At 62.9% G+C, this 46058-nt stretch carries 40 protein-coding genes and 3 pseudogenes; 25 read left to right on the forward strand and 18 right to left on the reverse strand.

All coding sequences use genetic code 11. The features are described 5' to 3' along the window. Both Q0Y42_RS06835 and Q0Y42_RS06840 read right to left on the reverse strand, forming a co-directional pair. Positions 1-457: pseudogene (locus Q0Y42_RS06835) on the reverse strand (RNA degradosome polyphosphate kinase); the annotation flags it as partial. A 55-nt stretch (positions 458-512) separates the two neighbouring features. Beyond that, on the reverse strand, positions 513-1196 hold the full coding sequence (locus tag Q0Y42_RS06840; protein WP_297801631.1) for a DnaA/Hda family protein: 684 nt from the start codon (positions 1194-1196) through the stop codon (positions 513-515). Between the two features lie 330 nt (positions 1197-1526). Here Q0Y42_RS06840 and aspS point away from each other — a divergent pair, with 330 nt between their 5' ends. Beyond that, the gene (gene aspS / locus Q0Y42_RS06845; RefSeq protein ID WP_297801633.1) at positions 1527-3362 is read left to right on the forward strand and encodes an aspartate--tRNA ligase; all 1836 of its coding nucleotides are present in this window, start codon (positions 1527-1529) and stop codon (positions 3360-3362) included. Between the two features lie 85 nt (positions 3363-3447). On the opposite strand, the gene Q0Y42_RS06850 is transcribed toward aspS, so the two are convergent. The 3 genes from Q0Y42_RS06850 to Q0Y42_RS06860 all read right to left on the reverse strand — a co-directional run bounded on the left by Q0Y42_RS06850 (position 3448) and on the right by Q0Y42_RS06860 (position 7369). Next, positions 3448-4245: a pentapeptide repeat-containing protein gene (locus Q0Y42_RS06850; protein WP_297801635.1), complete on the reverse strand. Its 798-nt coding sequence runs from the start codon at positions 4243-4245 to the stop codon at positions 3448-3450. A 64-nt stretch (positions 4246-4309) separates the two neighbouring features. Continuing rightward, positions 4310-4801: a pentapeptide repeat-containing protein gene (locus tag Q0Y42_RS06855; RefSeq protein ID WP_297801637.1), complete on the reverse strand. Its 492-nt coding sequence runs from the start codon at positions 4799-4801 to the stop codon at positions 4310-4312. A gap of 57 nt (positions 4802-4858) precedes the next feature. Continuing rightward, positions 4859-7369, reverse strand: coding sequence for a TSCPD domain-containing protein (locus tag Q0Y42_RS06860; protein WP_297801639.1), 2511 nt, complete (start codon positions 7367-7369; stop codon positions 4859-4861). Positions 7370-7577: 208 nt separating this feature from the next. Between Q0Y42_RS06860 and Q0Y42_RS06865 the strand changes: the two genes are divergently transcribed. Together Q0Y42_RS06865 and Q0Y42_RS06870 are read left to right on the forward strand one after the other, a co-directional pair. Next, positions 7578-7970, forward strand: a complete 393-nt coding sequence (locus Q0Y42_RS06865) for an NADH:ubiquinone oxidoreductase subunit NDUFA12 (protein WP_297801641.1) — start codon at positions 7578-7580, stop codon at positions 7968-7970. Beyond that, positions 7967-8611 carry a DUF2155 domain-containing protein gene (locus tag Q0Y42_RS06870; protein ID WP_297801643.1) on the forward strand — a complete coding sequence of 215 codons (645 nt, stop codon included), beginning with the start codon at positions 7967-7969 and terminating at the stop codon, positions 8609-8611. The genes Q0Y42_RS06865 and Q0Y42_RS06870 overlap by 4 nt, the downstream gene beginning before the upstream one ends. Here the strand turns inward: Q0Y42_RS06870 and aat are convergent. The 5 genes from aat to Q0Y42_RS06895 all read right to left on the reverse strand — a co-directional run bounded on the left by aat (position 8608) and on the right by Q0Y42_RS06895 (position 12620). Then, complete coding sequence (gene aat, locus Q0Y42_RS06875) at positions 8608-9246, reverse strand: leucyl/phenylalanyl-tRNA--protein transferase (protein WP_297801673.1); 639 nt, start codon at positions 9244-9246, stop codon at positions 8608-8610. The two genes, Q0Y42_RS06870 and aat, sit on opposite strands and share 4 nt — an antisense overlap. 46 nt (positions 9247-9292) lie before the next feature. Further along, entirely contained in the window at positions 9293-10645 is a 1353-nt protein-coding gene (gene accC / locus Q0Y42_RS06880) for an acetyl-CoA carboxylase biotin carboxylase subunit (RefSeq protein ID WP_297801645.1), read from the reverse strand. Between the two features lie 8 nt (positions 10646-10653). Then, positions 10654-11133 carry an acetyl-CoA carboxylase biotin carboxyl carrier protein gene (gene accB, locus Q0Y42_RS06885; RefSeq protein ID WP_297801646.1) on the reverse strand — a complete coding sequence of 160 codons (480 nt, stop codon included), beginning with the start codon at positions 11131-11133 and terminating at the stop codon, positions 10654-10656. 35 nt (positions 11134-11168) lie between these two features. After that, positions 11169-11612, reverse strand: coding sequence for a type II 3-dehydroquinate dehydratase (gene aroQ, locus Q0Y42_RS06890; protein WP_297801647.1), 444 nt, complete (start codon positions 11610-11612; stop codon positions 11169-11171). A 150-nt stretch (positions 11613-11762) separates the two neighbouring features. Beyond that, positions 11763-12620, reverse strand: a complete 858-nt coding sequence (locus Q0Y42_RS06895; RefSeq protein WP_297801648.1) for a PhzF family phenazine biosynthesis protein — start codon at positions 12618-12620, stop codon at positions 11763-11765. 152 nt (positions 12621-12772) lie between these two features. Between Q0Y42_RS06895 and thiS the strand changes: the two genes are divergently transcribed. After that, on the forward strand, positions 12773-12970 hold the full coding sequence (gene thiS, locus Q0Y42_RS06900; RefSeq protein ID WP_297801675.1) for a sulfur carrier protein ThiS: 198 nt from the start codon (positions 12773-12775) through the stop codon (positions 12968-12970). A gap of 60 nt (positions 12971-13030) precedes the next feature. Further along, a complete protein-coding gene (locus tag Q0Y42_RS06905) occupies positions 13031-13819 on the forward strand; it encodes a thiazole synthase (protein WP_297801649.1) in 789 nt (262 codons plus the stop codon). A gap of 59 nt (positions 13820-13878) precedes the next feature. Here the strand turns inward: Q0Y42_RS06905 and Q0Y42_RS06910 are convergent, their stop codons facing one another. Genes Q0Y42_RS06910 through Q0Y42_RS06920 form a run of 3 tightly spaced genes read right to left on the reverse strand, consistent with a single transcriptional unit; the run spans position 13879 to position 18915 of the window. Further along, positions 13879-14676 (reverse strand): thioredoxin domain-containing protein, encoded by a 798-nt coding sequence (locus Q0Y42_RS06910; protein WP_297801650.1) that lies wholly within the window; start codon positions 14674-14676, stop codon positions 13879-13881. A gap of 33 nt (positions 14677-14709) precedes the next feature. Then, positions 14710-16125 (reverse strand): M48 family metalloprotease, encoded by a 1416-nt coding sequence (locus tag Q0Y42_RS06915; protein WP_297801651.1) that lies wholly within the window; start codon positions 16123-16125, stop codon positions 14710-14712. Between the two features lie 54 nt (positions 16126-16179). Continuing rightward, the gene (locus tag Q0Y42_RS06920; protein WP_297801652.1) at positions 16180-18915 is read right to left on the reverse strand and encodes a ribonuclease E/G; all 2736 of its coding nucleotides are present in this window, start codon (positions 18913-18915) and stop codon (positions 16180-16182) included. 505 nt (positions 18916-19420) lie between these two features. On the opposite strand from Q0Y42_RS06920, the gene Q0Y42_RS06925 reads away from it, so the two are divergent. Then, a complete protein-coding gene (locus Q0Y42_RS06925; RefSeq protein ID WP_297801677.1) occupies positions 19421-20644 on the forward strand; it encodes a class I SAM-dependent methyltransferase in 1224 nt (407 codons plus the stop codon). A gap of 102 nt (positions 20645-20746) precedes the next feature. Further along, positions 20747-21955 carry an N-acetylmuramoyl-L-alanine amidase gene (locus Q0Y42_RS06930; RefSeq protein ID WP_297801653.1) on the forward strand — a complete coding sequence of 403 codons (1209 nt, stop codon included), beginning with the start codon at positions 20747-20749 and terminating at the stop codon, positions 21953-21955. 72 nt (positions 21956-22027) lie between these two features. On the opposite strand, the gene Q0Y42_RS06935 is transcribed toward Q0Y42_RS06930, so the two are convergent. Beyond that, positions 22028-22576 carry an NYN domain-containing protein gene (locus Q0Y42_RS06935; RefSeq protein ID WP_297801654.1) on the reverse strand — a complete coding sequence of 183 codons (549 nt, stop codon included), beginning with the start codon at positions 22574-22576 and terminating at the stop codon, positions 22028-22030. A gap of 30 nt (positions 22577-22606) precedes the next feature. Between Q0Y42_RS06935 and folK the strand changes: the two genes are divergently transcribed. The 11 genes from folK to Q0Y42_RS06990 all read left to right on the forward strand — a co-directional run bounded on the left by folK (position 22607) and on the right by Q0Y42_RS06990 (position 32446). Further along, positions 22607-23149 (forward strand): 2-amino-4-hydroxy-6-hydroxymethyldihydropteridine diphosphokinase, encoded by a 543-nt coding sequence (gene folK, locus Q0Y42_RS06940; protein ID WP_297801655.1) that lies wholly within the window; start codon positions 22607-22609, stop codon positions 23147-23149. 108 nt (positions 23150-23257) lie between these two features. Beyond that, positions 23258-23617, forward strand: a complete 360-nt coding sequence (gene rpoZ / locus Q0Y42_RS06945; protein ID WP_297801656.1) for a DNA-directed RNA polymerase subunit omega — start codon at positions 23258-23260, stop codon at positions 23615-23617. A gap of 164 nt (positions 23618-23781) precedes the next feature. Further along, positions 23782-25935, forward strand: a complete 2154-nt coding sequence (locus tag Q0Y42_RS06950) for a bifunctional (p)ppGpp synthetase/guanosine-3',5'-bis(diphosphate) 3'-pyrophosphohydrolase (protein ID WP_297801679.1) — start codon at positions 23782-23784, stop codon at positions 25933-25935. Positions 25936-25978: 43 nt separating this feature from the next. Beyond that, on the forward strand, positions 25979-26743 hold the full coding sequence (locus Q0Y42_RS06955; protein WP_297801657.1) for a TIGR00730 family Rossman fold protein: 765 nt from the start codon (positions 25979-25981) through the stop codon (positions 26741-26743). Between the two features lie 49 nt (positions 26744-26792). Next, positions 26793-27377 (forward strand): orotate phosphoribosyltransferase, encoded by a 585-nt coding sequence (gene pyrE, locus Q0Y42_RS06960; RefSeq protein ID WP_297801658.1) that lies wholly within the window; start codon positions 26793-26795, stop codon positions 27375-27377. Between the two features lie 13 nt (positions 27378-27390). Then, a complete protein-coding gene (locus Q0Y42_RS06965; RefSeq protein WP_297801659.1) occupies positions 27391-28143 on the forward strand; it encodes a pyridoxine 5'-phosphate synthase in 753 nt (250 codons plus the stop codon). Then, positions 28140-28541, forward strand: coding sequence for a holo-ACP synthase (acpS, locus tag Q0Y42_RS06970; RefSeq protein ID WP_297801660.1), 402 nt, complete (start codon positions 28140-28142; stop codon positions 28539-28541). Before Q0Y42_RS06965 ends, acpS begins: the two co-directional genes overlap by 4 nt. A gap of 54 nt (positions 28542-28595) precedes the next feature. Next, complete coding sequence (gene lepB, locus Q0Y42_RS06975) at positions 28596-29522, forward strand: signal peptidase I (protein ID WP_297801661.1); 927 nt, start codon at positions 28596-28598, stop codon at positions 29520-29522. A gap of 11 nt (positions 29523-29533) precedes the next feature. Further along, on the forward strand, positions 29534-30232 hold the full coding sequence (gene rnc, locus Q0Y42_RS06980; RefSeq protein WP_297801681.1) for a ribonuclease III: 699 nt from the start codon (positions 29534-29536) through the stop codon (positions 30230-30232). After that, complete coding sequence (era, locus tag Q0Y42_RS06985; protein ID WP_297801662.1) at positions 30229-31197, forward strand: GTPase Era; 969 nt, start codon at positions 30229-30231, stop codon at positions 31195-31197. Before rnc ends, era begins: the two co-directional genes overlap by 4 nt. A gap of 7 nt (positions 31198-31204) precedes the next feature. Further along, positions 31205-32446, forward strand: coding sequence for a serine hydrolase domain-containing protein (locus Q0Y42_RS06990; protein WP_297801663.1), 1242 nt, complete (start codon positions 31205-31207; stop codon positions 32444-32446). A gap of 60 nt (positions 32447-32506) precedes the next feature. Here Q0Y42_RS06990 and Q0Y42_RS06995 read toward each other — a convergent pair. Beyond that, positions 32507-34018, reverse strand: a pseudogene (locus tag Q0Y42_RS06995) (acetyl-CoA hydrolase/transferase family protein). Between the two features lie 194 nt (positions 34019-34212). On the opposite strand from Q0Y42_RS06995, the gene Q0Y42_RS07000 reads away from it, so the two are divergent. Beyond that, positions 34213-34689 carry a nuclear transport factor 2 family protein gene (locus Q0Y42_RS07000; protein WP_297801664.1) on the forward strand — a complete coding sequence of 159 codons (477 nt, stop codon included), beginning with the start codon at positions 34213-34215 and terminating at the stop codon, positions 34687-34689. A 1-nt stretch (position 34690) separates the two neighbouring features. Continuing rightward, positions 34691-35422, forward strand: a complete 732-nt coding sequence (gene recO / locus Q0Y42_RS07005; RefSeq protein ID WP_297801665.1) for a DNA repair protein RecO — start codon at positions 34691-34693, stop codon at positions 35420-35422. A gap of 10 nt (positions 35423-35432) precedes the next feature. Here the strand turns inward: recO and recG are convergent, their stop codons facing one another. After that, positions 35433-37517 (reverse strand): ATP-dependent DNA helicase RecG, encoded by a 2085-nt coding sequence (gene recG / locus Q0Y42_RS07010; protein ID WP_297801666.1) that lies wholly within the window; start codon positions 37515-37517, stop codon positions 35433-35435. 101 nt (positions 37518-37618) lie between these two features. On the opposite strand from recG, the gene Q0Y42_RS07015 reads away from it, so the two are divergent. Both Q0Y42_RS07015 and mfd read left to right on the forward strand, forming a co-directional pair. Continuing rightward, positions 37619-37948 carry a succinate dehydrogenase assembly factor 2 gene (locus Q0Y42_RS07015; RefSeq protein ID WP_292053530.1) on the forward strand — a complete coding sequence of 110 codons (330 nt, stop codon included), beginning with the start codon at positions 37619-37621 and terminating at the stop codon, positions 37946-37948. Further along, entirely contained in the window at positions 37948-41400 is a 3453-nt protein-coding gene (gene mfd, locus Q0Y42_RS07020) for a transcription-repair coupling factor (protein WP_297801667.1), read from the forward strand. The genes Q0Y42_RS07015 and mfd overlap by 1 nt, the downstream gene beginning before the upstream one ends. A gap of 45 nt (positions 41401-41445) precedes the next feature. Here the strand turns inward: mfd and Q0Y42_RS07025 are convergent, their stop codons facing one another. After that, complete coding sequence (locus tag Q0Y42_RS07025) at positions 41446-43728, reverse strand: fused MFS/spermidine synthase (protein WP_297801668.1); 2283 nt, start codon at positions 43726-43728, stop codon at positions 41446-41448. 74 nt (positions 43729-43802) lie between these two features. Between Q0Y42_RS07025 and Q0Y42_RS07030 the strand changes: the two genes are divergently transcribed. Both Q0Y42_RS07030 and Q0Y42_RS07035 read left to right on the forward strand, forming a co-directional pair. Then, on the forward strand, positions 43803-44297 hold the full coding sequence (locus tag Q0Y42_RS07030; RefSeq protein WP_297801669.1) for a CinA family protein: 495 nt from the start codon (positions 43803-43805) through the stop codon (positions 44295-44297). Further along, entirely contained in the window at positions 44294-44536 is a 243-nt protein-coding gene (locus Q0Y42_RS07035; RefSeq protein WP_297801670.1) for a sulfurtransferase TusA family protein, read from the forward strand. Before Q0Y42_RS07030 ends, Q0Y42_RS07035 begins: the two co-directional genes overlap by 4 nt. On the opposite strand, the gene Q0Y42_RS07040 is transcribed toward Q0Y42_RS07035, so the two are convergent. Beyond that, positions 44502-45503, reverse strand: coding sequence for a YihY/virulence factor BrkB family protein (locus tag Q0Y42_RS07040; protein WP_297801671.1), 1002 nt, complete (start codon positions 45501-45503; stop codon positions 44502-44504). The two genes, Q0Y42_RS07035 and Q0Y42_RS07040, sit on opposite strands and share 35 nt — an antisense overlap. Before the next feature lie 162 nt (positions 45504-45665). Here Q0Y42_RS07040 and Q0Y42_RS07045 point away from each other — a divergent pair. Continuing rightward, positions 45666-46058, forward strand: a pseudogene (locus Q0Y42_RS07045) (hypothetical protein); the annotation flags it as partial.

The following is a 46058-nucleotide window of genomic DNA, read 5'->3' on the forward strand; positions in this document are numbered from 1 at the left end:
GGTCGCGCTCGGTCTTGGTGACCTTGGACGCATCGACGATTTCGATCCCCGCATGGGCCATGTCGCGTTTCAGCACGCGCCATTGGCGCTGCTGTTCGGCCATCAGGCTGCCAGCGGCGGCGTTGACCTTTTCCAGCTGTTCGGCAGGCGTCAGGCCGTCGGGCGACACCACACGCACATGCTCGCGGACCTGACCTTTCAGGCCCGCCACGCGCGTCATGAAGAATTCGTCGAGGTTGTTTGCCGAGATCGACAGGAAACGGACCCGCTCCAGCAGGGGGTGCGCCTCGTTGGCGGCTTCCTCCAGCACACGGCCATTGAACTCCAGCCACGACAGTTCGCGGTTGATGAAGCGTTCCGGCGATTCCAGCAGGGCCTGATCAAGCTCCAACTGGGGCGCACGCGACGAGGGGACAACGTCGCCGGCCTTGGTCGTGGTGGGGGTGAAATCGGTCATAACCGATTAGTCGCTCGCGAGTGTGACGTTCGCAAGCGCGTTTGGACTGAAAACCTTAGGAAAGTCCTGCGGTAAAATCGCCTTCGAGCACCTGACGGGCCAAAACGCGCGTCACGGGGCGGTGGTACATGTCCAGACGGTCGACGATCATCTCCGCCGACTGGGCCGAGCGGTCGATACGGCGCACCAGATATTCGATAACGCCTTCGCCAGGCACGATGTTACGCGCGGCGAACGATCGTTTCAGCATGGCGGCCAGAATGACGTCATCGGGCACTTCGACGGCAATGGTCCGCACGGCGTTCAGGCGCGACTTCAGATCGGGCAGGCGCACCATCCACGATGCAGGCGGATCGCGCGACACCATCAAAAGGGCACCGCCGCCCGATTGCGTCAGGTTGATCAGGTGGAACAGGGCCTCGTCATCGGCCCCTTCGGCCTCTTCCAGCAGGACCGGACGGCCTTCCAGTTCCAGCGGGTCGCACCATGCCGCTTCCTCGCCATGCAGGGCGATAGCGCCGACGCGCTCGACCCATGCGGCGGCCATGTGGCTCTTGCCGCTGCCGGCAGGGCCATACAGCGCCATGATGGAGCCCGGCTCGGACGGCCAGTCTTCAAGGGCCTCGGCGGCGACGGCATTGGAGGTGGAGACCTCCAGATCCGCCGCACGACGCGACGTCTCCTGTTTGAGCGGGAGGCGTAGCTGCATCTGGGCCATATGAGCGCGATCTGCGGACATGACCTTTTCATACCAAGGTGTGACCGGGCCGTAAGGGGGCACCCTCTGTTGGGACCGTGGACGGAAGGGCGGGAATTGTGGATCAAACCTTCCCCTGTGGGCGGTTCTGGCGACGCCCTGTGGGAAAAATCACCGCCCCTGTGGTCCAATGGGGAAGAACCGACGTCACGGCGTTAGTCGAGCGCAGGGCGTGGAATCGACGGCCCGATAAAAACCCGACCACAGTCTCTCTATATAAGGGCCGAAAAACTTGACATTCGGGGGCAATAATGCGCCCTACGGCCTTCAATTTTCCGCCGCGCGCGCGGCGCTTTACCTGATCGATTCACTATGCACGCCTACCGCTCCCATACCTGCGGCGCGCTCCGCGCCTCTGATGCTGGTTCTTCCGTCCGCCTGTCGGGCTGGGTTCACCGTAAGCGTGACCACGGTGGCCTGCTGTTCATCGACCTGCGCGACCACTACGGCCTGACCCAGCTGGTCCTGCACCCCGAAACCCCGGGCTTTGAAGCCGTCGAGCGCCTGCGCGCCGAAAGCGTCATCAAGATCGACGGTGAAGTCGTTCTGCGCGAGGAAGGCACCGTCAACGCCAACCTGCCGACCGGCGAGATCGAAGTCCGCGTCAAGGGCGTCGAAATCCTGTCGGAAGCTGCTGAACTGCCGCTGCCGGTCTTTGGTGAGCCGGAATATCCGGAAGAAATCCGCCTGAAGAACCGCTTCCTCGACCTGCGCCGCGAGACCCTGCACAAGAACATCGTGCTGCGCTCCAAGGTGATCCACTCGATCCGCCAGCGCATGGTCAACCAAGGCTTCCTTGAGTACCAGACCCCGATCCTGACGGCCTCGTCGCCGGAAGGTGCCCGCGACTTCCTCGTGCCGTCGCGTATGCACCCGGGCAAGTTCTACGCCCTGCCGCAGGCCCCGCAGCAGTTCAAGCAGCTGCTGATGGTGTCGGGTTTCGACCGTTACTTCCAGATCGCACCGTGCTTCCGTGATGAGGACCTGCGCGCCGACCGTTCGCTGGAATTCTACCAGCTCGACGTGGAAATGAGCTTCGTCACGCAGGACGACGTCTTCCAGGCCATCGAGCCGCTGATGCACGGCCTGTTCACCGAGTTCGGTGAAGGCAAGCCGGTGTCGCCGATCGATCAGACCCACAGCTTCACCAACGACTTCGGCCAGACCATCGATCACAAGGGCTTCGAGCGTCTGACCTACGAACAGTCGATGAAGTGGTACGGTTCGGACAAGCCGGACCTGCGTAACCCGATCAAGATGCAGGACGTCTCGGAACACTTCCGTGACGGCGGCTTCGGTCTGTTCGCCAAGATCCTCGGCGCTGACGCCAAGAATGCCGTCTGGGCCATTCCGGCCCCGACCGGTGGTTCGCGCGCCTTCTGCGACCGCATGAACTCGTGGGCACAGGGTGAAGGCCAGCCGGGCCTCGGCTACATCTTCTGGTCGGACGACCAAGGTGCATGGGGCGGCCCGATCGCCAAGAACCTTGGCCAAGAGCCGACCGAAGCCCTGATGGCCAGCTTGGGTCTGGGCAAGGGCGACGCCGCCTTCTTCACCGCCGGTGATCCGGCTGTGTTCGCCAAGTTCGCTGGCCTTGCCCGTACCCGCGTCGGTACCGAGCTGAAGCTGGTGGACGAGAACCAGTTCAAATTCTGCTGGATCGTCGACTTCCCGATGTTCGAGTGGAATGAGGACGAGAAGAAGGTCGACTTCTCGCACAACCCGTTCTCGATGCCGCAAGGTGGTCTGGAAGCTCTTGAGAACCAAGACCCGCTCACCATCCGCGCCTACCAGTACGACATCGTCTGCAACGGCTATGAGCTGTGCTCGGGCGCGATCCGTAACCACAAGGCCGAGATCATGCTCAAGGCCTTCGAGATCGCCGGCTACGACCACACTGTGGTCGAAGAGCAGTTCGGCGGCATGCTGACCGCCTTCCGTTACGGCGCACCGCCGCACGGTGGTCTGGCTCCGGGCATCGACCGTATCGTCATGCTGCTGGCTGGCGAAACCGCCATCCGCGAAGTCATCGCCTTCCCGCTGAACCAGCAGGGCCAAGACCTGCTGATGAACGCTCCGGCCGAGGTCGAAGAGCGCCAGCTGAAGGAACTGTCGATCCGTACCCAACTGCCGCTTAAGTCTGCTTAAGTGGCTGGGCCGGACGGTCGCTGACAAATGAAAAGGGGCGGTCCGGTCGGATCGCCCCTTTTTCGTGTTTAGTTTTAAGCGCGGCCTAGCAGGTGCGGACGGTCAGGCCGCGGGGCAGGGCGGTCGAGCGGTCGCCGCAGGCCTGGTTGATCTGCGATTGGGTCAGATTGCGCGCGCCCGACAGATCGGCACCGCGAATGTCGGTGTTGCGCAGCTGGGCGTTGCGGAAGTTCGCATGGGACAGCATGGCGCGGCTGAGGCGGGCACCTTGCAACTGGGCATTGGCGAAGTTCGCACCCTGCAGCTTGGCTTGCGACAGGTTGGCGCCCATCAGTTCAGCGCGCGAGAAGTTGGCATCACGCGCATCGATACGGTCCAGCGAGGCACCGAACAGGCGGCTCTGGCTGAAGTCGGCACCGACGAGGATCGAGGCGGTAAAGACCGCACCGGCCAGATCGGCACTGTCGATCTTGGTCGCGTTCAGAGAGGCGTTACGGAAACCGGCGCCCATGGCGGTCACGCCGGTCAGGCGGGCGTTCTGAAGCGAGGTGTTCTGGAAGTTCGCCGCCGACAGGTTGGCACCGCTGAGGTCCGCACGGGTGAAGTTGGAACCCGTGAAGTTCGAGCTGAGCAGACGTGCGCCGCGCAGGTTCGAGCCGATCAGCGTCGCGCTGCGGAACGAGGCCCCCGTCAGGGTCGCCCCGCTCAGGTCGCGGCCCGAAAGCTCACAGCCGGTGCAGGTGCCGCCCAGCGAGATCACGCGGGCAACCTCGCGTTCCTGATAGGTCAGGGTGATAGCGTGAGCAGGCGCAGACAGCATCGCGCCGCCGACCATCGCGGCCAGCGTTGCTCCAAAGCCAATCCGGGCGAGTTTCTTGCTCATGGTCAAGGTTCATGCACCCATACTGCCGTTATGGCTACTTAAAACGCTGTAATGTTCGGGGCAGTCAGCAGGCACGCAGGGTTAAATGGGCCGGAAGAACGGTCGATCCGTCCCCACAGGCCTGATCCAACTGGCCCTGTGTCAGGCCGCGCGCGCCGCTAAGGTCGGAACCGGACAGATTGGCGCCCTCAAGCTTTGCCCCGCGCCAGTTGGCATTCTGAAACCAGACGCCGACCAGCGAGGCATTGGTCAGGTCCGCCCCCGACAGATCGGCCCCGCCGAGCACCGCGCCATAGGCATTGATGTCGCGCAGATCGGCATTGTTCAGGCGCACACGGTTCATCACGGCGAGCGTCAGATTGGCTTGCCGTAACCGCGCGCCCGACAGGTTAAGGCCAGAGCGCTCAAGCCCCGTCAGATCGGCCTGAAACAGGTTGCAGTTCGGGCAAGATGCGCCACCGCGTACACGCGCAATCTGGTCGTGATTCTGGGCAAGGGCCGAGGTCGCGAGCGCGAGGCCGGCCAGCAGGCCGAGCGAGAGAGAACGAAGGATCATGGCACACTTTCGGGATTGATCTGGGCCTTGGCCCTCAATCCAGCAAAAGCCGTGCCGTTATCCCTGCATCATCGGCGATGCGCCGCAGCTGTCGCAGGTCCAGCCGCCACCACGGTTCTGGAGGGCGAAATCACCGCATGACGGACAGGCGACCGCATCCGGCGAAACCGCCTTGGACGTAGGCGCTGTGGCGGGCTTCTTGCCGAACGGCACCACCACCAGATTGTCGGGCGCGGTGCCACGGGCGAAGCCCTTGGAGATGAAGCGGGTGGCCGGAATCGGCTCTGGATCGGCAGCCGGAACTTCCAGCCCGTCACCCCCAGCAGGCGCGGCATTGGCCAGCTCGTCACGGCCCAGATAGGACACGCCTAACTCGCGGAAGATGTAGTCGAGGATCGACGTCGCCGAGCGGATGGAATCATTGCCCGTCACGCGGCCCGCTGGCTCGAAGCGGGTGAAGACAAAGGCATCGACAAACTCGTCCAGCGGCACGCCGTATTGCAGGCCGATGCTGATGGCGATGGCGAAATTGTTCATCAGGCTGCGGAAGGCGGCACCTTCCTTGTGCATGTCTATGAAGATCTCGCCCAGTTCGCCGTCTTCGTATTCGCCGGTGTGGATATAGACCTTGTGGCCACCGACGGCGGCTTTCTGGATATAGCCCTTGCGGCGATCGGGCAGCTTGCGGCGCGTGCGGTCGCGCTCCACCACGCGTTCGATCACGCGGGGTGCTTCGGCCTCAATGGCCTCGCGCACCGCTTCGCGAACGGGGGCTTCGGGTACGGCGTCGAAATCAAAGCCGCTATCGGCGGGGGGATTCGCGCGGCGCAGGGTCAGGGCGCGCACGCCCTCGCGGGCGGCGTGGGAAATGGCCCGCGCCCCGTCCAGCAGGGTCTCGTCCCAATCCAGATCGATCGCCAGCGGTGAGGGGGTATCGCTGGCGGCATCGATGGCGGCGACCAGTTCGTCCTCGACCTCGGCGGCGGACATGGACAGCCAGCCACTGAGAGGCTCTGGCGCGGCGTCCCAACCGGCAAGGTCGTCATGGCCCAGAACCTTGAGGGTCGTGGCCGCGATATCCTGCGAACTGAAGCCCAGTTGCGGCAACAGCGATGCGCCATCCTCTGCGTCCAAACCAAGGACGTCGTGGATGAAGCCGCTATCCAGCACGGGGGTGCGGAAGATGTCGTCGAGGCTTTCGGCGTGGCCCAGCGCGATTTCCAGCCCTTCCAGCTCCAGTTCGGTGAAGCCGAGGTCGTGCAGGCTCTCGAAACTGATCGGGGTGTCGTCGGCAAGGGTACGCGTGCCGAACAGGTGGCGTTCGGCGGATTCGATATCGCCTGCGCGGCCAATGGCGTGGGCCAGTGCCGGACGCAGCCGCCAAGCCTGCTCACCGTCATCGGTCTGATAGCTGTCGCGATGGCTGAACGGCGATTGGCCAAGCCGCAGAGCAGGCTCGGCCTCATGGACAAACAGGCGAAGGCCGCGGTGATAGGCGGCGCTGTCGTCCTCCTGGCCGAGTATGGAGCCGAGGCGGATGGAGGTGCTGTCAAAGGCAATACGGATCGCTTCGGACACATCCTTGGCCAACGGCGACGGGCCTTCATGCCCCAGTCGCAGAGCGCAGTCGGCAAGGCCGCCAAGGCCGAAGGCCATGCGCCGTTGCGGGCTGGCGACCAATGCGGCGGCGCTCGTCCAAACGCGAACCAGTTCGGACAGGGCTGCAAATGCGTTGTCGCCCGCGATCGCGAACAGGCGTTCGATATCCAGCTGGACCCGCGCTTCCTGATCGGTCTGGGCGAGCGCGACGGCTTCGGCGTGGTCGAAGGTGATCAGCACCTCGCCCTCGACCGAGGCTTCGGCCAGTTGCAGGGCCAGAGAGCCCCCCGCAGCCAGCAGGTCGCGGTTGGCATCAACCACCAGACGCGGCACCTCGGCGTGGGATGCGGCCCCCAGCGGTTCGCCGTCGATGGCGCGAAGAATGTCAGCCTGTGACGCCCCACAGCGATGGGCGTGGGCGGCAGCGCGGGCTAGCGCCGGGTTGGTGTGCAGCGAGGCGCAGGCTTCCGGCGGGCCTTCACAGCGGATCACCGCATCGCGCACAGCCAGAAGGGCATCGTCGATAACCGCAAGGGCGGTCGAGGCTAGTCTGGCCCCGCGTGCGCGTCTGCGGAAATCATCCAGCCGGACGGCGGCATCCGGCTCGTTCAGCAGCAGAATGTCATAGGTGCGCGGATCGGTGGGCAGGGAAGGGGCGGCCAGACCCAGTTTGAGACTGGCAACCACCAACTGGCCGTCTGCCTCATCCAGCAGCGAAAGCTCGCGGCCCTTGGCGATCAGCGGCTCGGCCCAATCGGCCAGCGCTTCAAGGATATTGCCGCTGGTTTCCAACCGACGCGCGGTTGCGGGCACAAGGCGCGGTTCCAGCCAGTCGAGCCATGCCTCGATACGGGCGTCGGTCCAATCCGAAGGCGCAGTGATTTTCACAACGGATGAGGCCCGCTCGATCCGGCGTGATTCCAGATTTTGCTCTGGAACGGTGTTCAAAAAATCGACTGCGCTACTCATGGATTGCCTCCACGTTGGCACCAATGTCGCAGCCTAAAGCGGTGATTTGGCCCTGCTCAATAGATATTGCGGTGGTTCGGGGATTTACCCCCAAGATATTGGACCAAAGGTTTTTGCGGGATCGCTGGACGTGGCCGCTCTAGGTTTCTATTATCCCCGCGCCCGCAGGACTCCTTCCTGACGGTACGATTGATGTGAGTTCGACAACGTGCTGAGCAAGATTTTCACCTGGTGGAACGGTGCAACCATTGGCACCCTGTTCACGATCGGCAAGCGTGGCAGCCTGATCGGCACGGATGAGTTCGGTAACCGCTACTATCAGTCGCGCGACAACGTCTCCTATGACGGCCGCAAGCGTCGCTGGGTTGTCTATAACGGCTATGCCGAAGCCACCAAGGTTCCGCCGGAATGGCAGGGCTGGCTGCGCTACACCTATGACGAAGCCCCCAGCGAAAAGCCGCTGCCGCGCAAGGCCTATGAAAAGGCCCACATTCCGAACCTGACCGGCACGCCCTATGCCCGTCGTCCGCAAGGTTCGCTGGCTGCCATTGGCCAACGTCCGGCTGCGACCGGCGACTATCAGGCCTGGACGCCGGAATGAGTTTCCGCGCGGTACTGCTGGGCGGCTTTGTAGCCGCAGGCATGGGCCTGTCGGGGGCTGGCGTAACCGCCGCCCTGATGGACGTTCCGCAAGATGCAGTACCGGTGCAAGACCCTGTGGGTGACGCCCTGCGCGCCACCCAACAGCCTGACCCTCAACCCCAGACCCTTCCGGCGGGGACGCAGACCATCACGGTTGTCGATCCTGAATCGCCCGTCCCGCAGGAAGAAGCGCCCGCTGGCGGCGAGGTGACGGAAGAGGAAGCCACCGAAGAAGAGGTGGCCGCAGAAGAAGAGGTCGTCGAAACGACGGTCCGCAGCCGCCACCGCGTGGCTGTGATCCATGCCATCGACAAGACGACGGCGGAAAGCATGCGTTTCGAGGTCGAGGTGGGCGGTCGTCCGGTTCGATTCTCCAAGAGCCTGATCTTCAAGGTTCGTGCCTGCGAGATCACCGCCAGCAACGAAATCACCGAAGATTCCATCGCCTATGTCGAAGTGGGGGTTCAGCCGCGCGCTGACCGCGCCGCGACCGAGGCTCGTCAGATCTTCAAGGGCTGGATGTTCGCATCCTCGCCCAGCCTGAACGGCATGGAACACCCCGTTTATGACGCGTGGGTGGTGGGTTGTAAGACCCGCTAGGACAGGGCCGTTTCGACGGCGTCCTTACCCGACATCGGAACAGCCAGAGCCGCTGCATCCGCCTTGTGACGCAGGGCGGGGGCGAGTTTGCGAAGGTATGCCTGTTGCGGGATTTCCTGCGCGCCGAACTGGCTCAGGTGTTCGGTGATGAACTGGGCATCCAGCAGGGTGAAGCCCGCGCGCTTCAGGCGGGCCACCAGATGCACCAAGGCCACCTTTGACGCGTCGGTGCGGCGGCTGAACATGCTCTCGCCGAAAAAGGCGCTGCCCAGCGTCACGCCGTAAAGTCCGCCGAGCAGTACCTCGTCCTGCCAGCATTCCACGCTGTGGGCATGGCCGCGCGCGTGAAGCTCGGCATAGAGGCGTCGAATGGGGGCGTTGATCCACGTATCCTCGCGGCCCTTGGCGGGCGCGGCACAGGCATCCACAACGGCAAGGAAGGCCGTGTTCACGCGGATGTCGAACGGCTCCTGACGGACCGTGCGCCTGAGGCGGGTGGGGATGTGGAAGCCATCCAGCGGAAAGATGCCGCGCTGGTCCGGCTCAACGAGAAAGACGTGGGGATCATCCCGCGCCTCGCCCATAGGAAAGACCCCGTTCGCATAGCAACGAAGGAGGGCGTCGGCGTCAAACACCTCGCGCTCCGTCGCGCTGAAAACGGGGTCGTTCTCTTCGATCAAATCAGGCTTTCGCCTTTTGGGCAGCGGCCCATTTTTCCAGCCAGTGGATGTCGTAGTCGCCCGACAGGATGTCCGGCTCCTGCAACAGCTTCTGGAACAGCGGGATGGTGGTATCCACGCCGCCGACAACCGTTTCGCCCAGAGCGCGCTTCATGCGTGCCAGAGCTTCCTCGCGGTCGCGGCCATGCACGATCAGCTTGCCGATTAGGCTGTCGTAGTAAGGCGGGATCGAATAGCCCGAGAAGATCGCGCTATCCAGACGCACACCCAGACCGCCCGGCGCGTGGAAATCGGTCACGGTGCCCGGCGACGGGGTAAAGGTCTCGGCGTTCTCGGCGTTGATACGCACTTCGATCGCGTGGCCCTTGAACTGTACGTCTTCCTGCGTGAACGACAGCGGCAGACCGGCGGCGATGCGGATTTGCTCGCGCACCAGATCGACGCCCGTGATCATTTCGGTGACCGGGTGTTCGACCTGCAGACGGGTGTTCATCTCGATGAAGAAGAACTCGCCATCTTCCCACAGGAACTCGATGGTGCCGACGCCGAGGTAGCCGATGGCGGCAATGGCCTTGTTGACCACTTCACCGATCTTGGCACGGCCTTCCGGCGACAGGGCAGGCGACGGAGCTTCTTCCAGCACCTTCTGGTGGCGACGTTGCAGCGAGCAGTCGCGTTCGCCGAGGTGGACCACGTTACCGTGGCTGTCGGCGATGACCTGGATCTCGATGTGGCGCGGCTTCTGGAGGTAGCGTTCCATATAGACGGCACCGTTGCCGAAGGCGGCCAGCGCCTCGGACTGTGCGGTCTGGACAGCTTCGACCAGATCGTCGGCGGTCATGGCGACCTTCATGCCGCGACCGCCGCCGCCAGCGGCAGCCTTGACGATCAGCGGGAAGCCGATGGTCTTGGACGCTTCGATGGCCTGTTCGACGGTCTCGACCTCGCCATCCGAACCCGGAACGACGGGGATGCCGGCGTCCTTGACGGTCTGTTTGGCGGTGATCTTGTCACCCATGACACGGATGTGTTCCGGCTTCGGACCGATGAAGGTCATGCCGTGGGCTTCGATGATCTCGGCGAAGCGGGCGTTTTCCGACAGGAAGCCGTAACCCGGGTGGATCGCCTGCGCGCCGGTGATTTCACAGGCGGCGATGATCTGCGGGATGTTCAGATACGACTTGGCAGCCGGAGCCGGACCGATGCAGACGCTCTCGTCGGCCAGACGCACCCACATGGCACCGCGGTCGGCTTCCGAGTGGATGGCCACCGTCGAGATGCCCATTTCCTTACAGGCGCGATGCACCCGAAGGGCGATTTCGCCGCGGTTGGCGATGAGGACCTTGGTGAACATGGTCAGGCTCAGGCTTCCAGAACGACCAGAGCTTCACCGAACTCGACCGGCTGTGCGTCGCCGACGAGGATTTCAGCCACCACGCCGTCGCGCGGTGCAACGATCGGGTTCATGGTCTTCATGGCCTCGATGATCAGCAGGGTCTGGCCCTTCTTGACCTTGGCACCAGCCGAAACGAACGGCGCAGCACCCGGAGCCGGTTGCAGATAGGCGGTGCCGACCATCGGCGACTTCACTTCCTCACCCGAACGGGTAGCCGGAGCGGCGGCAGCGGCCGGAGCAGCAGCGGCAGGGGCGGCAGCCGGAGCGGCGACCGGAGCCGGAGCGGCGGCGTATTGGACCGGAGCGGCGGCGACGGTGACTTCGCGCTTCACCTTGATCTTCAGATCGTCCTTTTCGACTTCGATCTCGGTCAGCTCGGTCTCGTTCAGGATGTTGGCGAGGGCGCGGACCAGTTCGGCGTCGATAGCGGTGTGTTTGTCGGACATCTTTGTCTCTTCTCGTGTACTTACGCCGTTAGCCCTTAGGCGCGACGGATCATGTTCAGGGCCGCTTTCACGGCCAGTTCGTATCCCTGTACGCCCAGACCGGCGATCACGCCGGTGGCTGCCAGTGACACATAGGAGTGGTGCCTGAAGGCCTCGCGCGCGGCGGGGTTCGACAGGTGGCACTCGATGACGGGAATGCTCAGGGTTTTCAGCGCGTCGTACAGGGCCACAGAGGTGTGGGTGTAGGCGGCTGGATTGATGATGAGGGCAGATGCCTTGGTGCGGGCTTCCTGAATCCAGTCGACCAGTTGGCCTTCATGGTTGGATTGCAGGAACACCACCGACGCGCCGTCGGCCGCCGCTTCGCAGCGCTTGCGGACATCGTCGAGGGTGTCATGGCCATAGATGTCCGGCTCACGCTCTCCGAGGAGATTGAGGTTCGGGCCGTTCAGGACATAGAGGACAGGCGCTTCGGGCATTCGCTCGTATTGTTGAACGCGCGGGATGCGCGCGGAGTCGTGGACTTTCTAGCCTGACTTGGCATCGGACGCCAAGCATTCGCGCAATTTCTTGACGCTACGTCAGGTCGGGGCGTGTTAAATCAAGTGGATGCAAGTCGCAATGCGGCGTTACAGCGCCAACTCGCCGCGGGCGGTGACCACACATTGGCCGCCGACATACAGCTGACCGTTCGAGTCGGCGGACAGGCGGATGTGACCGTCGCGCCCCACGCAGCGGCCCTGACGCGAGGCATAGGTCCAGTCGCGCTCCGGCACCTGTCCGTAATGGCGGCGATAGGCAGCCACCGCACCATTGCCGCTGCCGCAGACCGGATCTTCCGGCACGCCGTCGCAAAAGGCGAAGGACCGCACCTCGATAGAGCCGTCCGGATAGCGGGCAAACAGGGACACGCCGGTCAGGTTGTTGTCGGTTTCGATGCGGGCGCAGGCAACAGGATCGGGGCGCGAGGCCATCAGGGCCTCAACGCTTTCGACCTCTACCACGCCCCATGCGATCCCGACATCGACCGAGGTGAAGGGCAGGTCGGCCAGCGGCGCGGCATAGGCGGCGCTCAGCCCCTGCTTCGCGGCGTCGGGCAATTGGATGAAACGCGCGTCCGGCAGTGCCAGCACGAAGGTGGACGTCGCCTGATCGACGGTGATGCCGACAAGGCCCGCCTTGCACTGCTGGACCAGCTTGCCGTCACGCGGGCTGTGCAAGCCGCTTTCGACGATAGCCTTGGCGCTGCCCAATGTCGGATGTCCGGCAAAGGCCAGTTCCGAGGCGGGGGTGAAGATACGCAGTTGATAGTCCGCTCCATCGACCGTGGCGGGCAGGACGAAGGTGGTCTCCGACAGATTGGTCCAGCGGGCGATGGCCTGCATCCGCTCGGTCGTCAGTCCTTCGGCATCCAGAATGACCGCGACCGGATTGCCCATCAGTGGCTGATCCGAAAAGGCATCCACGACCCAGTATCGACGCGTCATCTTACTTCCCCATGATAAGCTTACATCCGACCCATGATCGGGGCTGTTGGCGACAATAGGGCTGTGGTCCCTGATTGAGTTAGCCGCCGCATCACCCCATATTCCAGCGCATGCCCGATGCGGAAGGCGCGGGGCGTGTCTGGAGCGAAGAATTGCGTATCGAAGTGAACGGGCAGGGGCGTGAAACCGCCGCCACCACGGTTCTGGGCCTGATCGAAGAGCTGTCGCTGGACCCGCGCAAGGTCGCGGTCGAGCGCAATCTGGAGATTGTGCCGCGTTCGCTGCACGGCTCCACCGAACTGGCCGAAGGCGACAAGATCGAGCTGGTCCAGTTCGTCGGCGGCGGCTGAGCCAGATCAAATCCCGTATCGCGGCTTTAATGCGGGGCGGGTTGCGGCTAACTGTTCGTCATGACCGAATCCGCACCTCGCACTGATAGCTGGACCGTCGCTGGTCGCACCTTCAACTCCCGCCTGATCGTGGGCACGGGCAAATACCGTGACTATGAGCAGAACTCCGCCGCTGTTGTGGCCTCGGGCGCGGAAATGGTGACGGTGGCCGTGCGCCGCGTGAACCTGACCGATCCGGGCCAGCCGGTCCTGACGGACTATATCGATCCCAAGAAATACACCTACCTGCCGAACACGGCGGGCTGCTTCACCGCAGAGGACGCCATGCGTACCCTGCGCCTTGCGCGTGAGGCCGGTGGCTGGACGCTGGTGAAGCTGGAAGTCCTGTCGGAGCAGAAGCACCTGTATCCGGACATGGAAGAGACCCTTCGCGCGCTGAAGCTGCTGACCGCAGAGGGTTTCGAGGTCATGGTCTATTGCACCGATGATCCCGTCTATGCCCGCAAGCTGGAAGACGCCGGTGCCGTGGCCATCATGCCGCTGGGCGCGCCGATCGGCTCGGGTCTGGGCATCCAGAACCCGATCAACATCCGTATGATCGTGGAACAGTCCAAGGTTCCGGTTCTGGTGGACGCGGGCGTGGGCACGGCGTCGGACGCTGCTGTGGCTATGGAGCTGGGCTGCGACGGCGTGCTGATGAACACCGCCATCGCCGAGGCCCGCGATCCGGTGCTGATGGCCAGCGCCATGAAGCACGCGGTCATCGCCGGTCGTGAATCCTATCTGGCGGGCCGTATGAAGAAGCGGATGTTCGCCGATCCGTCCTCGCCGCTGGCGGGCCTGATCTAAGACAGCAAAAGGGCCGGAGAGCAGATCGCTTTCCGGCCCTTTTTGTATTTGTCGTCGGCTTATTTAGCCGCCTGGATCATCTTTTCGACGTCTGCCGGATCGATGCTGGCGCTGGTCTTGCCGTTGACGAAGAAGGTCGGCGTGCCACGCAGTTGCAGGGTCATGCCGATGGTGTGGATGTCGGCGATCTGACGGACGGTATCGGGCGAGCCCATGACCTGTTTCGCTTGCGCCAGATTGACGCCGTTCTCGGTCAGGATTTCATCGACGGTCTGCTGATCCAGCGAACGCTCGGCCATCAGGGCATTGTGGACGGCCAGATATTTGCCCTGAGCATTGGCGGCCAGCGCCGCGCGGGCAGCATAGTTGGACGTAACCGTGCTGCCGTTATCGAGGATGGGCCATTCCTTGAAGACAAAGCGCACATCCGGATGGCGGGCCATCATCTCGCGATAGGGGGCAGCCACGGCCTTACAACCCGGGCAGCGATAGTCGAAGAACTGGATCACCGTGACCTTGGCGTTCTCCGGTCCGACGGCGGGATCGCGCGGGTCGTGGGCCAACAGGTTGGCGTTCTCGGCGGCAGCCTTGTCGATGGCGGCGGTGGCGTTCTGTTCCTCGGCCACCTGACGGGCTTGCAGCATTTCGTCGAGGATCTGCGGATTGCTCAGCAGATAGTTGCGAACCTTGCCCTCGGTCCCCACGCCCATGAACGACAGTCCGGCCAGAACCAGCGCCGCCGCCGAAATAGCGATGGCCGCGCCGGTCATGACCGAGTTGCTGGTGCCGCCGTTGCGCGACGTGTCTTTGGCGGGCGCAGCCGGTGTTTCAGGCGTGTTCGGTGGCGTATCGGTCATAAGGTCAGAAACTCTCGGGGGTAGGGGGGCGCATCAGTTCGAGCGCGGCGGCTCGACCTGTTGGCCACGACGCTGTTGGTTTCGGCGCTCGGCGGCGGCGATATCATCTTCGGATGCACCCGAAGACAGGACGATGTCGGTGGCGCGGCGCCATTCGATGCTGTTGCGGTCCAGCATGTCGCGGGCACGCAGGGCAAACTCGTTCGCCTGACGCGTCTGGCCAAGGGCGAACCAGTATTCGGCAGAGGCGAGGCGGGCTTCACCTTCCTTGCCCTGCTGGGCATAGGCTTGTGACAGCAGCCGCCAGCCCATGGTGTTATTGTCTTCGCGGGCGAGGGCGTATTTCAGCTCGGTCTCGGCCTTGGCGACATTCTCCGTCGTGCCGCTTTCCAGCAGGGCGTGGGCGAAGTTGATCCGCAGCAGCGGCGCTTCCGGAAGCAGGGCGACCGCGCGGCTGTGCGCCTCAAGAGCCTCGGCGGGGCGACCCTCTTCGAAGATGATCTGGCCCTTCAGTTCCCACAGATACGGGTTCTCGGGTTGTTCGGCCAAAAGGGCGTCGACGCCTTCCAGTGCCTGATGGGTTTGGCCGTCGCGATACCACGCAATCGCGCGGGCATAGCGGGCAGGGAAGCTGGTGTCGGTCGATGGATATTCGCGCAAGGTCGTTTGCGGCGGCTGCATGAAGCCGCGGATCTTGGCGATCACCAGTGCATGTTGGGCCAGACGCTCTTCGCTGTCGCGCTTGTCGTAGTGCGAGCCGCGCTCGACCGGACCGCGCAGGGCGGCGATACGCTGTGACGACAGCGGGTGGCTGCGGAAATAAGGGAAGCGACGGGCGTCCGAGAACACTTCCTGCGAGCGGAAGTTCTCGAAGAACTCTACCAGACCGCGACCGGATTCTCCGGCGCGTTCCAAAGCGCGGGCACCCGTAATATCGGCTTCGCCTTCCTGCGACTGCATGTAGCGCAATGCGCCCAGCGTGCCGAAATACTGGCTGGAGGCCAGCAGGGCCGCGCCCGCATCCGGCGCACCGGCAATGGCCGCCAGCGCCCCCAGCGCCATGGTCATGATCATGGGCTGCATGCCGGCGTTTTGGACGCCGTCGCGCAGGGTGTGGCGGTTTTTGATGTGGCCCGCTTCGTGGGCAATGACGCCCAGCAGCTGGTTCGGGGTCTTGGTCTCGAGGATCAGGCCGGTGTTCAGGCCCATGATCCGGCCACGCGTCGCCCAGGCGTTCATGCTCTCGTCGTTGACGAGCAGGATTTCGACTTCCTCGGGATCAAGTCCCATGGCGGTCAGCGTCGGGGCGGACCATTCGTCGATAATGCCTTCGATCTCGGTATCGCGGATCAGGCTTTGTGCCGAAGCGGGGAGGGCGGCGAGCATAAGCGCAGCCGCCGCCGTCCCTGCAGCGAGCAGACGGGGAAAAGTAGAGGAAAACCGGTTCATGGCGAACTCCACAGCGACGGCCTCCCTCTAGTCTTCACGTCAAATCATGGCCGATCAACGGCGCCACCAGCCGCGTTTCGGCTTTTCAGGCGGCGCAACGATCTGGTTTGGATCGTTGGCGATGATGTCTTCCAAGGCAACCGGCTCGTTTGCCGCAGGGGCTTCGGCAGTCTCTGCAACCGGAGCCTCGACCTTGGCCGGAGCCATAGCCTCGATAGCGGCCTCTACAGCCTGTTCGATGGCAAAGGCCTCGGTCGGGGTGACGTCCAGTTCAGCCGGAACGGCGGCTGCTTCGGCAGCTTCCTTGGCGTCGCGGGCGCGTTCCGTGGCCTTCTCGACGATGCGGTCGTCGGGGATGACGGCCACGAACGGCGGTTGATCGTCAGCGGCAGCTTCTGCAGCGGCTTCCGGTGCAGCGGCCTCGGCGCGGGTCTTGCGACGGACGCGGCGACGCTTGGGCGCTTCCTCGACGGCGGCTTCGACCGTTGCTTCGGCTTCGGCAGCGGGTTCGGCTTCGATCACGGTTGCGATGGGGGCGTCCGGATCACCTTCCGGCAGCATGCCTTCGTTGGCGGCGCGGTCCTCGACCTTGATGTCCGAGGCGGTTTCACCGTTTTCGCGGTTACGGCCACGGCCACGACCACGACGGCGGCGCGAACGACGGCCTTCGCCTTCGCCCTTTACCTCTTCCAGCGATGGCACTTCGCCTTCGACGCCTTCGACAGCGGCATCAGCGACCGGTCGCGGGGCGCGTTCCGGACGTTCCGGACGCTGCGGGTTCAGCGGGTCAAACCACACATACGGGTCGTCCAGCGACGGGGTGCGGCCACGAACCCAGGTATAGACGTCGCGATCACCGTCCTCGCGGCTGCGGCGACCACCACGGCGGCCACGACGGCGACGGCCACCACGGCCTTCTTCTTCTTCCTCGTCGGAAGCGGCGGCTTCGACTTCATCGTCACGACGGCCACCGCGACGGCGGCGGCGGCGGCGACCGCTACGGCCCTCGTCGTCACGCTCGGCACGTTCGCCGTCTTCGCCCTCTTCATCGCTGTCGTCGTCAGAGGCGTCGGCGACGAGGTCTTCGTCCTCTTCTTCCTCTTCCTCGTCAAAGACGGCGTGGTCGTCGATACCGTCATCCAGAACCGACAGGTCGATCTGGCTTTGCGGAGCCACGAACTCTTCGTTGGTTTCGGTGCGGTCGATGTGGTGTTCGCCCTGAGCCAGCGAGTCATCGATCTGGACGATGACCTTCAGGCCGCGCATCTGCTCCAGACGCTGCAGATAGTCGCGCTTGTGGTTCAGGATATAGATGGCCACGGCGCTGCTGACGCGCAGGATGATGCAGCCGGCGCCATTGCGACCCGCTTCGATCTCTACGGCGCGCAGGGTGGTGAGCGAGGCGCTTTCCGCCGAGCGGACACGGCCCGTGCCCTGACAGCAGGCGCAAGCCTCGGTCGCGCCCTCGATCACGCCCAGACGGCGGCGCTGGCGGCTGATTTCCATCAGTCCGAAAGGCGAGATGCGGCCCATCTGGATGCGGGCGCGGTCCTTGGACAGGGCGTCCTTCAGGACCTTTTCGACGGTGCGGTTGTTCTTGGCCTCATCCATGTCGATGAAGTCGATGACAACCAGACCGGCCAAGTCGCGCAGGCGCAACTGGCGCGCAGCCTCAACGGCGGCTTCGATATTGGTTTTGACGGCGGTCTGTTCGACGTTGCGTTCCTTGGTCGAACGACCCGAGTTCACGTCGATGGCCACCAGGGCTTCGGTCTGGTTGATGACCAGATAGCCGCCCGATTTCAGCGGAACCACCGGCTGGTGAATCTGCGTCAGCACTTCCTCGATGCCGTTCGAGGCGAACAGCGGGCGGGTGCCTTGGTACAGGTGGATCTTCTTGGCCTGCGACGGCATCAGCACGCGCATGAAGTCACGCGCCTGTTTGAAGCCTTCGATGCCTTCGACCTGAATGCCGTCGAAATCCTTGTCGTACATGTCGCGCACGGCGCGGCGGACAAGGTTTTCTTCTTCATAGATGACGGCAGGAGCCGTCGACTTCAGCGTCGTCTCGCGGATCGTTGACCACAGACGCAGCAGGTATTCATAGTCGCGCTTGATCTCGGCACGGGTGCGCTTGGCACCGGCGGTGCGGATGATCAGGCCCATGCCTTCCGGCACCTTCAGAGCCGCAGCGGCAGCTTTCAGGCGGCGGCGGTCCGACGTGTTGGTGATCTTGCGGCTGATACCGCCGCCCTTGCCGGTGTTCGGCATCAGGACGCAGTAACGGCCCGCCAGCGACAGCCAGGTGGTCAGGGCCGCGCCCTTGGCACCGCGCTCGTCTTTGACGACCTGCACCAGCAGGACCTGACGGCGCTTGATGACGTCCTGAATCTTGTAGCGACGCATCAGGCGGCGCTTCAGACGTTCCTCGTCGGCCAGACGGCCTTCGGCGTCGGCTTCGTCGTCCGCGTGTTCGCGGCCCAGATCGTCGTCGTCCTCATCCTCGTCACCGGCTTCGGCCATGATGGCTTCGCGGTCGGCGACCGGGATTTGGTAGTAATCCGGATGGATTTCGTTGAAGGCGAGGAAACCGTGACGGTTGCCGCCATATTCAACAAAGGCTGCCTGAAGGCTCGGCTCTACGCGCGTAACCTTGGCGAGGTAGATGTTGCCGCGGAGCTGGCGTCGGCCGCGGGATTCAAAATCGAATTCCTCAACCTGGCGGCCGTCCACGATAGCGACGCGCGTTTCTTCCGCGTGCGCCGCATCGATCAGCATTGTCTTGGACATGTAGGGTGGTCTCTCTAAGGCGCGCCAGCCCGTGCCCCGCGAGGTTTCTCGCATGGATTGACCCCGTCAGCAGGGGAGCGGCTCGCCGAATGTGGAAGGGGCCACGCGCGCACATCGTCGCCTCGCGGAACGCGAGGTCGGCATTCAATTGCCGGACGGTGACGCAGGCTTTTTGGCCCATGGGTTCTGTCGGTCCGGGGATTGGTCGCGCCAACATTAAAGAGGCTGCGGTCCAAACCCGCTTGATCCTAGGGCAGGGAGCGTTGCTAACCCGCCGTCGGAATAGGGTGAATAAACTAGCGTTGCCGCGAGGAGGGCGAGCCCGACGCCGCACAGGGGCGTAGGCGCGATCGGTCGCGGTCCATGAACAATAGGCGCCATTCTGACAAAAAGCAAAACCCAACTTGAAATGTACCGATGTTATCGAGCGATGGTATGCAAACGCGGGTCGGAGACGCTACAGTGTTTCGAAGCGGATATTTGGGGTGGAGGCTGAGTGTCCAATATGAAGGATATGCATTTAACGCTGGGTGACGTTTTGTTGGGTGCCACCGAAGGTAAGAACTTTCCGGTAAGCGCGGCTCTTCCCTGTAAGATTTGTCAAAGTGACTCTGAATATTTTTTATCTCTAGATTTCGCTCATCATGCTACGAGGGGACCTGTAAGGCCCTACGGTGTTTCAGTGCGTCATTATCGATGTAAAAATTGTGATCATATATTTAGTAATTTCTGTGATGATTGGAGTAATGAAGACTTTTCCAAGTATATATACAATGAGTTCTATGCGAATGTTGATCCCGAGTTTTCTGGCGCTCGATCTAGGTTCTTTGCCGAGTCAATTGATAGAAATTCTGACGATAAATTTCGTTCTGCTTCCATATTAGACTATGGGTCTGGCGAGGGACATCTAGAATCTAGTTTAAGAGAAATTGGTTTTAAGGATGTAACCAGTTGGGATCCGTTCTCGGGCGGTGATTTGCCTGAGCGCAAATTTGATATGATTTTTGCTTTTGAAGTATTAGAGCATAGTCCTAAACCATTAGATTTTATCGACGATATCATTAAATATATGTCCGATGATGGCGTTGCTTATTGTAGTCAAGAATTTATACCAGAAGATATTGATAATATAAGAGATAGATGGTGGTATTTCGGCCCGCGGAACGGGCACATATCTTTCTTTTCAACGCGTACAGTGCGTGAACTGGCAAGGAAGCGTGACCTCAATGTCAAAATTTGCGACTCGGGGTTCTTTTTTTGGCGAAAAGAAATGTCCCCGAAGGTTGCAGCCTATGTCGGGGCTCACAACTCGGCGGATATCGAGGTGGAGCTAGAGGGGGCTCCTTTGATTGATGATGTCGCGGGTTGGAATGAACTAGAAGAATGGGAGGGGGGCAGATTTCGGTGGAGTGCCGCATCTCGCTGTCCGATCGGGGTTTTCGACATAAGGAGGACGAAAACTACGTTTTCTCTGCGGGTCCTTAATTCCATCACTGAAAATCATCTCCACGGCGCTAAGCTATGGTTCAATGACGATTTCGTGCCACTTGATTATGTGGACGGCAGGTTGGTTGGTACGTTCGTGGCGCGAGCGCGCGGCAAGCATTTTGTGTGGCTGGAAACGAAGCCGCCAGTTCGTCCTGTGGATTTGGGTTTGAGCTCTGATGGCCGTCATTTGGGGGTGGCTATCGCCGCAATCGATGGCCGTCCTGATGCTTTGATGATCTAGAATCTGAAGATGGATCGCCGATGCTGACGTTCCGGTTACTCATACGTTAATACTTTCCCTTGTAGGTATCGCCTTAAGGTCATTCTGGGAGAGTGCGCACTGATGCGCGGTTTGTGGCGTCACGGTCTGTCGCGGTTGAGCTTGCGGGATATCTCACTGATCGCCTTGGCGTCGGTGGTGGTACTTGCGGTGCTGCTGACGGCTGGGCTCAGTCTTGCGCTCGGTTCTGAAAGTCAGGTCCGGTCTGTCCGCTTTGGCGGTGATGCCCAGCGTACCCGCGTGGTCATTGATATGGGTCGCGAAACGCGTGGTCGTGTCCTGTCCGATGGCTCGACGGGCGAAGTTTCTGTCGCCCTGGCCGATGTCGATGCAGGGCGTGGGCTGACGGGCAATGGCTCGGGGCTGGTGCGTTCCTATCGTCTGGAAAACGGCTCGGGCGGGGCGCGTGTTAATCTGGCGCTGGCGCGTGGTGCGTCGATCGAGCGCCGCTTCCTGCTGCCGCCCGGTGATGGCGTGGCCCACTATCGCTATGTGATAGATCTCAAGGCGACGGGGGCTGCCGAAGCGCCTGTGGCAACCGCCAGTGCGCCGCGTCCGCGTGCGGAAAAGCCGCTGATCGTGATCGATGCAGGCCACGGTGGTCGCGACCCGGGCGCGCGTGGAACCGACGTCTGGGAAAAGAATATTACGCTGGCTGCGGCCCGCGACCTTAAGGCTGCGCTGGAGCGTACGGGCCGTTATCGCGTCCGTCTGACCCGCGATGCGGACGTCTATGTCGTCCATGGCCGTCGCGTTCAGATCGCCCGTGACGCGGGTGCCGATCTCTTTATCTCTCTGCACGCTGATGCGGGCGGTGATGCGGCTCTGCGTGGCGCATCGGTGTATACGCTGTCGGAGCAGGGCGCTGGCCGTGCGGTGCGCGAGTTCACCGCCAATGACGACTGGCAGCGCGATCTGCGCCTTCCGGGCCGTGATGCCTCGGTGGATCGTATCCTGCTGGATATGACGCAGCGCGCGACCCAGAACCGCTCGGCCCAGTTTGCCCGCGTTCTGCTGACCCATCTTGAGGCTGACAGTCACCCGATGCTGCGTCAAAGCCACCGTGCGGCAGGTCTGGCTGTGCTGCTGGCACCGGACGTTCCGGCCATCCTGCTGGAGATGGGCTTCATCACCAACCCTGAGGATGCGCGTCTGCTGACGGACGAGCGTTCGCGTCGTCGCTTGATGCGGACGGTGGCCGAGGGGATCGACCGCTATTTCCGCGAGCCGTCTGCGCCGGTGCGTGTGGCAGGTAGTGGCGCTAACGGCTGATAGACGGTCCTTAAACTGGAATTGAAAACGCCGCCCGAAGCTGGTTCGGGCGGCGTTTTTATTTTCGGCGGCTTATCGCTCGTTGCGATTGAAGGCCGGCTTGGGCTTGGAGAACTCGCCCATCACATCCGCCAGATCAATAAAGGCGTCGGCCTGACGGCGAAGCTCGTCGCTGATTTGCGGCGGCTGGCTCTTGGTGGTGGACACGACCGTCACGCGCACGCCGCGGGCCTGAACGGCCTGAACCAGACGCTTGAAGTCACCATCGCCCGAGAACAGATAGATTTCATCGAGGTGAGGGGCCAGTTCCAGCATGTCGACGGCGATCTCGACATCCATATTGCCCTTGGTGCGGGTGTGGCCCTGTGCATCGGTAAAGCGGCGGACCGGCTTGGTCATGACGGTAAAGCCATTGTAGTCCAGCCAATCGACCAGCGGGCGGACGGGCGAGAACTCCTCGCCCTCGACGATGGCTGTATAATAATAGGCGCGGACCAGACGACCGTCGCGACCGAAATATTCCGACAGTTTGCGGAAATCGAGGTCGACATTGAGAGAGCGTGCCGCCGAATAAAGGTTGGCACCGTCGATAAAAAGCGCAATGCGGTTGGGGGACGTCATGAATATGGTTCCTGAAAAAGGCTTTTGGTTTTGAGTGCGCAACACCGCCCCGCCTCGGGCGAAATCGATCTTGCTGGCGCAGTCATCGTCGCACTGGGCGCGAATGACAAGGGGCAGTTTGCCAGTTGCGAAGAGGGGTTGGCACTCGCCCTGCAACGCTTGGAGGGCGAAGGGTGTTGCATCATGGCGCGTTCGGACTGGTGGGAGTCCGCTGCGTGGCCTGATCCGAAAGACCCGCCGTTCGTCAACGGCGTGGTGATTGTGCGCACAGAAATGGACGCTAAGGCGCTGATGGCCACCCTGTCGCGAATCGAGGACGAGCTGGGGCGCGTCCGCTCGGTACGCAATGCGCCGCGTACGCTGGATCTTGATCTGATAGCCTATGGTCGCATGGTAGGGGACTTTGATGGGCTGCTCTTGCCTCATCCACGCGCGGCAGAACGCCTGTTCGTTATGGGGCCATTGGCCCAGATTGCCCCGAACTGGCTGCATCCCGTGGCGGGCAAGACCGCCCGCGTTTTGGCCGCCGAGACGACGGTCGGAACCGACGCCCATCCGCAGCCGTCGGCTTGAAATCGCTAAAATCTAGCGCATTTCAGGCTCAAAGCCGGTCGGTTGGCGTTGCACAATCGGTGCCGGTTCTGTATTTTGTTTTGTTCTCCCTGTCGCCCGAGGAATTTCATGGCCCGCGTCACTGTCGAAGATTGCATCGAAAAGGTGCCGAACCGCTTTGGTCTGGTTCTGCTGGCCGGTCACCGTGCGCGTAACATCGCGAATGGTGCTCCGCTGACCGTCGACCGCGACAATGACAAGAACCCTGTCGTTGCCCTGCGCGAACTGGCGGATGAGACCATCCTGCCGCAAGAACTGCACGAAAACATCATCACCACCCTGCAGCGCGTCGATGAACGCACCGAGGCTGAGGATGAAGCTGAAGTCGTTGCCCTGCTGGCCGAGCCGCAGCACATGAACATGGCTGAGGCTGAACTGATCCGCGCGCTGCAAAGCGACCGCGACGGTGGTCAGGAGGAACGCTACTGACGGCCCAGCCTGTCACTGGCGTCACTATTATTCCGGCGCGTCCTTCGGCGGAAACGTCGTCGGCTGAGCCTGCCGAGAAATCGGTTTCAACGGCGTCGTCCCCGAAAGGGGCGGCGCCGTTGGCGTCTGCGGCTTCCGGTCCCGGTGGCCGCCGCTCCCCGGTGATGCGTCAATTTGAGTTGATCGACGCCGTAAAGGCCTACGATCCGACTGCCGACGAGGCCTTGCTCAACAAGGCCTATGTTTATGCGATGAAGATGCACGGCTCGCAGTTGCGGGCCTCGGGCGATCCCTATTTCGCGCATCCCATTCAGGTTGCGGGTATTCTGACGGACTACCGTCTGGATACGGCCACCATTGTCACCGCCCTGCTGCATGATGTGGTCGAAGACACGTCGGCAACGCGCGACGACATCGCCAATATGTTCGGCGAGGAAATCGCCGTCATGGTCGAGGGCGTGACCAAGCTGTCGCGTCTGGAACTTCAGGCCGAGCATACCCATCAGGCCGAGAACCTTCGCAAATTCATCCTCGCCATTTCGCGTGATGTGCGGGTGCTGCTGGTCAAGCTCGCCGACCGTCTGCACAACATGCGGACGCTTCAATATGTGAAGCCCGAGAAGCGCGAACGCATCAGCCGCGAGACCTTGGAAGTCTATGCGCCGCTGGGCCGATCCATCGGTATCCACTCCATTGCGTCCGAGCTGGAAGAGCTGGCGTTCACGCACCTGAACGCGACGGCCCGCACCGCGATCGAGCGCCGCCTAGAGGCGCTGAAGCTGGAGCATGGTCCGGCGATCGAGCGCATCTCCACCGAAATCGTTCGCATTCTGGACGAGCAGGGGCTGAAGGCCGTCGTCAAAGGCCGCGAAAAGACCCCGTATTCGATCTGGCGCAAGCTTCAGCGCAAGACGGTGGGCTTCTCGTCGCTTTCGGACATCTATGGCTTCCGCGTCATCGTCGAGAACGAGGAAGACTGTTACCGCGCGCTGGGGATCATCCACCGCACCTGGCCGATGGTGCCGGGGCGGTTCAAGGATTTCATCTCCACGCCGAAATCGAACAACTATCGCTCCCTGCACACCACGGTCGTGGGGCCGAGCGGCCTTAAAGTCGAGATGCAGCTTCGCACCGAAGCCATGGACCGCGTGGCAGAGGACGGGGTGGCGGCGCACTGGCGCTATAAGAACCAGTCCTACGGCTTCGACCGCGAGGCGATGGAGGCCGATGGTGGCCGCGACCCGCTGCTGAACCTGCGCCACCTTGTTCAGGTGATCGAACACGGCGAGGGCGGCGAGGACTGGGTCGAGCACGCCAAGCTCGAGATGTATCTCGATCAGGTGTTCGTCTTTACGCCCAAGGGCAAGCTGATCAGCCTGCCGCGCGGGGGTATGCCGCTGGACTTTGCCTATGCGGTCCACACCGAGGTCGGCGATACCGCCGTCGGAGTGAAGATCAATGGCGAGCTGAAGCCCATGCGTACGGCGCTTCAGAACGGCGATGTGGTCGATATCATCCGTGGGGCCAAGGCCGAGGTTCCGACCGACTGGCGCAGCCTGACGGTCACGGGCCGCGCCCGCTCGGCCATCCGTCGCCACATCCGTGTGGCCGAGCGTGAAGAGTTCATCCGTCTGGGCCGCGTTTCGCTGGAACAGACGCTGACCCAGGCGGGCAAGTCGCTGAAAGACGTGACGCTGAAGGCCGCACTTGAGACCCTGAACCAACCGACCGAGGAAGACCTGTTCGACGCCATCGGCCGTGGCCGCTTGCCGGTGAACAAGGTCGCGGAAACCCTGTTCCCGTCCTTGGCCGGTCATCTGCCGTCGCATGCGGACCGCAAACGGATCCAGACCTCCTCAGCACGTTTGTTCGTGCGTGGGTCGGGCCTGACGCCGGGTGTGACCATCCACTTCGGTCAATGCTGTTCGCCTGTGCCGGGTGACCGCATCGTCGGTATTCAGGAACAGGACAAGGGTCTGACCGTCCACACGATCGACTGTCAGTCGCTGGCCGACTATGCCGACGATGACAGCGTGTGGCGCGACATGCAGTGGACACCCCAAGCCGAGAGCGAAGGCATGGGCGCAGTTCGCCTTGCGGCCACCATGGTCAATGCGCCGGGTGTTCTGGGTCAGGTCGCCACCATCATCGGTGAGGCGGGCGGGAACATTCTGAACCTGTCGCTGGCCCACCGTGAATATGACTTCTTCGACGTCACTCTGGATGTCGAAGTGAAAGACGCGCGCCACGCCACGATGATTTTGGCGGCGCTGAGAGCTAACCCGTCGGTGGAGGCAGTCGACCGCGTTCGCGGTTAACTGCCCGCCGAGGGCGTGCTGCCCCCACAACACGAGGACTCCGATGAACGAAGAAGAGCGTATTGCCGCCAACAACGCCCAATTGGCGTCCCCGTCGTACCGTCTGGCGGTGAATGATCCGGACTTCCTGCTGGGCGACTCCATGCGCGGGGTCCGTTTCCAGATGGAATACGCCAAGCCGGAAGAGGCTCTGCGCGCATGGGGCGTCCGCTCGACCATCGTGGTGTTCGGCAGCGCCCGCGTGGCCGAGGGGCACGATTGGTACGAGGGTGCGCGCGTCTTCGGGCGTCTGGCGTCGGAGCAGGGCGGGGCGATCCGCAATACCCCCGGCCAGCCGCGTGACAATGTCATCGCCACGGGCGGTGGTCCGGGCATTATGGAGGCGGCCAACCGCGGGGCCTATGAAGCGGGCGCGCCATCGGTCGGCTTTACCATCAGCCTGCCTTTCGAGGACGTGCCGAACCCGTTCTCGACGCCGGAGCTGACCTTCCAGTTCCACTATTTCGCGATGCGCAAGATGCACCTTGCCATGCGCGCCAATGCGCTGGTGGTCTTCCCCGGTGGCTTTGGCACGCTGGACGAGATGTTCGAAATCCTGACCCTGCGCCAGACGGGCAAGGCCCCGAACGTGCCGGTGGTCCTGTATGACGAAGCCTATTGGCGCTCGGTCATCAATTTCGAATCCCTCGCCAAGTACGGCATGATCAGCGAGCGCGACATGAATGCCTTTGCCTTTGCCAATACGCCGCAAGAGGCATGGGAAAAGCTGCTGGAAAACGGCCTGAAACCGCACGAAAGCATCGATTGATCGGTCAATGGCTTGAGAGGCTGTGCGGGCGGGTCTAAGGACGGCGTTCATGAACACTCAAGACGTCCTGAACGAGTTCCGTGAAGCCGGCGCCCTGCGCGAAGGCCATTTTGTCCTTTCCTCGGGCCTGCACAGCCCGGTGTTCCTCCAGAAGAACCTCGTGTTCATGGACGGCGAACGCTGCGAGCGTCTGTGCAAGGCACTGGCCGAGAAGATCGTCGCGACGGTGGGGGCTGTCGATGCCGCCATCTCTCCGGCGGTCGGCGGCATCATCCCCGGCTATGAGACGGCCAAGCACCTGAAGGTGCGCTCCATGTACGTCGAGCGCGTGGACGGCGAGTTCAAGCTGCGTCGCGGCTTCTCGGTGGAGCCGGGCGAGAAGATCGTCATGGTCGAGGATATCGTCACCACGGGCCTGTCGTCGCGTGAATGCATCGAGGCCATCAAAAAGGCCGGTGGCGATGTGATTGCTGCGGCCTGCATCGTTGACCGTTCGGGTGGCAAGGCCGACGTCGGTGTGCCGCTGATCGCCTTGGCGACCATGGACGTGCCGGCCTATCCTGCGGATGACCTGCCGCCGGAACTGGCGGCGCTGCCGGTCGAAGATCCGGGCAGCCGTCGCCTTTCAAAGTAAGGAAGTACCAGAGATGACCCGTCACGTTCGCCTTGGCGTCAATATCGATCACGTCGCCACGGTTCGTAACGCGCGTGGCGGGGCCCATCCTGATCCCGCGCGGGCCGCCGAACAGGCGCTCGCGGCGGGCGCTGACGGTATTACCGCCCACCTGCGCGAGGACCGCCGCCACATCACCGATGCCGACATCGATGTGCTGAGCGCGCTGTGCCGTCGCGCCAACCGCCCGCTGAACCTCGAAATGGCCGTGACGGAAGAGATGCTGGCCATCGCCCTGCGTCACAAGCCGCACGCCGCCTGCCTTGTGCCCGAGCGCCGCGAGGAGGTGACGACCGAGGGCGGTCTGGCGGTCGCGGGCCATGAGGACCGCGTCGGCCCTGTGGTGAAGGCGCTGGCGGATGCGGGTATCCGCGTCTCGCTATTCATCGAGCCGTCGCCCGAACAGGTGGCCGCCGCCGCCGCCGTTGGCGCGCAGGTGGTGGAGTTCCACACCGGCAGGTACTGCAATCTCTCCGGTGCCGAGCGTGCCGCCGAGTTCGAGCGCCTGAAGGCCGCCGCCAAACAGGCGCACGATCTGGGGATCGAGGTCCACGCGGGCCACGGTCTGGACTATGCGACCGCCGCGACCATCCTCGACATCCCCGAGATCATGGAACTGAACATCGGCCATTTCCTGATCGGGGAGGCGGTGTTCGTTGGTCTGGACGCCGCGATCCGCCGTATGCGGGCCGCGATGGACGCCGCCTTGCTGGGAGCGAGCGCGTGATCATCGGCATCGGCTCTGATCTGTGCGACATCCGCCGTATCGAAGAGACGCTGAACCGATTTGGTGACCGCTTTAAAAAGCGCTGCTTCACCGAGATCGAGATCGCACGATCCGACCGCAAGCCTGATCCGAGCTGGAGCTATGCCAAGCGGTTCGCCGCCAAGGAGGCCTGTGCCAAGGCCTTGGGGACGGGCATTCGTTCCGACGTCTATTGGAAGGATATGGGGGTTGTGAACCTCAAGTCCGGCCAGCCGACGCTGCATCTCACCGGCCACGCTGCCGAGCACCTGCAGCGACTGACCCCTGAAGGACATAGGGCGCACATCCATCTGACCATGACGGACGAGTTTCCCTATTCTCAAGCATTCGTAATAATCGAAGCCTTGCCCGCCGCTTGATCAGCGATTAGGCGGATATGTTACCTCGCGTTGTGCGGGGGATTCGAGCAGAAGATGAGCGACGACAGCAAGGCTGAGTTTGGTGACGCGGGATCCCTTCAGGATCAGGTAAACCGCAGACCCGTTTGGAGTGACGATGGTGACGCGCCCTTTGACGTGGGTGACGATCCCGAGGCGCTCGAGAGCGAAAAGCCGATAACTGCGCCGCGGCGCCGAAAGAAGGCCAAACAAGTGACCGAGAAAAAGTCAGCGGCGAACGAGACCGTCGAGATTATCAAGACGATCGTCTTTGCCCTGTTGATCGCGCTCGTCGTGCGCGTCCTGTTCTTCCAGCCGTTCACCATTCCGTCGGCGTCGATGGAGCCGAACCTTTATGAGGGCGACTATATCGTCGTCTCCAAATGGTCGTACGGCTTCTCGAAATATTCGATCCCTTTCAGCCCGCCGCTGTTTGAAGGTCGCATCATGGGCAAGGCTCCGGCACGTGGCGATATCGCCGTGTTCAAGCTGCCGCGTGACCCCAAGGTGGACTACATCAAGCGCGTGATCGGCCTGCCGGGTGACAAGGTACAGATGCTTAACGGCAAGCTGTACATCAATGGCACCAAGGTGGATGACGTTGTCGTCTCGCAAGCCGAGATGAACGACCTGTTCGGCAGCCGTTCGATCGCCAAGGTCCGCGAAACCATTCCGGGCGGCCGCAGCTTCATGACGCAGGACTTCGGCCCGAACTTCGAACTGGATAACACGCCGGTGTTCGAAGTGCCGCAAGGCCACTATTTCATGATGGGTGACAACCGCGACAACTCCATTGACAGCCGCGTCGAGCGTTCGATGGGCGTGGGCATGGTTCCTGAAGAGAATCTGGTCGGCAAGGCCCAGATGATCCTGTTCTCGTGGTCGCCGGGTGCAAGCCTGTTCAACCCTGTCAGCTGGTTCACCAAGCTGCGCCCCAGCCGCTTCTTCCAGAAGCTGAGCTAATGGCCGGTCACATCAACCAGAGAGCCGTCGCTGTCGAACAGCTGATGGCCAATCTGGGCTATACGTTCAAGGACCGCGCCCTGCTGGAGCGGGCCTTGACCCATTCCAGCGTGGCCGAGGGCCACAACACCAAGATCAGCGACAACGAGCGTCTGGAGTTCCTCGGCGACCGTGTGCTGGGCCTGCTGGTGGCCGATTATCTGGTGCGCGAGTTTCCCGAAGCGGATGAAGGCAGGCTGTCGGCCCGTCTGCACTCGCTAGTCGACAAATCGGCCTGCGCCCGCGTGGGCGAGGCGCTGGGCATCGGTCCGGCCCTTCGACTATCTGCTGGCGAAACCAAGACGGGTGGCCGCAGAAAGGCCGGAGTTATCGCCGATGCTGTGGAAGCTGTGCTGGCAGCTGTCTATCGCGACGGCGGGCTGGACGCGGCGCGCGCGGTATTCGACCGTGCATGGGCGCACGAGATTTCCTCGCCGCCCCAACCGGCTATCGTGAACCCCAAGTCCGCGCTGCAAGAATGGGCGCAGGGTCTGGGGCACCCGTTGCCGACCTATACGATTGTGGAGCGTACCGGCTCCGACCACGCCCCGACCTTTACGGTCGAGGTTGTGGTACAAGGCTATGAACCCGTGCGGGCCACGGGACGTTCGCGGCAGGAGGCTGAAAAGGCCGCTGCCGTCGCATTGATGAAACGAGAAGGCGTAATTTGACCGAGACTGATAACACCCCCGTCACCACTGAAGGACAACGTGCAGGGTTTGCCGCCATCATTGGCGCGCCCAATGCGGGCAAGTCCACGCTGGTCAACCGTTTGACGGGCTCGAAAGTCTCTATCGTTACCCAGAAGGTTCAGACCACGCGCTTCCCCGTGCGCGGCATTGCCATGCACGACAACGCCCAGATTGTTCTGGTGGACACCCCCGGGGTGTTCAACCCGCGCCGCCGTCTGGACCGCGCCATGGTCGCCTCGGCCTGGGCCGGTGCCGAGGATGCCGATGTGATCGTGCATCTGGTGGACGCACAGGCCCATCTGGGCGCTGAAAGCCGCGATGGTACGCCGGCGGACCGCAAGTCGGCCGAAGATACCGAAACCATCATCAAGAACCTGAACAAGATGGGTCAGAAGGTCATTCTGGCCCTGAACAAGATCGACGGCATGCGCCGCGACACTCTGCTGGCCCTGTCGGCAAAGCTGTACGAGACGGGGGCCTATACCGAGGTCTTCATGATTTCGGCGGACAAGGGTGACGGCGTTGACGACCTGAAGGCGCGTCTAGCCTCGGCCATGCCGGAAGGCCCGTGGCTGTATCCGGAAGATCAGGCCGCCGACGTTCCGGCCCGCGTTCTGGCCGCTGAAATCACCCGCGAGAAGGTCTATCTGCGCGTCCACGAGGAGCTGCCCTATTCGGCGGCGGTCGAAACGACCAGCTTCGATGACCGCGCCGACGGTTCGGCCCGTATCGAGCAGACCATCTATGTCGAACGCGAGAGCCAGCGCCCGATCGTTCTGGGCAAGGGCGGCCAAACCCTTAAGTGGATCGGCCAAAAGTCCCGCGAAGAGCTGGAACAGCTGTTCGACCGCAAGATCCACCTGTTCCTGACGGTCAAGGTCGACCCGAAGTGGCAGGACACCAAGGCCATGTATTCGCAATTCGGCCTCGAATTCGACGTCTAAGAGTTCAGTGTTCCAAGTTCCAAATAAGGCGAACCGTAAGCCTTGGCTGCTGATCGGTATCGCCACTGTCGCGTTGCTGGGCGGGGGGATGACCCTCGCCCGAATGCATTCTGATGCCCCGACCGCTGAGAAGCGTGCGCCAAAGACCGATCCCTTGCTGGCGCGTCCGCCGCTTGAGGTGGTCGAGAACCTGCCGCAGCTGAAAGAGCGTCTGGACCATCTGGCTGAAACCGGCCAGTTCACCGGCGAAGTGCTCGTTGCGCGCGGCAATCAGGTTCTGTTCCGCCAGACCTATGGCATGGCCAACTATGAGGAGCGGCGTCCGTTCGCATTGGACACCCGCTTCCGTCTGGCGTCTGTTTCCAAACAGTTCACCGGTGCGGCCATCCTGAAGCTGCAGGATGAAGGCAAGCTGTCGGTCAATGATCCGGTGTGCCAGTGGATCCAGCCCTGTCCCGAACGCTGGGCCGACATCCGCATCCACCACCTGATCAGCCACACCTCGGGCATCCCCGATCTGATGGCCCAGTCGCATTGGGGCATGGTGCGGGTCACGCCGCATACGCCCGAACAGTTGCTGATCAATGCGACCCAATATGGCCTGCAGTTTCCGGCAGGGACCAAGGTCCGCTACAACAACGTCGGCTTTAACACCGCCGCCTATATCGTGGCGCGGGCCAGCGGAATGTCGTTCGAGGACTATCTGCAGAAGTCCTTCTTCGATCCGCTGGGCATGACAAATACCGGATCGGATACGCATGCCAATACGCCCGGTCTGGCTATGGGCTATGGCCTGTTCCCCGGCGGTTTGACACCGCAGCCGCTGGCCAATGTCAGTGTGGTGCATGGTGCAGGCGCTCTGTATTCGACGGCGGATGACCTGCTGGCGTGGAATCTGGCCCTGCATAACGGCCATGTCCTGAGCCCTGACTCCTATGCGGACATGATCCGTGACCATTCGCCCGCCGATACGCCGAAAGAGCGGGGAAGGCCGCACCGCGCCTATGGTTATGGCATCTTCATGAACACGCTGGGCGAGCGCGTGTCGCCGTCGTTCAGCGAGCCGCAGATCTATCACACCGGCTCGTGGTCGGGTTTCCGCAATCTGGTGACCTATGAGCCGACGAATAAGATCACGGTCGTCGTCCTGTCCAACAACTATCACCTGCGCGATCAGGTTCTGCTGATCAGCCAGCAGGGCATGGCCGAGGCATTGGGCAAGCCGTTCCCGACGGCACTGGCCCGATAAAGTAAAGGCCGGATGGGCGAACCATCCGGCCTTTTTTCACCGTGAGGGTGGGGGACTTCCTCAGGCCGGCAGCATGCTGCCGGTTTCGATGAAGCGTTGGTGCCAGGACAGGGCTTCGGTCAGCATGTGCGGGGAATGCAGACCGTAGGACTCCTTGAGCGCGCGCTCGTAGTAGTCCTGCAGCATGTCGCGGTAAGCGGGGTGGGCGCAGTTGTTGATGATCAGCTTGGCGCGCTGGTTGGGCGACAGGCCGCGCAGATCGGCCAGACCCTGCTCGGTCACGATGACCTGTACGTCCTGCGTGATGTGGTCGACGTGCGACGCCATCGGCACGATAGCCGAGATCTTGCCGCCCTTGGCCGTCGAAGGCGTGACGAAGCAGGAGATATAGGCGTTGCGGGCAAAGTCACCCGAGCCGCCGATACCGTTCTGCATGCGCGAACCCATGACCTGCGTCGAGTTGACGTTGCCATAGATGTCGGCCTCGATCAGGCCGTTCATGGCGATACAGCCGAGGCGGCGGATCACTTCGGGGTGGTTCGAGATTTCCTGCGGGCGCAGGATCAGGCGGCCACGGAACTGTTCCATGCGGCTGTTGATGTCGGCCGCGGCTTCCGGCGACAGCGAGAAGGCGGTGGCCGAGGCGACCGTCAGCTTGCCCGAGTCCAGCATTTCCAGCATGCCGTCCTGAATGACCTCGGTGTAGGCCGACATACGCTCGAACGGACCTTCGGCCAGACCCGACAGGACGGCATTGGCCACATTGCCCACGCCCGATTGCAGCGGCAGCAGCGAGGCGGGCAGGCGGCCCTGCTTCACTTCGTTCTTGAGGAAGTCGATCAGGTGGGCGGCGATGGCGCGGGCGTTGTCGTCCGGCGCGGCGAACGGCAGGTTGCGGTCCGGTGCATCGGTTTCGACGACGGCGATGATTTTGTCCGGATCGACGCGCAGGGTCGGCTGGCCGATCAGCTGGTCCGGCTTGACGATCGGGATCGGCACGCGCTGCGGCGGCAGGGCGGTGCCGTAATAGATGTCGTGCATGCCTTCGAGGGCCGGGTTCTGCCAGCGGTTGACCTCGAGGATGACGTTGTCGGCGCGGTCCAGCCACGTCTTGTTGTTGCCCACCGACGAGGAGGGGACCAGTTCGCCGTCCTCGGTGATGCCGGACTCTTAGATAATGGCGGTGTCGAGCTTGCCCATGACACCCTGCCACACCGCCGGAGCGAGCTGGCTGAGGTGCATGTCGAGATACTTCATCTTGCCCGTGTTGATCTTCTCGCGGGCGACAGGGTCGGAGTTGAATGGCGTGCGGAAGCTGATCGCATCGACCTTGGCCAGCTCACCGTCCAGTTCCGGTCCGGTCGAGGCACCGGTCAGAAGGCCGATGCTGAATTCGTTACCGGCCTTTTTCAGGCCGTCGATACGCGAGGCCAGTGCGGTGGGGACAGCTTTTGGATATCCGGAACCGGTGAAACCGCTCATGCCAACATTGGCACCATTGGGGATGAGCGCTGCGGCGTCCTCTGCGGACATGACCTTGGATTTCAGCGCCTGATTACGGATAGCAGACATACTCGACCCTATAGATGCGCCCCCTTACAGTCAGAGCGCTGTCCATGGCTTAATGGTGGCAAGTGCCCGATTCCAATGCGCCTTTGGTCGTAACCGCATAGCTGGGGTCAGCGACGTCTGATGTGTATGCGCTGGGCCGAGGCTCGGCGGCTCCGTGGTTTGGCGATCAGGTCGCGCGGTTGTATAGCCGATGCATGAACACGCTCTTCGCCATCGCGGCCGCTTTTGCCATGATGCAAGCCGTGCCGTCCGGTGAGGGCGCGTACCTTGCAGATGCCGATATCCTGCTGGATCGCTTCCATCAGGCCGCCTCGGACGCGGATGCAGAAACCTATTTCAGCCTCTTCACCCCGTCGGGCCGTTTTGTTGGCACCGACGCGACCGAGCAGTGGAGCGTCGAAGAGTTCCGCGCCTATGCCGAGCCCTATTTCTCGCAAGGACGCGGTTGGACCTATGTGCCGCAGGAGCGGGAAATCCGCCTGTCTCCGGTGGACTGTCGCTGTGTTGCGACCTTTGACGAGGTGCTGAGCAATGACATCTATGGACTGGTGCGCGGCTCCGGCACCCTGATCCGTGGCGATGACGGGTGGAAGATCGAGCATTATGTGCTCAGTTTCACCGTTCCCAATGACAAGGCCCGCGCGGTCGTTGCTGTTATAAAAGCCGATTAAGTTGGAATTTCAGGACGAAGCCTTTGTGCTGTCGGCCCGCGCCCATGGCGATACGGGCATGGTGGTCGAACTGCTGACCGAACAGCATGGCCGCCGCGCCGCCTATGTGGCGGGCGGGGCCTCGCGGCGGATGAAGCCCTTCCTTCAACCCGGTGCCAAGGTGCTGGCCGAGTTCCGCGCCCGCACGGCGGACCAGCTGGGTTCTGCCCGACTGGAGCCGGTAGGCGAGGGGCCAGCGTCCCTGTTCGATGATCCGGTGGCGCTGACGGGACTGAGCGCAGCGGCGGCTGTCGCGGGCGGGGCCTTGCCCGAGCGCGACCCGTTCCCCGGCGCCTTCTACGCCTTTGACGCGCTGATGTCGGCCTTTGCCATCGCCGACATCTGGCCGGCGATCTTCGTGCGCTATGAGATGGGCCTGCTGGAAGCTTTGGGCTTCGGGCTGGACCTCAGCCGGTGCGCGGCGACGGGCGAGACTGATGATTTGGTCTGGGTCAGCCCCCGCACGGGCCGTGCCGTCAGTCGCACGGCGGGCGAGCCCTATGCCGACAAGCTTTTGCGCCTTCCGCCGTTCCTGTTGGGGGCGCAGGCGGGGCTGGATGACGGTGACGTGCGCGACGGACTGGCCCTGACGGGACATTTCCTCGAACAGTACGTGTTCCACCCGATGAACAAGCCGCTGCCGCCCGCCCGCTTCTGGATGATCGACAAGCTCGACGCGTCACAGCGCCTCTGATCGGCGGCTGCTAGTCGATACTGGCGCGATCGGTGCGCCAGTCGAACAGGCTCTCCAGCACCTGAATGGCCTTGCCGCGCGGACTTTCCAGCTTCGGATCGCGGTGGAGCATCAGGCGCGCGTCGTCCGCCGCCGCCAACAGCAGGTGGCGGTGCTTGATCGCATCGGCAAAGCGGTAGGCGGGAAAGCCGCTCTGCTTCAGGCCCAGCGGGTCGCCACCGCCGCGCAGTCGGAAGTCCTCCTCCGCGATCAGGAAACCGTCCTCGCTGTTGCGCAGGATTTCCAGACGCTTCGTCGCTGTCTCGCCTAGTTCGCCGTTCTCGCCCGCGCCGTACAGCAGGATGCATGACGAGGCCTTGGCTCCGCGTCCCACGCGGCCGCGCAGCTGGTGAAGCTGGGCCAGACCGAAGCGGTCGGCGTGTTCGATCACCATGATCGAGGCATTGGGCACGTCCACGCCGACTTCCACCACGGTTGTGGCGACCAGAACCGGCAGTTCCCCCGCAGCAAAACGGTTCATCACTGCCTCGCGCTCTGCCCCCGGCATCTGTCCGTGGGCCAGACCGACCTCGGTCCCGAGGAAGCGGCGCAGGGCCTCGGCACGGTCTTCAGCAGCGGCAAGGTCGATGGCCTCGGACTCGGCCACCAGCGGGCAGATCCAGTATGCCTGTGCGCCCCCTTCGACGGCGGCCTTCAGGCGCTGCGCCACTTCCTTGATGCGGACCAGAGGCACCACGGCGGTGGTGACGGGCGTGCGGCCCGGCGGCTTTTCGTTCAGGCGGCTGACGTCCAGTTCGCCGTATTGCGTCAGTTCCAGCGTGCGGGGGATGGGCGTGGCCGACATGCTAAGCAGGTGGACGCCGTTGCGGCCCTTGTCCTGAAGCTGTTGGCGCTGGCGCACGCCGAAACGGTGCTGCTCATCGATGACGGCCAGCGCGAGGTTGTCGAACTCCACCGCATCCTGAAACAGGGCGTGGGTGCCGATGGCGACCTGAACCTCGCCCGCAGCGATGGCGGCGGCCTTCTTGCGTTTGACGGCAGGCGTGTCGCGCCCCGTCAGCAACAGCGAGGATATGCCTGCCTGTTCCAGCATGGGGCCGAGCTTTTCATAGTGCTGGCGCGCGAGGATTTCGGTCGGGGCCATCAGGGCCGACTGGAAACCGCTGGAGGCAGAATCCGCCAGAACCACGGCGGCCACGGCCGTCTTGCCCGAGCCGACATCGCCTTGCAGCAGGCGGGCCATCTGCTCGCCCGACTTCAGGTCGTGGCGGATTTCCTCGATGGCGCGGGCTTGCGCTCCGGTGAGCTTAAAGGGCAGGGCGTCCAGCAGGCGGTGCGAAGCCTCGCCCTCGCGGATGACCGGCGCGGGCGTGGACTGGCGGCTGGCCTTGCGGCGGGCCAGCGCCATCTGGTGTGCCAGAAGCTCGTCATAGGCCAGACGCGCGCGGGCAGGGGCCTCGGGTAGCAGGTCGGCCTCGTTCTGCGGGGCATGGACGGCCTGAAGCGCCGACTGCCAGTCGGGCCATTTGCGCTGCTGTATCCATGCAGCGTCCTGCCATTCCTCCAGCGCGGGCGCGAGGGCGACAGACGCCATGCACAGTTTGCGAAGCTGGCGCGAGGTCAGCCCCTGCGTTGCCGGATAGGTCGGCTCGGCGGTGGGGATTTCGTCGGCTTTTTCGGGTGGCAGGATATAGTCGGGGTGCGAGATCTGCACCTCGTTGTTGAACTTCTCGACCTTGCCGGTGACCAGACGGGTCGAGCCCGCAGGGGCCAGCCCTTCGATATGGCGCGGCGATCCGGCGAACCAGATCAGATGCACGAACCCCGTAGCGTCATAGGCCCGCACCTTGATTGGCGCGCCGTGGCGGTGCGGCATGATCAGACGGTCGATGGTGACCTCGAAAATCCCGATCTCGCCCTCGACGGCCTCGGCGGCGGTGGTGCGGCGGCGCTGGATCACGCCCGTAGGCGGATAGAAAGCCAGATCGCGCACGGTCGGCCCTGCCAGTTTCTGGATCAGGGGTGCCATGCGCGGGCCGACGCCCTTCAGGGTCGTGACGTCCGCAAACAGGGGAAAGAGAATCTCTGGCCGCATCACAATCACCATAGCCCGACCAAGAGAACTGGCGAAGCGGTCTCGGGGGCGCTATCTGACAGGCCAAGTTTCAAAGTGCGCCTCATAGGCAAGGATATAGCGTGTCTGACCTGACCTTCCGTCCCGAGAGTGAAAAGAACGAAACGAACCGTCAGGTTCGTCTGGGCCGGATCGCTTACCGCGCGTGGCGCCGTGGCTTCCGCGAGGCCGATATGGTGCTTGGCCCGTTCGCCGATCAGGTCGCGCCGACGCTGGACGATGCGGAACTGGCCATCTTCGAGGACCTGCTCGATGTCGAGGACCAGTATCTTTACGGCTGGATCATCGAACGCGAGCCGACCCCGCCGGAGCACCAGGGTCCGGTGATGGACAAGATCCGCGCCTTCATGCGCGAGCACGTTTCGGCTGAAGTGTTCAAGGGTATCGGTTAATGGCCAAGGCCGGACTGGAGCGTATCGACGCGACGCTGGGTGGCGCGCCGGAGGGGCTGGATGCCCTGATCGTCGCCGAAAAGGTGAAGGCCGCAGGCGGTGCCGCCCTGATGGTCGCACGCGATTTCCAACGGTCCGGCAATTTCATTCAGGCTTTCAAATTCTATGCAAAAGATATTGAAGTCCTTGAATATCCTTCGTGGGACTGCCTCCCGTATGACCGCCTAAGCCCGACGGCGTCGATATCGGCGCAGCGGATGGCGACCCTGACGCGGCTGGCTACGCGCGACCCGAAAGATCCCACGCCCCTGCTGGTTGTGGCGACGGTCGCGGCGGCGGCACAGCGGGTGCCGCCGCGCCATGCGGTGACCGTGGGCGGCTTTGACGCCAAGGTAGGGCAGGACCTCGATACCGATGCGCTGGAAGCCTATGTGACGGCAAACGGCTACCGCCGCGCCTCGACGGTTCACGAACGCGGTGAGTATGCGATCCGAGGCGGTGTGGTGGATGTCTTCCCGCCCGGTTTCGATGAGCCGGTCCGTCTGGACATGTTCGGCACCGAGCTGGAATCGATCCGCGCCTTCGACCCCGAGACACAGCGCACGACGCGCCAGCTGAAGTCGATATCGCTGTCGCCCGTGTCGGAAATCCTGATCGACCGCGACACCATTTCGCGTTTCCGCACCGGATACCTCAACCTGTTCGGCGCGCCGGGCGACGAGCCGATGTATGCCGCCGTCAGCGAGGGCGCGCGGCGTCAGGGTGTCGAACATTGGTTGCCGCTGTTCTACGACCACCTCGACACCCTGTTCGATTATTTCCCCGACGACGCTCCGGTTTTTCTTGATCATCTGGTCGAGGAAGCGCGTGTAGAGCGTTGGAACCTAACGGAAGATGCCTATGAGGCGCGCCGCGAGGCGGCCAAGTCCAAGGGCGGGCAGGCCTATCGTTCGGTGGCCCCGCAACTGCTGTATCTTGATGCCGAGGCATGGAATGGCGCACTGGCGGGCCGTGCGGTCCGACGCCTGAATCCGCTGTCCACCGGATCGGGCGAGGATGCCGGCGGGCGACTGGGGCGCAGCTTCTCGGCGGAACGCGCGCAGGACAGCGTGAACCTGTTCGCGGCCGTGGCCAAACACGCCGAAACCATGATGGGCGAGGGCAAGCGCGTCCTGTTCGCCTCGTGGTCGGAAGGGTCTGCCGAACGTCTGGCGGCCATGCTGGGCGACCACGGCCTGTCGCACGTGCTTCAGGTGCGAGATTGGCAGGATGTGCAGGCTGCGCCGGATGGCATCTATCTGCGGGCGGTGCTGCCGATCGACCACGGCTTCGTCACCGATACGCTGGCGGTCATTTCGGAAAGCGACATTCTGGGCGACCGACTGGCGCGGCCCAAGCGCAAACGCCGCGCGTCCAACTTCCTCGCCGAGGCGTCGGCCCTGACGGCGGGCGATCTGGTGGTCCACCTCGACCACGGTATCGGTCGCTATGAAGGCCTGCGGACCCTGAGCATTCAGGACGCGCCGCACGACTGCCTTGAACTCTTGTATGCGGGCGATAGCAAACTCTATCTACCCGTTGAAAATATTGACCTTCTGACCCGCTACGGCACCGATGCCGAGGGTGTCCAGCTGGACCGCCTTGGCGGTGCCGGATGGCAGGCGCGCAAGGCCAAGGCGAAAGAGCGTCTGAAGGCGATGGCCGAGGGGCTGATCGCTCTGGCGGCCAAACGTGCGCTCAAGGTCGGGGACGCCATCACCCCGCCTGCGGGCCTGTTCGACGAGTTCTGCGCCCGCTTCCCCTATGAGGAGACGGACGACCAGCTGAACGCCATCGGCGATGTGCTGGAGGACCTCGGCAAGGGTACGCCGATGGACCGTCTGATCTGCGGTGATGTGGGCTTCGGCAAGACCGAGGTGGCGCTGCGGGCCGCCTTTGTCGTCGCCATGAGCGGCCAGCAGGTCGCCATCGTTTGCCCAACGACGCTTCTGGCGCGCCAGCATTTCAAGACCTTCTCCGAGCGTTTCGCGGGCTGGCCCGTCACCGTGCGGCACCTGTCGCGCATGGTCACGGCCAAACAGGCCGCCGAGACGCGCGCAGGGCTGAAGGACGGCACGGTCGAGATCGTGGTCGGCACCCATGCGGTTCTGGCCGAACAGGTCGGGTTCAAGAACCTCGGCCTCGTAATCGTGGACGAGGAGCAGCACTTCGGCGTCAAGCACAAGGAGAAGCTGAAGTCCCTGCGGGCCGATGTTCACCTGCTGACCCTGACGGCGACGCCGATCCCACGCACCCTGCAAATGGCGCTGTCGGGCATCCGCGAAATGTCGATCATCGCCACCCCGCCGGTCGACCGTCTGGCGGTGCGCACCTATGTGACGCCCTGGGATCCGGTACTGATCCGCGAGGCCCTGCTTCGCGAAAAGTATCGCGGGGGTCAGGCCTATTATGTCGCGCCGCGCCTGAAGGACCTGCCGGACATCGAGAAATTCCTGCGCGAGCAGGTGCCCGAGATCAAATTCGTCGTTGGCCACGGCCAGATGACGCCGACCCAGTTGGAGGAGGTGATGAGCGCCTTCTACGACGGGGAATATGATGTGCTGGTCTCGACCACCATTGTGGAAAGCGGCATCGATATCCCGACCGCCAACACTCTGGTCGTCCACCGCGCCGACATGTTCGGGCTGGCGCAGCTGCACCAGATCAGGGGCCGGATTGGCCGCTCCAAGGCGCGGGCCTTTGCCTATCTGACCACCGATCCGAAGAAACCGCTCAGCCTGTCGTCGGAACGCCGTCTGCAGGTCCTGCAATCGCTGGACAATCTGGGGGCAGGTTTCCAGCTGGCCAGCCACGATCTGGATCAGCGCGGGGGCGGCAATCTGCTGGGCGACGAACAGTCGGGCCACATCCGCGAGGTGGGCGTGGAGCTGTACCAGCAGATGCTGGAAGACGCGGTCGCGGAACTGCGCGAAGCGGGCGAACAGGTCGCGGATCGTGGCTGGTCCCCGTCGATAAATGTCGGTGCTTCGGTATTGATTCCAGAGACTTACATCCCTGACCTGAACCTGCGTCTCAGCTTGTATCGCCGTCTGTCGGACGCCGAAAGGATGGAAGATCGTGAGGCGATGGCCGCCGAACTGATCGACCGTTTCGGCCCGCTGCCGGAAGAGGCGCAGCAGCTTCTGCGGATCGTCGGCATCAAGGCCAACTGCCGTCAGGCCTGTATCGAAAAGATCGATGTCGGGCCCAAGGGCGCGGTCCTGACGCTTCGCAACAACGTCTTCCCGAACCCGATGGGTTTGGTCGGTCTGATTCAGAAGAACCACCTGACGTGGAAGATCAGGCCGGACCAGAAGATCGTTGTGAAGGGCGAATGGCCCACGCCGGAAGACCGCCTGAAGGTGGCCGAACGCATCACCGCCGATCTGGCGCGCGTGGCGAGTGCCGGATAAAAATGGAAAGCCCCCGCATCGATCGCCGGTGCGGGGGTTTTTCTATTACTTCCTCATATCGCGAAGCATGGCGCCGAACAGATCGACGTAGTCGTCGGTCCATGGCTTCACATTGCCGGGGTTCCACTCGGACCAGCGACCATCGGCCTTGAAGTCGGCGAGGGCCGCGGGCGTCTTGGTAATGACGAGAGCCTCGGTGGTGGCCTCGCTGAGATCGGGCGCATCGGGGTGGCTGCGATAGACCTGATGCAGATAGCTGAGACCGGCAGCATCGGCGGCGGCCATGGCCGGACGCACAATATCCAGATGGCGGTTCGACAGGTGCAGGACCAGTACACCGTCATCGCTCAACAGGGTGGCATAGCTGGCGATGGCCTCGCGGGTCAGCAGGTGGGTGGGGATGGCATCCGACGAGAAGGCATCGATCAGCAGATAGTCGAAGCTGCCCTTTGGCTGTTTCTGCAGGGTCAGGCGGGCATCGCCGATGACGGTGGCCACCTCGCCCTGAGCACACCGGCTGATGTAGGTGTAGTAGGCCGGATTACGGGCCACTTCATCGACGACCGGATCGATTTCAAAGAAGGTCAGGCTGTCGTTCGCGCGCTTATAGGTCGCCATGGAGCCGCTGCCTTGGCCGACGACGCCCATGCGGATGGCGGGGCGGCGTTCCTGCATCATCAGAGCGGCCTGACCCAAGGGCGTGGTGCGGGCGTAGTACATCAACGGGCGGCATGCGACCTCAGGGTGCAGGGCTTGCGCGCCATGGATCGTGGTGCCGTGCATCATGGTGTGCACCGTTCCGCCGAGGTCATTCTCCTCAGTGGAACTGACCCTCAGGACGCCGAAGAAGCTGCGCTCGGTCAGGATGTAGTTGGTGCTGCCGGTCACCTGATAGCTGGCCATCAGGGCCACAGCCAGAACGGCAAAGAACGGCAACACGCGATCGCGGATCAGGAAGGCGCAGATGCCTGCCACCAGCAGGAAGCCCAGCGACAGCCGCTTTAGCCCGTCATTGCCGAGCATGGCTACGAAATCCGGCGCATAGCGCAACAGGTAGAAGGTTAGGGGCAGGGCCACGGCGACGGCCAATGCGGCAAACATCATGATGCCGTCACGCTTGCTGACCGGCACGGCGCTATTGCTGCGGGCCAGACAGGCGAGAAGCAGGACCAGCGGATATTCGATCACCGAGGAGAACAGCACCGGTGCCAACAGGGCGGTGAAAGCCCCGCCGACCACACCGCCGATGGACATCAACAGATAGAACTCGGTCAGCCGATCCGGTGCCGGACGCCGCGCGGCCAACTGCTGGTGACACATCAGGGTGGTGAGGAAGAAGGCCACCAGATGGAGGCTGAACTGGAAAATCCAGCTGCTGCCCGCCAGCCTCAGCGTGGCGACGACCGCAACGATGGCGGCGGCGTGCAGCAGGAGCGTGAAGGGCAGGGGGATGATCGGCCTTGTCTGAAAGGCGATCACAAAGGTCAGCAGATAGAGCGCCAGCGGAATGACCCAGAGGAAGGGTGCGGACGCCACATCTGTCGAAATATGCGCGGTCACGCCCAGCATCAGGCTGGACGGGGCGGCGGCCAGAAGGATCAGAACCAGCTTGCGCATCCACGGGATGGGCGCGCTGCGTTCATGGCTTGCTGTGGAGGATGGGACTTGCGCGTTGGCGGTATTCCACAGTCGGGCCAGCAACAGCAGGACCAGAGTGACAAAGACGCCGTAGCCGATGCTCCACGCGCTGCGTTGGTCGGACAGGGCCGACAGCGGCTCTATCAGGATCGGATAGGACAGAAGGGCCAGAAAACTGCCGAGGTTCGAGGCGGCATAGAGAACATAGGGGTTGCGCCCTGCGGCTGTGCCGGCTGCAGCCTTCGCAAACCAGGCCTGCAGCAAGGGGGCCGTCGCGGAAAGCACCGCAAACGGTGCACCAATCGACACGGCCAGCGTGCCCAACAGCCAGAAGATGGGCCGCGTCGTGTCAGGCTCGCCCAACAGGGTGCGGATTTGCAAGGGTAGGAAGAGGGCTGCGACCACCAAGATCCCGACATGGATCAGAGTTTGCAACCGGACACTCGGAACACGCTGCAGGAGGTGCGCGTAAAGATAGCCGGCTAACAAAGCGGTCTGGAAAAACACCATGGCGGTGTTCCAGACGGCCGGTGATCCCCCGAGCATCGGCAGGATCAACTTGGTGACCATGGGCTGGACGACAAACACCAGACTGGCCGACGTAAAGATGGCGACGGCAAACAGCGCCGGTGTTAGAAATGAGCGCGGCGCGATGGGCGACTCTGTCGGCGCGACAGTCTGGTCGGTCATCCGGTTTCCCCCGATGGTCGTCTGAGATTTATCCGGTCTCATGGACCACATTATTGGTAAACAAGATCATATCCATGTTTTCTGAACAGACGACGGCCTATGCAAAGACGGTGCTGGCGAAGGCAGGCGAAGCGGGCCTGATGGTCGCCACGGCTGAAAGCTGCACAGGGGGGCTGGTTGCGGCGTCTTTGACGGAAATCGCGGGTTCTTCCAGCGTGGTGGATCGCGGCTTCGTCACCTATTCCAACCACACCAAGATGCAGATGCTGGGCGTGCCGGAAAAGGTTCTGGCGGATCATTGTGCCGTCTCGGAACAGAAGGCTCGGGCGATGGCCACGGGTGCAATTACCAACTCCGACGCCTCGGTTGCTGTTTCCATTACGGGCATCGCCGGACCGGGCGGTGGTTCTGCCGAAAAGCCGGTCGGCCTGGTGCATTTTGCGGCGGCGCGTGCTGACGGCGTTGTACTGCATGTCGAGCGCCGCTTTGGTGATCTGGGCCGAGACGGTGTGCGTCAGGCGGCGCTGGATCAGGCGCTGCAACTGCTGTCGGACATTCTGGACGCATGACCGAGGCGGTAACCGTCGATGCGCGCGGGCACCGTTGTCCTGTGCCGTCGCTGCGCCTTCGCAAGGCAATGGAAGGTCAGGCGGCGGGCAGCCGGTTCGCGCTGCTGGCCACCGATCCCATGGCACGCATCGATGTGCCGTTCCTGATGCAGGATGTCGGCGGCAAGGTGCTGTCGGTCGAAGAGGCGGACGGCGTTCTGACGATTACCGTCGAGACTGGAGCCGCTCGGCCAGATTGATGACCTCGGGGGCGGTGGTGCCGTCGTGGGCGATCGCCACCGGCGACTTGGCCTTGGAGCCGATGTTCCATTCGATCTCCAGCTCGGTCGCCAGTGCGCCACCATAAAAGATGGCGTTCACATTCCACGACAGCCAGATCAGCAGGATCACCACGGCACCGACCGAACCATAGGTCGCGCCCAGATGGACGATCTGCTCGACATAGATGGCGCACATCCACGAGAACAGCCCGCACATGGCGGTGGCAAACAGTCCGCCGATGATGGCGGCAGGCCAGGCGACGCGACCGCTGTGACTCATGGCATAGCGATAGAGCATGACGAGGCCAAGCCACAGGCCCGCTGCCGTCCAGACGCTGTCGAGCGGCATCATCAGCCTGCTGACCGGCTCGGGTGCATAGGCGTGCTCGATCAGGCGCCACGTCACCAGAGTGCCCGACACGACGGTGAACAGGAAGAAGGCGACCAGAGCCACAAAGAAGGCCAGCAGGTTGAATTTGAAGAAGCCGTGCGGCTCGGTCTCGTCGTGGATCAGGTTCAGGCCTGCCAACAGCGCCTTGAATCCGCGGTGCGCCGCATAGCCACCGATGGCCAATGCGATGGCGCTCTGGGTCGAGACGGTACGGAATGATCCGGCGGCCAGTCGGTTGACCTCTGCCAAAAACAGGGAGCGCGCGGCCGTGGGTACGGTCTCGGCAAAGGTGGCGACCTGTTCACTGACGTTCCCGATGGCCAGAACCGCCTTGTAAAAGCCAATCAGAATGGCAATCGCCGGAAACATCGCCAACAGGGCGAAAAAGGTCACGCCGCCCGTATAGAGCATCACATCGCGGCCCCACGAACGCGAGATGGCACGCGCCAGCAGCCGTCCCCAGAAGAACGGCGAAAGATGACGGATGACGAGCGAGACGCGGCTCTGCCCTTGGTCTGTTCCGGTGGTCGGAACCTCGGGGAGGTTTGGCTGCATGGGGTGCCGATTACCCGCAATCCGCAGCCAGGGGAACCCGATCTTCTGTAACTGACAACTTTACAGTGAGGCCGGATCAAACGATACGGTTAAGCTAGTTTGGCGTGGCCGGACGCCCGGGGGTGGGTGTCCATCCGGCCTGCACCATTCGGGGCATTCGCTATGTACGGCGGTAAAGTGGTGGATATCGCAGCGCGTATTCTATTCGTATCGCCGCAGAGGGCGCGCTTCGCCGTGCTTCAAAGCGGACTTGAAGGCCAGGGGTGCGAAACCCTGTGGGCGGCGGATGTCGATCAAGCCGTCATGGCGTTGGAGGCTACCGATTTCGACGCCGTATTCGCGGATGTCGATGATCTGGATCTGGTGGCCCAGCTGGGCCGCATCCGCGCTGTTATGCCCGAACGTTATCTGCCGATTATCGGGGTGGGGGAAAACGCCGAGCCGTCGCTGGACCTGCGTCTGGCCGATGTGCCGCACCCGACGCAGGCATTGATGCGTATCGACCACCTGATGCGGGCCGCGATTGCCGAAGAAGAGATTGTGCTGCGCTGTCAG

This window comes from uncultured Brevundimonas sp., from assembly GCF_947305955.1.
GTDB lineage: Bacteria > Pseudomonadota > Alphaproteobacteria > Caulobacterales > Caulobacteraceae > Brevundimonas.

What these genes read in the sequence shown, in the direction of transcription:
- Q0Y42_RS07025 (WP_297801668.1), bottom strand. Translation starts at nt 43,728, where the DNA reads ATGACCGACCAGACTGTCGCGCCGACAGAGTCGCCCATCGCGCCGCGC.
- accB (WP_297801646.1), bottom strand. Translation starts at nt 11,133, where the DNA reads ATGTCCGACAAACACACCGCTATCGACGCCGAACTGGTCCGCGCCCTC.
- Q0Y42_RS06855 (WP_297801637.1), bottom strand. Translation starts at nt 4,801, where the DNA reads ATGATCCTTCGTTCTCTCTCGCTCGGCCTGCTGGCCGGCCTCGCGCTC.
- Q0Y42_RS07040 (WP_297801671.1), bottom strand. Translation starts at nt 45,503, where the DNA reads ATGCAGCCAAACCTCCCCGAGGTTCCGACCACCGGAACAGACCAAGGG.
- Q0Y42_RS06965 (WP_297801659.1), top strand. Translation starts at nt 27,391, where the DNA reads ATGACCCGTCACGTTCGCCTTGGCGTCAATATCGATCACGTCGCCACG.
- accC (WP_297801645.1), bottom strand. Translation starts at nt 10,645, where the DNA reads ATGTTCACCAAGGTCCTCATCGCCAACCGCGGCGAAATCGCCCTTCGG.
- pyrE (WP_297801658.1), top strand. Translation starts at nt 26,793, where the DNA reads ATGAACACTCAAGACGTCCTGAACGAGTTCCGTGAAGCCGGCGCCCTG.
- Q0Y42_RS07030 (WP_297801669.1), top strand. Translation starts at nt 43,803, where the DNA reads ATGTTTTCTGAACAGACGACGGCCTATGCAAAGACGGTGCTGGCGAAG.
- Q0Y42_RS07000 (WP_297801664.1), top strand. Translation starts at nt 34,213, where the DNA reads ATGAACACGCTCTTCGCCATCGCGGCCGCTTTTGCCATGATGCAAGCC.
- Q0Y42_RS06895 (WP_297801648.1), bottom strand. Translation starts at nt 12,620, where the DNA reads ATGACGCGTCGATACTGGGTCGTGGATGCCTTTTCGGATCAGCCACTG.
- aroQ (WP_297801647.1), bottom strand. Translation starts at nt 11,612, where the DNA reads ATGCCCGAAGCGCCTGTCCTCTATGTCCTGAACGGCCCGAACCTCAAT.
- Q0Y42_RS07035 (WP_297801670.1), top strand. Translation starts at nt 44,294, where the DNA reads ATGACCGAGGCGGTAACCGTCGATGCGCGCGGGCACCGTTGTCCTGTG.
- rpoZ (WP_297801656.1), top strand. Translation starts at nt 23,258, where the DNA reads ATGGCCCGCGTCACTGTCGAAGATTGCATCGAAAAGGTGCCGAACCGC.
- Q0Y42_RS06850 (WP_297801635.1), bottom strand. Translation starts at nt 4,245, where the DNA reads ATGAGCAAGAAACTCGCCCGGATTGGCTTTGGAGCAACGCTGGCCGCG.
- Q0Y42_RS06910 (WP_297801650.1), bottom strand. Translation starts at nt 14,676, where the DNA reads ATGACCGATACGCCACCGAACACGCCTGAAACACCGGCTGCGCCCGCC.
- Q0Y42_RS06955 (WP_297801657.1), top strand. Translation starts at nt 25,979, where the DNA reads ATGAACGAAGAAGAGCGTATTGCCGCCAACAACGCCCAATTGGCGTCC.
- Q0Y42_RS06950 (WP_297801679.1), top strand. Translation starts at nt 23,782, where the DNA reads ATGCGTCAATTTGAGTTGATCGACGCCGTAAAGGCCTACGATCCGACT.
- Q0Y42_RS06935 (WP_297801654.1), bottom strand. Translation starts at nt 22,576, where the DNA reads ATGACGTCCCCCAACCGCATTGCGCTTTTTATCGACGGTGCCAACCTT.
- recG (WP_297801666.1), bottom strand. Translation starts at nt 37,517, where the DNA reads ATGCGGCCAGAGATTCTCTTTCCCCTGTTTGCGGACGTCACGACCCTG.
- Q0Y42_RS06905 (WP_297801649.1), top strand. Translation starts at nt 13,031, where the DNA reads ATGACCGAATCCGCACCTCGCACTGATAGCTGGACCGTCGCTGGTCGC.
- Q0Y42_RS06930 (WP_297801653.1), top strand. Translation starts at nt 20,747, where the DNA reads ATGCGCGGTTTGTGGCGTCACGGTCTGTCGCGGTTGAGCTTGCGGGAT.
- mfd (WP_297801667.1), top strand. Translation starts at nt 37,948, where the DNA reads ATGGCCAAGGCCGGACTGGAGCGTATCGACGCGACGCTGGGTGGCGCG.
- aspS (WP_297801633.1), top strand. Translation starts at nt 1,527, where the DNA reads ATGCACGCCTACCGCTCCCATACCTGCGGCGCGCTCCGCGCCTCTGAT.
- Q0Y42_RS06840 (WP_297801631.1), bottom strand. Translation starts at nt 1,196, where the DNA reads ATGTCCGCAGATCGCGCTCATATGGCCCAGATGCAGCTACGCCTCCCG.
- Q0Y42_RS06915 (WP_297801651.1), bottom strand. Translation starts at nt 16,125, where the DNA reads ATGAACCGGTTTTCCTCTACTTTTCCCCGTCTGCTCGCTGCAGGGACG.
- Q0Y42_RS06920 (WP_297801652.1), bottom strand. Translation starts at nt 18,915, where the DNA reads ATGTCCAAGACAATGCTGATCGATGCGGCGCACGCGGAAGAAACGCGC.
- lepB (WP_297801661.1), top strand. Translation starts at nt 28,596, where the DNA reads ATGAGCGACGACAGCAAGGCTGAGTTTGGTGACGCGGGATCCCTTCAG.
- Q0Y42_RS06925 (WP_297801677.1), top strand. Translation starts at nt 19,421, where the DNA reads ATGAAGGATATGCATTTAACGCTGGGTGACGTTTTGTTGGGTGCCACC.
- Q0Y42_RS06860 (WP_297801639.1), bottom strand. Translation starts at nt 7,369, where the DNA reads ATGAGTAGCGCAGTCGATTTTTTGAACACCGTTCCAGAGCAAAATCTG.
- Q0Y42_RS06870 (WP_297801643.1), top strand. Translation starts at nt 7,967, where the DNA reads ATGAGTTTCCGCGCGGTACTGCTGGGCGGCTTTGTAGCCGCAGGCATG.